Annotated in this window: 54 protein-coding genes and 3 tRNA genes (1 of these 57 running past the window's edge); 28 read left to right on the forward strand and 29 right to left on the reverse strand. The window is 62.8% G+C overall.

Annotation, left to right across the window (positions count from 1 at the left end):
- A protein-coding gene (locus AACZ17_RS03015) for an SDR family oxidoreductase (RefSeq protein WP_290738892.1) crosses the window boundary here: on the reverse strand, window positions 1-94 show its beginning. The gene continues 665 nt to the left of window position 1, outside the view; the window shows 94 of its 759 coding nt (coding positions 1-94); the start codon lies at window positions 92-94; its stop codon lies beyond the left edge, outside the window.
- A gap of 164 nt (window positions 95-258) precedes the next feature.
- Here AACZ17_RS03015 and AACZ17_RS03020 point away from each other — a divergent pair, with 164 nt between their 5' ends.
- Window positions 259-759: a hypothetical protein gene (locus AACZ17_RS03020; RefSeq protein WP_290738895.1), complete on the forward strand. Its 501-nt coding sequence runs from the start codon at window positions 259-261 to the stop codon at window positions 757-759.
- A 3-nt stretch (window positions 760-762) separates the two neighbouring features.
- Here AACZ17_RS03020 and AACZ17_RS03025 read toward each other — a convergent pair whose 3' ends face one another.
- Window positions 763-1,266, reverse strand: a complete 504-nt coding sequence (locus AACZ17_RS03025) for a MaoC/PaaZ C-terminal domain-containing protein (protein WP_290738898.1) — start codon at window positions 1,264-1,266, stop codon at window positions 763-765.
- Between the two features lie 55 nt (window positions 1,267-1,321).
- Here AACZ17_RS03025 and hrpA point away from each other — a divergent pair, with 55 nt between their 5' ends.
- From hrpA to AACZ17_RS03060, 7 genes are all read left to right on the forward strand, one after another.
- A complete protein-coding gene (hrpA, locus tag AACZ17_RS03030) occupies window positions 1,322-5,083 on the forward strand; it encodes an ATP-dependent RNA helicase HrpA (RefSeq protein ID WP_290738901.1) in 3,762 nt (1,253 codons plus the stop codon).
- 128 nt (window positions 5,084-5,211) lie between these two features.
- On the forward strand, window positions 5,212-5,553 hold the full coding sequence (locus tag AACZ17_RS03035; RefSeq protein ID WP_290738904.1) for a hypothetical protein: 342 nt from the start codon (window positions 5,212-5,214) through the stop codon (window positions 5,551-5,553).
- The gene (locus tag AACZ17_RS03040) at window positions 5,553-6,407 is read left to right on the forward strand and encodes a DUF692 domain-containing protein (RefSeq protein ID WP_290738907.1); all 855 of its coding nucleotides are present in this window, start codon (window positions 5,553-5,555) and stop codon (window positions 6,405-6,407) included. The genes AACZ17_RS03035 and AACZ17_RS03040 overlap by 1 nt, the downstream gene beginning before the upstream one ends.
- Complete coding sequence (locus AACZ17_RS03045) at window positions 6,400-7,134, forward strand: putative DNA-binding domain-containing protein (RefSeq protein WP_290738909.1); 735 nt, start codon at window positions 6,400-6,402, stop codon at window positions 7,132-7,134. The genes AACZ17_RS03040 and AACZ17_RS03045 overlap by 8 nt, the downstream gene beginning before the upstream one ends.
- 76 nt (window positions 7,135-7,210) lie before the next feature.
- Window positions 7,211-7,930, forward strand: coding sequence for a VacJ family lipoprotein (locus AACZ17_RS03050; RefSeq protein WP_290738911.1), 720 nt, complete (start codon window positions 7,211-7,213; stop codon window positions 7,928-7,930).
- A 123-nt stretch (window positions 7,931-8,053) separates the two neighbouring features.
- The gene (locus AACZ17_RS03055) at window positions 8,054-9,238 is read left to right on the forward strand and encodes a response regulator (protein WP_290738914.1); all 1,185 of its coding nucleotides are present in this window, start codon (window positions 8,054-8,056) and stop codon (window positions 9,236-9,238) included.
- 1 nt (window position 9,239) lies between these two features.
- Window positions 9,240-9,722, forward strand: a complete 483-nt coding sequence (locus tag AACZ17_RS03060) for an STAS domain-containing protein (RefSeq protein WP_290738918.1) — start codon at window positions 9,240-9,242, stop codon at window positions 9,720-9,722.
- Window positions 9,723-9,728: 6 nt separating this feature from the next.
- Here AACZ17_RS03060 and AACZ17_RS03065 read toward each other — a convergent pair whose 3' ends face one another.
- The 3 genes from AACZ17_RS03065 to dusA all read right to left on the reverse strand — a co-directional run bounded on the left by AACZ17_RS03065 (window position 9,729) and on the right by dusA (window position 12,227).
- Complete coding sequence (locus AACZ17_RS03065; protein ID WP_290738921.1) at window positions 9,729-10,172, reverse strand: TerB family tellurite resistance protein; 444 nt, start codon at window positions 10,170-10,172, stop codon at window positions 9,729-9,731.
- On the reverse strand, window positions 10,169-11,122 hold the full coding sequence (gene tal, locus AACZ17_RS03070) for a transaldolase (protein WP_290738924.1): 954 nt from the start codon (window positions 11,120-11,122) through the stop codon (window positions 10,169-10,171). Before tal ends, AACZ17_RS03065 begins: the two co-directional genes overlap by 4 nt.
- A gap of 91 nt (window positions 11,123-11,213) precedes the next feature.
- Entirely contained in the window at window positions 11,214-12,227 is a 1,014-nt protein-coding gene (dusA, locus tag AACZ17_RS03075) for a tRNA dihydrouridine(20/20a) synthase DusA (protein ID WP_290738927.1), read from the reverse strand.
- A gap of 97 nt (window positions 12,228-12,324) precedes the next feature.
- Here dusA and AACZ17_RS03080 point away from each other — a divergent pair, with 97 nt between their 5' ends.
- Window positions 12,325-12,636, forward strand: coding sequence for an antibiotic biosynthesis monooxygenase (locus AACZ17_RS03080; protein WP_290738930.1), 312 nt, complete (start codon window positions 12,325-12,327; stop codon window positions 12,634-12,636).
- 4 nt (window positions 12,637-12,640) lie between these two features.
- Here AACZ17_RS03080 and AACZ17_RS03085 read toward each other — a convergent pair whose 3' ends face one another.
- Window positions 12,641-13,792, reverse strand: a complete 1,152-nt coding sequence (locus tag AACZ17_RS03085; RefSeq protein WP_290738933.1) for an HDOD domain-containing protein — start codon at window positions 13,790-13,792, stop codon at window positions 12,641-12,643.
- Between the two features lie 182 nt (window positions 13,793-13,974).
- On the opposite strand from AACZ17_RS03085, the gene AACZ17_RS03090 reads away from it, so the two are divergent.
- On the forward strand, window positions 13,975-14,856 hold the full coding sequence (locus AACZ17_RS03090; protein WP_290738935.1) for a phytanoyl-CoA dioxygenase family protein: 882 nt from the start codon (window positions 13,975-13,977) through the stop codon (window positions 14,854-14,856).
- Here AACZ17_RS03090 and AACZ17_RS03095 read toward each other — a convergent pair.
- From AACZ17_RS03095 to AACZ17_RS03105, 3 genes are read right to left on the reverse strand one after another with little or no spacing between them, the layout of a single operon-like run.
- A complete protein-coding gene (locus tag AACZ17_RS03095) occupies window positions 14,853-15,905 on the reverse strand; it encodes an ABC transporter ATP-binding protein (RefSeq protein WP_290738937.1) in 1,053 nt (350 codons plus the stop codon). The genes AACZ17_RS03090 and AACZ17_RS03095 overlap by 4 nt on opposite strands.
- On the reverse strand, window positions 15,902-17,533 hold the full coding sequence (locus AACZ17_RS03100; protein ID WP_290738940.1) for an iron ABC transporter permease: 1,632 nt from the start codon (window positions 17,531-17,533) through the stop codon (window positions 15,902-15,904). Before AACZ17_RS03100 ends, AACZ17_RS03095 begins: the two co-directional genes overlap by 4 nt.
- A gap of 29 nt (window positions 17,534-17,562) precedes the next feature.
- Window positions 17,563-18,600: a Fe(3+) ABC transporter substrate-binding protein gene (locus AACZ17_RS03105; protein ID WP_290738942.1), complete on the reverse strand. Its 1,038-nt coding sequence runs from the start codon at window positions 18,598-18,600 to the stop codon at window positions 17,563-17,565.
- 180 nt (window positions 18,601-18,780) lie between these two features.
- Between AACZ17_RS03105 and gltX the strand changes: the two genes are divergently transcribed.
- From gltX to AACZ17_RS03125, 4 genes are all read left to right on the forward strand, one after another.
- Window positions 18,781-20,277 carry a glutamate--tRNA ligase gene (gene gltX / locus AACZ17_RS03110; protein WP_290738945.1) on the forward strand — a complete coding sequence of 499 codons (1,497 nt, stop codon included), beginning with the start codon at window positions 18,781-18,783 and terminating at the stop codon, window positions 20,275-20,277.
- A 5-nt stretch (window positions 20,278-20,282) separates the two neighbouring features.
- Entirely contained in the window at window positions 20,283-21,020 is a 738-nt protein-coding gene (locus AACZ17_RS03115) for a sulfotransferase (RefSeq protein ID WP_290738948.1), read from the forward strand.
- 69 nt (window positions 21,021-21,089) lie between these two features.
- Entirely contained in the window at window positions 21,090-22,493 is a 1,404-nt protein-coding gene (locus AACZ17_RS03120) for an L-serine ammonia-lyase (RefSeq protein ID WP_290739725.1), read from the forward strand.
- A 72-nt stretch (window positions 22,494-22,565) separates the two neighbouring features.
- Window positions 22,566-22,641: transfer RNA gene (locus tag AACZ17_RS03125), tRNA-Ala, on the forward strand.
- Between the two features lie 62 nt (window positions 22,642-22,703).
- Here the strand turns inward: AACZ17_RS03125 and AACZ17_RS03130 are convergent.
- The 10 genes from AACZ17_RS03130 to AACZ17_RS03175 all read right to left on the reverse strand — a co-directional run bounded on the left by AACZ17_RS03130 (window position 22,704) and on the right by AACZ17_RS03175 (window position 31,172).
- Window positions 22,704-23,720, reverse strand: coding sequence for a hypothetical protein (locus tag AACZ17_RS03130; protein WP_290738951.1), 1,017 nt, complete (start codon window positions 23,718-23,720; stop codon window positions 22,704-22,706).
- 116 nt (window positions 23,721-23,836) lie between these two features.
- Window positions 23,837-25,525 (reverse strand): Na(+)/H(+) antiporter subunit D, encoded by a 1,689-nt coding sequence (locus tag AACZ17_RS03135; protein WP_290738954.1) that lies wholly within the window; start codon window positions 25,523-25,525, stop codon window positions 23,837-23,839.
- On the reverse strand, window positions 25,518-25,766 hold the full coding sequence (locus tag AACZ17_RS03140) for a hypothetical protein (RefSeq protein ID WP_290738957.1): 249 nt from the start codon (window positions 25,764-25,766) through the stop codon (window positions 25,518-25,520). The genes AACZ17_RS03135 and AACZ17_RS03140 overlap by 8 nt, the downstream gene beginning before the upstream one ends.
- On the reverse strand, window positions 25,763-27,232 hold the full coding sequence (locus tag AACZ17_RS03145; RefSeq protein ID WP_290738960.1) for a monovalent cation/H+ antiporter subunit D family protein: 1,470 nt from the start codon (window positions 27,230-27,232) through the stop codon (window positions 25,763-25,765). The genes AACZ17_RS03140 and AACZ17_RS03145 overlap by 4 nt, the downstream gene beginning before the upstream one ends.
- On the reverse strand, window positions 27,232-28,722 hold the full coding sequence (locus AACZ17_RS03150) for a monovalent cation/H+ antiporter subunit D family protein (protein WP_290738963.1): 1,491 nt from the start codon (window positions 28,720-28,722) through the stop codon (window positions 27,232-27,234). The genes AACZ17_RS03145 and AACZ17_RS03150 overlap by 1 nt, the downstream gene beginning before the upstream one ends.
- A complete protein-coding gene (locus tag AACZ17_RS03155; RefSeq protein ID WP_290738966.1) occupies window positions 28,719-29,078 on the reverse strand; it encodes a cation:proton antiporter subunit C in 360 nt (119 codons plus the stop codon). The genes AACZ17_RS03150 and AACZ17_RS03155 overlap by 4 nt, the downstream gene beginning before the upstream one ends.
- Window positions 29,079-29,084: 6 nt before the next feature.
- The gene (locus tag AACZ17_RS03160; RefSeq protein ID WP_290738969.1) at window positions 29,085-30,062 is read right to left on the reverse strand and encodes a DUF4040 domain-containing protein; all 978 of its coding nucleotides are present in this window, start codon (window positions 30,060-30,062) and stop codon (window positions 29,085-29,087) included.
- The gene (gene mnhG, locus AACZ17_RS03165) at window positions 30,059-30,394 is read right to left on the reverse strand and encodes a monovalent cation/H(+) antiporter subunit G (RefSeq protein ID WP_290738972.1); all 336 of its coding nucleotides are present in this window, start codon (window positions 30,392-30,394) and stop codon (window positions 30,059-30,061) included. The genes AACZ17_RS03160 and mnhG overlap by 4 nt, the downstream gene beginning before the upstream one ends.
- Window positions 30,391-30,693 carry a monovalent cation/H+ antiporter complex subunit F gene (locus AACZ17_RS03170; RefSeq protein WP_290738975.1) on the reverse strand — a complete coding sequence of 101 codons (303 nt, stop codon included), beginning with the start codon at window positions 30,691-30,693 and terminating at the stop codon, window positions 30,391-30,393. Before AACZ17_RS03170 ends, mnhG begins: the two co-directional genes overlap by 4 nt.
- On the reverse strand, window positions 30,693-31,172 hold the full coding sequence (locus AACZ17_RS03175) for a Na+/H+ antiporter subunit E (RefSeq protein ID WP_290738978.1): 480 nt from the start codon (window positions 31,170-31,172) through the stop codon (window positions 30,693-30,695). The genes AACZ17_RS03170 and AACZ17_RS03175 overlap by 1 nt, the downstream gene beginning before the upstream one ends.
- Window positions 31,173-31,318: 146 nt before the next feature.
- On the opposite strand from AACZ17_RS03175, the gene AACZ17_RS03180 reads away from it, so the two are divergent.
- The 3 genes from AACZ17_RS03180 to AACZ17_RS03190 are packed head-to-tail and all read left to right on the forward strand — an operon-like array spanning window position 31,319 to window position 34,302.
- Window positions 31,319-32,173 carry a PA4780 family RIO1-like protein kinase gene (locus AACZ17_RS03180; RefSeq protein WP_290738981.1) on the forward strand — a complete coding sequence of 285 codons (855 nt, stop codon included), beginning with the start codon at window positions 31,319-31,321 and terminating at the stop codon, window positions 32,171-32,173.
- Between the two features lie 3 nt (window positions 32,174-32,176).
- On the forward strand, window positions 32,177-33,514 hold the full coding sequence (locus tag AACZ17_RS03185; RefSeq protein ID WP_290738984.1) for an MFS transporter: 1,338 nt from the start codon (window positions 32,177-32,179) through the stop codon (window positions 33,512-33,514).
- 38 nt (window positions 33,515-33,552) lie between these two features.
- On the forward strand, window positions 33,553-34,302 hold the full coding sequence (locus tag AACZ17_RS03190) for a transporter substrate-binding domain-containing protein (protein WP_290738987.1): 750 nt from the start codon (window positions 33,553-33,555) through the stop codon (window positions 34,300-34,302).
- Window positions 34,303-34,305: 3 nt separating this feature from the next.
- Here the strand turns inward: AACZ17_RS03190 and AACZ17_RS03195 are convergent, their stop codons facing one another.
- Window positions 34,306-35,211, reverse strand: coding sequence for a VOC family protein (locus AACZ17_RS03195; protein WP_290738990.1), 906 nt, complete (start codon window positions 35,209-35,211; stop codon window positions 34,306-34,308).
- Window positions 35,212-35,461: 250 nt separating this feature from the next.
- Between AACZ17_RS03195 and AACZ17_RS03200 the strand changes: the two genes are divergently transcribed.
- From AACZ17_RS03200 to AACZ17_RS03215, 4 genes are all read left to right on the forward strand, one after another.
- Window positions 35,462-37,090 (forward strand): acyl-CoA synthetase, encoded by a 1,629-nt coding sequence (locus AACZ17_RS03200; RefSeq protein ID WP_290738993.1) that lies wholly within the window; start codon window positions 35,462-35,464, stop codon window positions 37,088-37,090.
- Window positions 37,091-37,121: 31 nt separating this feature from the next.
- A complete protein-coding gene (locus tag AACZ17_RS03205) occupies window positions 37,122-37,940 on the forward strand; it encodes a crotonase/enoyl-CoA hydratase family protein (RefSeq protein WP_290738996.1) in 819 nt (272 codons plus the stop codon).
- 84 nt (window positions 37,941-38,024) lie between these two features.
- Window positions 38,025-38,705 carry a nitroreductase gene (locus AACZ17_RS03210; protein ID WP_290738998.1) on the forward strand — a complete coding sequence of 227 codons (681 nt, stop codon included), beginning with the start codon at window positions 38,025-38,027 and terminating at the stop codon, window positions 38,703-38,705.
- 4 nt (window positions 38,706-38,709) lie between these two features.
- Window positions 38,710-39,471, forward strand: coding sequence for an enoyl-CoA hydratase-related protein (locus tag AACZ17_RS03215; protein WP_290739001.1), 762 nt, complete (start codon window positions 38,710-38,712; stop codon window positions 39,469-39,471).
- A 13-nt stretch (window positions 39,472-39,484) separates the two neighbouring features.
- On the opposite strand, the gene ribB is transcribed toward AACZ17_RS03215, so the two are convergent.
- From ribB to AACZ17_RS03230, 3 genes are all read right to left on the reverse strand, one after another.
- The gene (gene ribB / locus AACZ17_RS03220; protein ID WP_290739004.1) at window positions 39,485-40,597 is read right to left on the reverse strand and encodes a 3,4-dihydroxy-2-butanone-4-phosphate synthase; all 1,113 of its coding nucleotides are present in this window, start codon (window positions 40,595-40,597) and stop codon (window positions 39,485-39,487) included.
- A gap of 42 nt (window positions 40,598-40,639) precedes the next feature.
- Window positions 40,640-41,821: an acetyl-CoA C-acyltransferase gene (locus AACZ17_RS03225; protein ID WP_290739007.1), complete on the reverse strand. Its 1,182-nt coding sequence runs from the start codon at window positions 41,819-41,821 to the stop codon at window positions 40,640-40,642.
- Window positions 41,822-41,921: 100 nt separating this feature from the next.
- Window positions 41,922-42,950: a helix-turn-helix domain-containing protein gene (locus tag AACZ17_RS03230; RefSeq protein ID WP_290739025.1), complete on the reverse strand. Its 1,029-nt coding sequence runs from the start codon at window positions 42,948-42,950 to the stop codon at window positions 41,922-41,924.
- Window positions 42,951-43,075: 125 nt separating this feature from the next.
- Here AACZ17_RS03230 and AACZ17_RS03235 point away from each other — a divergent pair, with 125 nt between their 5' ends.
- Window positions 43,076-44,971: a beta-ketoacyl synthase gene (locus AACZ17_RS03235; RefSeq protein WP_290739027.1), complete on the forward strand. Its 1,896-nt coding sequence runs from the start codon at window positions 43,076-43,078 to the stop codon at window positions 44,969-44,971.
- Between the two features lie 76 nt (window positions 44,972-45,047).
- Here AACZ17_RS03235 and AACZ17_RS03240 read toward each other — a convergent pair whose 3' ends face one another.
- Window positions 45,048-47,669 carry a TonB-dependent receptor gene (locus AACZ17_RS03240; protein ID WP_290739029.1) on the reverse strand — a complete coding sequence of 874 codons (2,622 nt, stop codon included), beginning with the start codon at window positions 47,667-47,669 and terminating at the stop codon, window positions 45,048-45,050.
- A 315-nt stretch (window positions 47,670-47,984) separates the two neighbouring features.
- Between AACZ17_RS03240 and AACZ17_RS03245 the strand changes: the two genes are divergently transcribed.
- Together AACZ17_RS03245 and AACZ17_RS03250 are read left to right on the forward strand one after the other, a co-directional pair.
- Complete coding sequence (locus AACZ17_RS03245) at window positions 47,985-48,542, forward strand: nitroreductase family protein (RefSeq protein WP_290739031.1); 558 nt, start codon at window positions 47,985-47,987, stop codon at window positions 48,540-48,542.
- A 32-nt stretch (window positions 48,543-48,574) separates the two neighbouring features.
- Complete coding sequence (locus AACZ17_RS03250; RefSeq protein WP_290739034.1) at window positions 48,575-49,393, forward strand: crotonase/enoyl-CoA hydratase family protein; 819 nt, start codon at window positions 48,575-48,577, stop codon at window positions 49,391-49,393.
- 29 nt (window positions 49,394-49,422) lie between these two features.
- On the opposite strand, the gene AACZ17_RS03255 is transcribed toward AACZ17_RS03250, so the two are convergent.
- Window positions 49,423-50,208 (reverse strand): hypothetical protein, encoded by a 786-nt coding sequence (locus AACZ17_RS03255; protein WP_290739037.1) that lies wholly within the window; start codon window positions 50,206-50,208, stop codon window positions 49,423-49,425.
- Window positions 50,209-50,271: 63 nt separating this feature from the next.
- Between AACZ17_RS03255 and AACZ17_RS03260 the strand changes: the two genes are divergently transcribed.
- Together AACZ17_RS03260 and AACZ17_RS03265 are read left to right on the forward strand one after the other, a co-directional pair.
- The gene (locus tag AACZ17_RS03260) at window positions 50,272-51,042 is read left to right on the forward strand and encodes an alpha/beta fold hydrolase (RefSeq protein ID WP_290739040.1); all 771 of its coding nucleotides are present in this window, start codon (window positions 50,272-50,274) and stop codon (window positions 51,040-51,042) included.
- A gap of 33 nt (window positions 51,043-51,075) precedes the next feature.
- Window positions 51,076-51,402 (forward strand): DUF3301 domain-containing protein, encoded by a 327-nt coding sequence (locus tag AACZ17_RS03265; RefSeq protein WP_290739043.1) that lies wholly within the window; start codon window positions 51,076-51,078, stop codon window positions 51,400-51,402.
- On the opposite strand, the gene AACZ17_RS03270 is transcribed toward AACZ17_RS03265, so the two are convergent.
- A complete protein-coding gene (locus tag AACZ17_RS03270) occupies window positions 51,399-52,043 on the reverse strand; it encodes a LysE family translocator (RefSeq protein ID WP_290739045.1) in 645 nt (214 codons plus the stop codon). The genes AACZ17_RS03265 and AACZ17_RS03270 overlap by 4 nt on opposite strands.
- 431 nt (window positions 52,044-52,474) lie before the next feature.
- Window positions 52,475-52,831 carry a 6-carboxytetrahydropterin synthase QueD gene (gene queD, locus AACZ17_RS03275; RefSeq protein WP_290739048.1) on the reverse strand — a complete coding sequence of 119 codons (357 nt, stop codon included), beginning with the start codon at window positions 52,829-52,831 and terminating at the stop codon, window positions 52,475-52,477.
- Between the two features lie 191 nt (window positions 52,832-53,022).
- Here queD and AACZ17_RS03280 point away from each other — a divergent pair.
- Together AACZ17_RS03280 and AACZ17_RS03285 are read left to right on the forward strand one after the other, a co-directional pair.
- Window positions 53,023-53,098 (forward strand) — tRNA-Val (locus AACZ17_RS03280).
- A gap of 17 nt (window positions 53,099-53,115) precedes the next feature.
- A tRNA-Asp gene (locus AACZ17_RS03285) sits at window positions 53,116-53,192 on the forward strand.
- 50 nt (window positions 53,193-53,242) lie between these two features.
- On the opposite strand, the gene AACZ17_RS03290 is transcribed toward AACZ17_RS03285, so the two are convergent.
- Together AACZ17_RS03290 and AACZ17_RS03295 are read right to left on the reverse strand one after the other, a co-directional pair.
- Window positions 53,243-54,475 carry an acetyl-CoA C-acetyltransferase gene (locus AACZ17_RS03290; protein WP_290739051.1) on the reverse strand — a complete coding sequence of 411 codons (1,233 nt, stop codon included), beginning with the start codon at window positions 54,473-54,475 and terminating at the stop codon, window positions 53,243-53,245.
- Window positions 54,476-54,516: 41 nt separating this feature from the next.
- Window positions 54,517-55,284 carry a crotonase/enoyl-CoA hydratase family protein gene (locus tag AACZ17_RS03295; protein ID WP_290739054.1) on the reverse strand — a complete coding sequence of 256 codons (768 nt, stop codon included), beginning with the start codon at window positions 55,282-55,284 and terminating at the stop codon, window positions 54,517-54,519.
- Window positions 55,285-55,302: the final 18 nt, after the last annotated feature.

Genomic DNA, 55,302 nt, shown 5'->3' on the forward strand with positions numbered 1-55,302 from the left:
AGGCCGCTGCGATGCCCGCACCAATGCCGCTGGTTCCTCCGGTGACCAGCACCCGGGCGCCCTGGTAATCGTACTGCACACGGTTATTGCCCATTCCCGGCCTCTCGTTCGTTGCGTGATCCTGGCGCTGCAAGCGTACCAGACTGGCGACCGTCGGGAACCCATGACGCGGTGGAAATCACCGCCCGGAGAGGGCAGGTGGCTGGCGTTTGCGGCAGCCAGGCAGTAGACTTGCGCGCTGGCGCGAGAGGGTAGGTCATGGCTCAGAATCCAACAAAATCGATCCCGCGGGATCAGTTCCTGACGATTGCAGTCAACCTGCTGTACAAGGCATTTCTGGAGAACCGCCGCACCGAGGCGAAAAACGTATTTCGCGATCTGGCGACGGGGCGGGCCGTGCACCTGACGAACGTGGTGATGGAGGACAAGACACAGGTACGCTTTGATGTTGCGCTGGACCACAGCGAGTATCGCGGCAAGCTGAATTTCGGTGCTTTTCGCTCCAGCCTGGCCATGCTGGTGGCCCAGTTGAGCGATGCGCTGCGCGCGGGCAAGGACATCAAGGTGTTCTCCGAGCAGAACAATCCTGACAATGTCGTGTTCGGGCTCAGTGCGGCCACCGAAGAAGAAGGCGAGGTCAACGTGATGGTGCTCGGGGCTGACTCCAACGCAGCACGCGGCTCCATCGAGCTGCGCCTGCAATACCTTGATCCAGCGCAGTTTGCCCAGGCATCGCCGGCCAACGCCAGCGGCGCCTGAGGCTCACTCAGCCGGAATGGCATCGTGTTCGACGGTCACGCTTTGCCGTTCGACCGGTGCGATGACCTCGGCAGTCCCCGTCACCACCTTGCGGCCCTCTTGGTTCACCACCGTGCAGTCCAGCGTCACGCGGCGCCGACGCGGCTCCAGTGCACTCACTGTCAGCTCGACGGTCAGCGTGTCACCGACATGCACCGGCTGGCGAAAGCTCAGCGACTGCCCCAGATAGATTGTACCGGGCCCCGGCAACTGCATGGCGAGGGCCGCTGAAATGAGCCCGCCGCTGAACATGCCGTGTGCGATGCAGCCGCCAAAGGGGGTGGTGGCGGCATAATCCGGATCCAGGTGCAGGGGATTGTAGTCACCGGATGCGGCGGCAAAGCGGCGCAGATCCTGCAGGGTGACGGTGTGGCTGCGCTGTGCCTGTTGCCCGAGGCTCAGCTCATCGAAAGTGTGGTTGTGTATCTGCGGCATGCCGGCATCCTGCGGGATTGTTGAGCGTGCCATGATACCGTAGTGTAGCCGCCCCGACACAATCGCAGGCAGCGAGCAGGAGAGTGTTATGCCGGATGCGGCCGACCGCATCATTCCGCCGATTTCCTACCCACCGGACCTGCCGGTCGTGGCGGCTCGGGAGCAGATCGCGAGAGCCATCAGCAACCATCCGGTGGTGATCATCGCCGGCGAAACCGGCTCCGGCAAGACGACCCAGATCCCCAAAATCTGTCTGGAGCTGGGCCGGGGGCGCGTCGCCCGGATTGGCCATACGCAGCCGCGCCGGCTCGCGGCGCGCACTGTTGCCCAACGTATCTCTGATGAACTGGCTGTACCGCTGGGCGCCACTGTCGGTTATCAGGTGCGCTTCACCGACCAGGTCTCCGAGGCATCGGCGATCAAGCTGATGACCGATGGCATTCTGCTCGCGGAAATTCGTCACGACCGACTGCTGCGGCAGTACGACACCCTGATTATCGACGAGGCGCATGAGCGCAGCCTGAATATCGACTTCCTGCTCGGCTATCTCAAGCAGCTCTTGCCGCGCCGGCCGGACCTGAAGTTGGTCATTACCTCCGCCACGATCGATGTCGAGACCTTTTCACGACACTTCGACGATGCTCCGGTGATCGAGGTTTCCGGTCGCGGTTATCCGGTGGAAACCGTCTACCTGGACCCGGCAGAGGACCGGGACCTGGGTCTGCAGGAGCAAGTGGCGGCACTGGTGGCCGACATTGAGCGCGGGCAATTCGGAGAGCGCGGCGATGTGCTGGTATTTCTTCCCGGGGAGCGCGAGATCCGCGAACTGGCGCGCGCCCTCAGGGAGTTGGAGCGTATTGAGGTGCTGCCGTTGTACGCGCGCCTCTCGAACGCGGAACAGAGCCGCGTATTCGATCTCTCGCGACGCCGCATGATGCGCGTTGTACTGGCCACTAACGTCGCTGAAACCTCTCTGACGGTGCCCGGTATACGCTACGTTATCGACCCCGGTGACGCGCGCATCAGTCGCTACAGCTTTCGTACCAAGGTGCAGCGATTGCCCATAGAACCGGTATCCCAGGCCAGCGCCAACCAGCGGCAGGGGCGCTGCGGACGCGTTGCCGCTGGCGTATGCATACGCCTCTACAGCGAGGCGGATTTTCTTTCCAGGCCGGAGTTCACCGATCCCGAGATTCTGCGCACTAATCTTGCGGCGGTCATTCTGCAAATGCTGCAGCTGGGTCTCGGCGAGGTTCAGCGCTTCCCCTTTATCAACCCTCCCGACCCACGCATGGTGCGTGACGGCTATAGGTTGCTGCAGGAGTTGGGTGCCGTTAACGGCCGGGGCAAGCTGACGGCGCTGGGACGGCAGCTGGCGAAACTGCCGATTGACCCGCGGCTGGGTCGCATGGTGCTGGCCGCCCAGGCACTGTCCTGCCTGGAGGAGGTGCTGGTGATTGCCGCAGCATTGGCTATCCAGGATCCGCGTGAACGCCCTGCGGACAAGCAGTCCCAGGCCGATCAGATGCACGCGCGTTTTCGCCATGAACGCTCCGACTTCATGGCCTGGCTGGCCCTCTGGCGATACTACGAAGAACAGCGGCAAGCCCTGACCCAGAGTCAGCTGCGCAAGCTCTGCCAGCGGGAGTACCTCTCTTTCCTGCGGATGCGTGAGTGGCGTGATATGCACGCCCAGTTGCGAATCGCCTGCCGGCAGCTGGGGCTGCGGCTGGGTGGCGAAGTGTCAGACGCTGCGGGGGAGACCTTCGAGCCGATCCACCGCGCGCTGCTGGCGGGTTTACTGTCCAACATTGCCCAGCATCAGGAGAACCGCGATTACCTGGGTAGCCGCAATCGGAAATTGCAGATATTTCCGGGTTCAAGCCTGGGGCGGCAACGCCCGAAATGGGTTGTTGCCGCAGAGGTTGTGGAGACCTCGCGGGTGTTTGCCCGCACGGTGGCGGCGATCGATCCCGCCTGGGTGTTGTCGACAAATCCGGAGCTGCTGAAACACCACTACTACGAACCTCGCTGGGAGGCGCGGCAGGGGCGCGCCATGGCCTGGGAGCGGATTACGCTCTACGGCCTTACCGTGGCGGACAGGCGCCCCGTGCACTATGGACCGATCAACCCCGCAGAAGCACGTGAACTGCTGATACGGGAAGGCCTGATCGCAGGTCGTTTTCCCCGACATCCCGGGTTCCTCAAGCACAACCTGCGCGTCGCGCGCGACCTCGAAGACCTCGAGGCCAAGGTGCGGCGGCGCGACCTGCTCGCGGATGAGCAGGTGCTGTTTGCTTTCTATGACGAGCGTCTGCCGTCGGATATCACAACTGCCGAGCGTTTGCGAGCCTGGTTGGCGGCGGAACCCGACGCTGATCGCCTGCTGCGCATCTCCCGGGAACAGTTGCTGGCGCGCGATCCCGGTGCCGCTCTGGGTCAGCAGTTTCCGGACCGGCTGGTCTGGGGCGACCTCGAGCTGCGCCTCAGCTACCGCTTTGAGCCCGGACAGGAAGCGGATGGTGTCTCGGTGACCTTGCCCGTCGGCTTGCTGAATCGTGTGCCGCGGTTTCGGTTCGACTGGCTGGTACCCGGCCTGTTGCGGGACAAATGTATTGCCCTGGTGAAGGCCTTGCCCAAGGACAAGCGCAAGCAGCTGGTGCCTGTGCCGGACAGAGTGGATCAGGCGCTGGCAGAGCTGGAGCCGAATGATGAGTCCCTGGGCGCCGCGCTGGCGAGAGCGCTGGGCCGGATCGCGGGTGTCAAACTGCGCGCCGAGGATTTCAATCCGGACGCGCTGGATCCGTTCTACCGCATGAATGTTCGGGTGGTAGACGCCGATGGACGACTGCTGCAGCAGGGTCGCGATCTCGGCGCACTGGTGGCGATGTTTCGCGACGATGTACGAGAGACGATCGTGGCGGCGCCGGAAAACAGCCCGGCCCAGGAGGGACTCACTGCCTGGCCAGACAGTGCCCTGCCAGAGCAATGGCGTTTCCGGCAGGCGGGCACCGAGATCGTTTCCTGGCCCGCGCTGGTCGACAGGGGGGACAGCGTCGCGGTAGCGCTGTGCGACTACCCGGGCGAGGCGCACGGGCAACACCGTCTCGGCGTGGTGCGACTACTGCGCCTGCAGCATCGTCAGCAGGTCAAGTTTTTGCGCAAGCAACTGCTGCAGGGCAACGAAACGAGCCTGCTGCTGGCTGCGGCGGGCCAGCGTCGCGAAGACCTGGTGGAGGACATGATCGATGCCGCCTGGGTGGACGCAGCAGGGCTCGATGACAGCTTGCCCCGGGACAGTGCGTCGTTCGCCCTGTGCGCCGGGCGCAGTGGCCAGGTTGTGGAGCGCGCCAACCACCTCGAGGCCACACTCATCAACGCGCTGCGTCCGCTGGCAGAGGCGCGGACCACGCTGGCGCGCTACAGCGGGCCTGACTGGGTCGCCGCACTGGCCGATATCGAGGCCCAGCTTGCAGCCCTGTGGCAGGTGGGATTTCAGCGCGACACGCCAGCCGAGTGGCTGGCACAGTACCCGCGCTATATGAAGGCCTTGCAGCAACGCGCCGAGAACCTGAAGGGCCAGCTGGCGCGGGATGACAGTCACCGGGAGCGCTTGCAAAAATTTGCACAGCCGCTGCAGGAGGCCCTGCAGGCCTCTCCACGGCTGCTTGCGCTGTGTCCGGCAGCGGCCACCTACCGCTGGATGCTGGAGGAGTTTCGCGTTTCCCTGTTCGCCCAGCGCCTGGGCACTCGCACCCCCGTCTCCGACAAGCGGCTTCAGCAGCAATGGCAGGCGGTGGTTGAATGGCTGGCGAGGCACCCTGACGATGCGGCGCCGACAGCCCGATAAGCCCGTGTGGCGCAGGGAAAAAAATCGGTGAAACTTACCGGACAATATCGGGTCACACACTGAGACATGCTAATCACGCTGTCTGCGGTAGACTGTTCGGACCTTATGACAACAAAAGGACAACCATCATGAAAGACTCCAGAAAACCCCTCGCGCTGGCACTGGGTGCTGCATTCCTGGCCAGTTCGGTCGTACCGGTGGCTTCGGCGGGGGCAAATCCCTTTGCGGCGCAGGAACTTGGCTCCGGCTACAACCTTGCCAACTTCAACTCCCACGGTGACGGCGATCACGAGGGCAAGTGCGGCGAGGGCAAGTGTGGTGAAAAGGATGCCTCTGAAGGCAAGTGCGGCGAGGGCAAGTGCGGTGAAAAGGATGCCGCCGAAGGCAAGTGCGGTGAAGGCAAGTGCGGCGAGAAAGACGCCAAGAAAGATGCCGAGGGTAAATGCGGCGAAGGTAAGTGTGGCGGCTGATGCCCGCGCACTCTGACAGGCTCGCCGGTGCGGGCCTGGGTTTGCGGCGGGCCCTTCTGGGCCCGTTGCTTTCTGGGGAGATCCCCGAGGTCGATTTTTTTGAAGTGGCCCCGGAGAACTGGATCGGGGTAGGTGGTCGTCTGGGCCGGCAGTTTCGCGAACTGGTAGCGCAGCGGCCGCTGGTCCTGCATGGCCTGTCCCTGGATATCGGCGGTACTGATGAGCTGGATACCGCGCTGGTTCGCGCGGTGCGCGGCCTGATGGATGACACCGGCGCCAGTCTCTACACCGAGCACCTCAGCTACTGCGCCGCGGACGGCCACCTCTACGACCTGCTGCCGCTGCCCTTCACGGCGGAGGCGGTTACGCATGTGGTTGAACGTGTGCAGCGCGTGCAGGACATTATCGGTGCACCGATTGCACTGGAAAATGCTTCGTATTACGCGCAGCCCCATGCCGAGATGACGGAGCTGGAGTTTATTACCGAGGTCGTGCGGCGCTCGGGTTGTGATCTTCTTCTGGACGTGAACAACGTTTATGTCAACAGCATCAACCACGGTTATACGGCGTCGGCTTTCCTGCAGGCCCTGCCGCTGGACAGGGTGCGCTATATACACGTGGCCGGTCACTACGATGAGGCACCTGACCTGAAGGTGGATACCCACGGCACTTCGGTGATTGAGCCGGTCTGGTCACTGCTGGCAGAGGCCTACCGGTTGCTGGGCCCCGTGCCCACGCTTCTGGAACGCGACTTCAACCTGCCACCGCTGGTCGAGTTACTGCGCGAGGTGGGGCAGATTCGCCGCCTGCAGGCGGCCGACAGCGTCGGATTGCAGGGCTGTGCCCATGGCTGACTTGCGTACTCAACAGCTGGAGATGGCGCGTTACCTGCGCGACCCGGCCCTGCATGCCCCGCCCCGTGGGGTTGAGGCGCGCCGCCTGAAAATTTACGAGACCCTGGTCTACAACAATATTGAAGGATTTATCAGTGGCGGTTTTCCGGTGCTGCGCCAACTGTATGAGGACGCCGCATGGCACCGTCTCGTGCGCCAATTCATCGATGGCCACCGCTGCCACACGCCGTATTTTCTCGAAATCAGCCAGGAGTTCCTGCGCTTTCTGTTCGAACGCCACAGCCCGGGCCCGGATGATCCGCCGTTTCTTGCAGAACTTGCCCATTACGAGTGGGTGGAACTGGCGCTCAGCGTCGCGGAGGAGGAGGTACCCGCTGACGCTGGGGGAGACCCGATGACGGCAGCACTGGCGATCTCCCCCCTGGCGTGGCCGCTGGCCTACCGCTATCCGGTGCACCGCATTGGCGTCGATTTTCGGCCTACTGAGCCCGAAGCGCCCGTCTATCTGGTGGTCTACCGGGATCGCCTGGATGCCGTGCGTTTCCTGTCGTTGAATGCTGCGACCGCACGGCTGCTGGAACGGGTTCGCGATGGCGCGGCTGTTTCGGGTGCAAAGGTGCTGCAGGACCTTGCCGCAGAGCTCTCGCTGCCGGGCGACACGGTCAACTCATTTGGCGCGGCGCAGCTGCGAGAGTTTGTCGAGCGCGGCATTCTGGTGACCTGCTGACAGGTATTTTTCCCAGGTTGCTCCGCTACCGCCACAGGCGTAATATGCGGCGCCTGAACCTGACCGCGGCTCGCCCATGAGAATTCTGCGTCCGACATTGCTGTTGCTTTGCCTGCTGAGCGCCGCTCCCGTGATGGCCTCGGAGCCCGTGAATCCGGATCCACTGGAGGCCATCAACCGGCCGATCTTCATCTTCAACGAGCGCATGGACCAGTATCTGCTGAAGCCCGCGGCCCGTGGCTATCACGCGATTACACCGGACCCCCTGGAAGTGGGTGTCGATAACTTCTTCCGCAACCTGCGTGACGTCAACACTACCCTGAACTCTCTCCTCCAGGGGAAGTTCGGGGGCGCCGCCCAAGCCGGTGGCCGTTTCCTGCTCAACTCCACCATCGGCATACTCGGCCTGTTCGATGTGGCGACACGCATGGGTGTCGAGCCCCTGAGGACCGATTTCGGACAGACCCTGGCGGTGTGGGGGGTTCCTGAAGGCCCCTATCTGATGGTGCCGCTTTTTGGCCCACGTACCATGCGCAGCGGCGTGGGCACCGTCTTTGACGCCTACACGTCTGTCGAAGTGGCGATAGACGATGTGCGGTTGCGAAACTCCTTGATTGGCCTGGAACTGGTCAGCTCCCGGGTCGAGCTGTTGAAAGCGGAAGACCTGATTTCCGGTGACCGCTACATTTTTATCCGCGATGCATACCTGCAGCAGCGGCGCGCCCTGATCAACGACGGTGAGGTGGAGGACACCTTCTCCGACTTCGGTGATGAGGAGTGGCCGGACGAACTGTAGCCGGATGAGGCGTGCGAAAGTTTGCACCAAAACTGTGAAATCCTGCCCAAACCCGGTGCAAATTGGTTGCCCCACCCATGCCAAGGGCGTACTGTCCCTCAGCACACGCCCCGCAAGTGCCGCATGATGAAATCCAAAGGTTATGTGTTGCTCATCGACGACGATGCCGCTCGTGCAGGCGAACTGGCGCAGACGGTCATCGGCCAGGGGTACCGTGTTGAGGTGTTCACCGATGTGCTTGAGGCCTATCATTTTCTCACGGCTAACCAGGACCTCGACGTTATTCTCTGCGAGCTGGATCTCGAGGCAGTCTCCTGGCAGGAGGCGCGTCGCTCCCTGCGCGAGTTGGACCTGCAGGTGCCCGCGATCATGTTCAGTGATCGTGCCGAAGTGGACAAAATGATGACCGCCCTGCGTCTGGGGGCCAGCGATTTTTTCGTGCGCCCCATCGAGGATGAGGAGGCGCTGTTCAAGTCCATAGAACGCTGCGTGCGCCAACGCCAGATGCGTCGCGAATTGCGTGAGTCCCGCCAGCGTCTGGAACAGGCCAACACGGAGCTGCGCGGCACTGTGAAAATGCTCGAGCAGGACCAGCAGGCCGGGCGCCAGGTGCAGTTACGCATGCTGCCCGTCAGCCCAATGGTGCTGGAACCGTATGTGTTCAGCCATACGGTGATTCCCTCGCTGTACCTCAGCGGTGACTTCACGGATTACTTCACGGTGGGTCAGCATCACGTTGCGTTTTTCATGGCGGACGTATCCGGCCATGGCAGTTCCTCTGCCTTTACCACGGTGTTGCTGAAGAATCTCTTCGCGCGCAAGCGGTCGGATTTCCTGCATCGTGACGACGACACCCTGCTGAGCCCGGTGGCCATGCTGAAGCGTGCCAACCAAGAGCTGCTCGACCTGGGTGTGGGCAAGTTTGCCACCATGGTCGTCGGCTTGCTCGACACCCAGGCGAACACCCTGCGCTACAGCGTGGCCGGGCATCTGCCACAGCCGGTGCTGGTCTCTCGGGAGGGCGCCCGCTACCTGCGCGGCGAGGGGTCCGCTGTGGGAATCATGGACGATGCAAGCTTCGAGGAGCACATGGTGGATTTGCCAGAGCGCTTCATGCTGGCACTGTTCTCTGACGGCATACTTGAAATCCTCCCCCCCAAGAACCTGATCGAAAAAGAGAAGTATTTCCTCAAGGTGTTCGAGGAGTTGGCGGAGTCGCCGGATGAGATCGTCAACAGGCTGGGCCTGGACCGGGTCGAGACAGCCCCCGACGATATTGCTGCCCTGTTTATCAGCAAGCGGAGTTGAGATGGAAGAGGGCCGAATACTCGCAGCAAGCCAGGACGGTGCCTACGTCGTGCGCCTGACCGGGGACGTGCGGCTTACGCTGTGCACAACCATTGACGACTATCTGCAGCGCATGCTGAACAGCCCGGATTTTGCCAGCGTGTGGGTTGACCTCTGTGATGCCGAGGGCATTGACAGCACCACCCTGGGGCTGTTGGCCAAACTGGCACTGGAGGTTCGCGCACGCTACGGGTTCATGCCGGCGATCTATTCCTCCAATCCGGGGATTACCCGGTTGATCAAGAGCATGGGCTTCCAGCGCCTGTTCGATGTGCATGAGGATGCCTGTGCCAATCCAGAGTGCATCGACTGCATACCGCTGGTCGAGGGCAGCGAGGCTGCGGTGCGCGACAAGGTCATCGAAGCACACCGGGTACTGATGGGTTTGTCGGAAGAAAACCGCGCCCGGTTCAAGGACCTGATGGTCGTGCTTGAGCGCAGCTGACACCGCTCAGCGCGGCATCGCCTCCAGCTTGCAGCGTATGTACTCCTGGTGCGGCACATAGGTGAGTTCGGCGACCTGCCGAATCAGGTGTTCCTCGTACTTGTCGAGATTGCCATCAGCGTAGGCCACCTGCCACATGCTCGCGATCAGCGTCAGCTTCTCTTCAGGCCCATAGTGGTCATTGATCACGCGGGTGAACTCGTAGAGTGATGTTGCCTCCTCGACGCGCGCGCTGGCCGCGTCGATCAAGGCCCTGACCTCCTGTTTCGGTAGCCCCAGTGATTCGCTGAGCATCTGCTCAAGGGCAGCTTCTTCACTGGCATCCTGGGTGAAATCCGCGCGTGCGGTCTCAATCAGCAATGCCGCGGCCGCCAGCTGTACCCGGTGTTGCCGGCCTTCTTTCGAGTCGTCTTCCGGCAGGATGAAGAGGGCTTTCAGTGCGCTGATCATGCGGCGCTGATAACCGCTTCGAGGCGGCTCTGGTCGGCGATGAAGTTGCGGATACCCTCGGCCAGCTTTTCCGTCGCCATCGCGTCGGCATTCAGCGCGAGGCGGAAGCTGCCTTCGGTAGGCTGCGCTTGTGGATCATCTGAGCCGTTGTGCTGCGGGCTGAGTTGGCGAGGGAGATCACCGTGGTCCGCTGCCAGCGATTCCAGCAGCGCGGGGCTGATGGTCAGCCGGTCGCAGCCGGCCAGTGCCTCGATCTCACCGACGTTGCGGAAGCTCGCGCCCATGACCACGGTCGGGTAGCTGTGTGTCTTGTAGTAGCGGTAGATACGGCGTACCGACTGTACGCCCGGGTCGTCATCGGGGTGGGCGACCTGGACTTCGGTGTTTGCCAGGTACCAATCGAGAATGCGCCCGACAAAGGGCGAAATCAGGTAGACGCCGGCGTCGGCGCAGGCCGCGGCCTGGGCGAAGCCGAACAGCAGGGTCAGGTTGCAGTTGATCCCCTCGCGTTCGAGGCTGCGTGCTGCGCTGATGCCTTCCCAGGTGGCGGCAATCTTGATCAGCACCCGATCTCGGCCGAGCCCGGCCTCCTCGTACAGGCGAACAAGCTTGCGCGCGCGCTCCATGGTTGCCCGGGTGTCGAAGGACAGTCGCGCATCGACCTCGGTGGAAATGCGTCCCGGAATGATGCCGAGAATCTCGCGCCCGATGTCGACCGCGAACCGGTCGCAGCAGTTGGCCATCTGCTCCTCGCTGCTGCCACCGGCCTTGCTCGCCCAGTCGCGCGCGCCGGAGAGCAGGCTCTGATAGTGGGGCAGGGCGGCGGCTTTCAATAGCAGCGATGGATTGGTCGTGGCGTCCTGGGGCTGAAAACGGCGAATCGCTTCGATATCACCGGTATCGGCGACCACGTCAGTCATCGACTTCAGCTGGTCGAGTTTGCTGCTCATGCTGTGAAGATCCTTGTGAAGCGTGCGGCTGACAGACGGCCGCGGGGTTACGGATTGCCGCTACAAGTGTGCAGCATAATCAGCCCCTGTGCTACCCGCAGGCCCGTTCCCGCGCGGATGCGGCGCCCTCATCGTCACCGACAATCTTTTGCAGGGCATCCTCCAGCACCGCAATGCCGGCGCCCTTGCGGTGTGCGTGCTCGCTCAGGTGGCGCCGGAACTGACGGGCCCCGGGCACACCCTGATAAAGGCCGAGCAGGTGGCGCGTGATGTGGTTCAACGCAGTGCCCTGCTGCAGTTCCTGCGCCACATAGGGCAGCAGCTTGCGAATGGCGTCGTGTTTGCTGGTCACGGGGTTGTCCGCGCCGAACAGTGCTGCGTCGACATTCGCCAGCAGCCAGGGATCATGATAGGCCGCTCGCCCGAGCATCACCCCGTCGACCTGCTGCAGGTGCTCATGGCAGCTCTCCAGGTTGGTGATGCCGCCGTTGAGGACAATCGTCAGCGCCGGCAGGTCGCTTTTCAGCCGGTACACCCAGGGGTAGTTGAGGGGCGGAATTTCCCGGTTCTCCTTTGGCGACAGACCCTGCAACCAGGCTTTGCGGGCGTGCACGATAAACACCTTGCAGCCGGCATCGGCACTGGGGCCGATGAAGTCCAGCAGTTGCTGGTAGCTCTCCATGCTGTCAATGCCAATACGGTGCTTGACCGTCACCGGAAGGTCGCAGGCATCACGCATCGCGGCAACACAGGCGGCAACCTGCTCGGGATGTGCCATCAGTGAGGCGCCAAAGGCCCCGGACTGTACGCGATCCGAGGGGCAGCCGCAGTTCAGATTGACCTCGTCGTAGCCCCACTGCGCGGCCCACGCGGCACAGCGTGCCAGATCCGCCGGGTCGCTACCCCCCAGTTGCAGCGCAACGGGCGCTTCGATGGGGTTGAAGCGCAGAAAGCGTTGCCGATCGCCGTGAATCAGGGCGCCGGTGGTGACCATTTCGGTGTACAGGCGGGCGTGTCGGCTGAGCAGCCGCCAGAAGTACCGGCAGTGGCGGTCACTCCAGTCCATCATGGGGGCAATACAGAAACGGTGGCTGTTCACGGTCATGCGCAGGGAATGTGGCGGGCGATAGCCGCATTGTACCGGAGATAAACGCCGAGTTCGCTATACTGGCAGGCAGAGCAAGCGGCTTCAGGAGGCGCCAGTGCATTATATCTTCGAAGTGACCCTGAGCCCGGGTTACACCGCCGAGGCCTACGCCGAGGCCTGGATTCGCGCCAGCAGGATCATCCAGCAGGCCCCTGGCGCACAGGGCACCCGACTGCACCGAAAAATCGGTGATCCCACCCGGCTGCTGGCGATTGCGACCTGGGAAAGCAAGGCGGCGCGTGATGCCATGGAGTCGCGCTTGCCGGAGCGTGTGCTGGAGATCATTGCCGAGCAGACGCCCTACGTGGAGATTACCCTGTTGGGTGAGTTCGAGGCGCCCGAGTGGGAGGTCGTACCGGAGCCCTGAGGTCTCAGCTGCGCGCCGCAGCCAGTATGCGATTCAGGCCGCGACGCGTGGCGTTGTCCTGCAGGCTGGCGTGCAACCGCTGCAGCGCCGCCGCCTCCAGGTACTCAGGCAGATAGTGCAGTTCCACCGGACGGTCGCCGTCCAGCGGCAGATCGGCGATATCCTGCAGTCCGCCGAATATCGCGGCATCACCGATGCGGCCCGCGAGGTAGACCACGGTGGCCGCGGCCAGGTCGCCACCGTACAGCGGATGCTCGCGCGGATGCACGGCCAGCGGCAGCAGCGACTGCTCCAGTGTCGCCCTGATCGTGCCCGGCAGGCCCCAGCGCTCGGCCAACAGGGCGGCCAGCATGGCGCCATTGGCGCCGAGCTCTGCCTGTTGACCCTGCACTCGCTCCAGCAGGGAAATCTCCGGTGCGTAGAGGTAGGCCAGTTCGGGGCGCAGTGAGACCAGGTTGATATCCCCGAGGTTGGCCAGCAGGGCCTGTGTCGAGGTGACCGAGGGGTTCTCCATGCCGAGGTTCCGGGCCAGCAGAAACGCGCTGGCGCTGGCGATCTGGCTGGACTTCCACAGCCGGTGCATTGCCGTCTCCTGTGCCGAGCCGGGTGCAGTGGCAGGGAGGGTGCGGGCCAGGGCGGTTTGTGCGATCAGGCCCTTGACGTAACTGACACCCAGATAGGCGATGGCGTGGTGCACACTGGAAATCGGGGTGGTGAGGCCGAAGGCGGCGGAATTCACCGTGCGCAGTACGTCTGCCGCCAGTGCCGGTTCTTGTTTGACGGCAGCAGTGATTTCGTCGATGTCATCCAGTTCCCGGGTGACCTGCAGGAACATGGCATGGGGCTCGGGCAGGGCGTCCGCGAGCTCCAGCAGCGACTGTGGCGTGGGCGCGTCCGCCGTGTCGGTGCGCAGCAGGACAAACGACTGCAGCGCCGTTGGCAGCACTGGGCTGGCGTCAGCGGCTGTCTCGGCCTCGGCTTCCGTCGGGTCCGCGTTGGCGGAGAACGACTGGATCGCGGTGCGGACGCGAGGCGCGCCCTCGGCTTGCGGCCGCGGTGCGGCCTCCGCCTTGCCCGGCGAGCGCCGCAACCAAAGCAGAGCGCCGACGGCACTGGCACCGAGAATGCAGAGGAGAACGGTCATCAACGTTGGCATGCAGGTGCTCCGACGGCTCGCATGGTGTTAAATCGTCCTCGTCAGAGGCGCCGATACAGGTGCCCGCATAGTACCAAACAGCAACAAAACTGTTACAAAAAAATGCGTGTTTTTGCGGATTGATCTACGCTGCGACATGGAAAGTTCCCGGTAGGTCTGAGTTGCATACGGAGTAGAGCGTAATGACTGAAGGTCTCGTTTTACGTCTCCCCACGTCGGAGGAGGTGGACACATTCTGGCGAGATGGGGTTGTCTGCCTGCGCGGGGCACTGGATCCGGCAGCGGTGCTGGGGATGGCGCCAGCGGTGGAGCGCCTGCTGCGGGGGTCGGTCGGGGAAACCATGCACGATATGTCTGCCCTGGGCGCGGGACTTGCGGCAGCGGGCAGCACCGTGCTGACCGATGGCGTGCAGGGGCAGGGACGCTTCGTGTCCGGGACCGACCACTGGCGGGTTGACGAGGACTGTCGGGCATTTGCCCTGGACAGGGGGCTGGCGGCGCTGGCGGGCGCGCTGTTGCGCAGTCGCCGCGTCTACCTGTGGGAGGACAGTATTCTGGTCAAGGAGCCGGATACGGCCGAGCGCACGGCCTGGCATCAGGACATGGGCTATTTTCACGCCAGCGGCGAGCAGGTTTGCACCACATGGATCCCGCTGGATGTTGCTGACGCAGAGACCGGCGCCATGAGTTTTGTGCGTGGATCCCACCGCGATGGCGCGCTGTATCGCCCCAACTGGTTCGTGTCGCAGCAGAGTATGGAGGGAACCGAAGGGCTGGAGGTGCCGAATGTCGAGTCGCTGGCGCGCGCCGGGCGCGTGGAACTGGTGCAGTATGCCCTCGGCCCCGGCGACCTGACGGTGCACCACGCCCGCACCCTGCACGCTGCGGGGGGGAATCTCAGCAGGCAGCGCCGGCGACGCGCGATCAGCATTCGCTATTGCGGAGATGATGCACGCTACCACTTCCGGCCGGGCGCGCCTCGCAAACCCCACCATGACGGCGTGCAGGAGGGTGATCCGCTGGGTGACCCGGATTGCCCGCTGGTCTGGCAGGCTGCGCTCTAGTGGGAGCGTGCGAGCCCGTCGCTGTCAAAGGCCAGATGGGCCTGCAGCTTCACGGTCACGGGTAGTGTGCCGCCCGTGGGCACATCGATGTGCGCAGGAACGAGGCAGGGTACGTGTTGTCCATCGGGCAGCATGAGTTCGTAGAGAAAGTGTGCACCGCGAAAGGTTTTGCGCGTCACCCGCAGCAGCAGCGTGCTGCTCGCATCGTAGCTGATATCACCGGGGCGCACGAGTACCTGGCGGTTGCAGGCGCCATCCCGCCTCGCGGTCGGGTCTGCGGTCAGCGGCTCCAGCTCACCGCTGCCGGTCATGGTCGCCGATATAACACTGCCCTCACCGATGAAGGCCGCGACAAACGTGTTGGCCGGACGGTGGTAGAGTTCACGGGGGGAGCCTGTTTGCGCCACGCGGCCCTGGTGGAGCAGGGTGATCTGGTCGGCCATGGCAAAGGCTTCGTGCTGGTCATGGGTCACCAGCAGGGCGGTGATCGCACTGCGTTTGAGCAGCTCACGAATGTCGGCGGCGAGCAGCGTGCGCAGCTCTGTATCCAGGCTCGAGAAGGGCTCGTCCAGCAGCAGGATGTCGGGTTTCGGCGCCAGCGCGCGTGCCAGGGCGACCCGCTGCTGCTGCCCGCCGGAGAGTTCGTGCGGCCAGGCATCGGCGTACTCGCTGAGCGCCACGAGTTGTAGCAGGCTCTCCACCCGTTCCTGTCGCGCTTTGCGCGGCAGTGTCGTGAGGCCGAAACCGATGTTGTCGCGCACGCTCAGGTGCGGGAACAGGGCGAAGTCCTGGAACACCATACCGACCCTGCGCTGCTCGGGAGGGAGCCGACGCCGGGGCGTGCTGAGCGTGATGCCGCGCAACGTAATGCGCCCGGCGCTGACCGGTTCAAACCCGGCGATGGCGCGTAACAGGCTCGTTTTGCCACAGCCCGAGGGGCCCAGCAGGCAGCCGATATCGCCGGGCTGCAGCGTCAGAGAGGCATCTTCCACCGCGGTGACATCACCATAGCGCACGCAAACCTGGTCCAGCTCAAGTTGGTTGCTCATGGGTCGGCCGCTGCCTTCGACATATTGCGGGTGAGCAGAATAACAGGGATAAGCCCGATCAGCACGATGGCCAGTGCGGGCAGTGCCGCCTCGGCCAGTCGCTCGTCGGAGGCCAGTTCGTGGGCCCGCACCGCGAGGGTGTTGAAGTTGAACGGGCGCAGGATCAGGGTCGTGGGCAGCTCCTTGAGCACATCGACAAATACCAGCAAGAGCGCGGTCAGCAGACTGCCGCGGAGCATCGGCAGGTGTATGCGCCGCAGCACGCCCAGTGGCGTGTGTCCGAGCGAACGCGCAGCCTCGTCGATGTCTGGCCGGATTCGCGTCAGGCCCGCTTCCACGGATTGCAGGGAGACCGCAAGAAAGCGCACCACATAGGCGAAAACCAGTGCACCGAGTGTGCCGCTGACAAGCAACCCCGGTGACAAGCCGACGTTCTGCTGCAGCCAGTGGTCCAAGGTATTGTCGGCCCAGGCAAAGGGGATCATGACACCCACCGCGATCACGGTGCCCGGTACGGCGTAGCCCATGCTCGCCACGCGGGTTGTCACAGCCTCCAGGCGTCCCGGATGGGCGCGTTTCCCATAACCCAGCAGCAGGGCGAGGAGCAGGCAACACAGGGATGCCAGTGCGGCGAGCAGGAAACTGTTGCCCAGCAGTGCGACGAAGGCCGCTGTGAATATGTCCTGGTAGTGCTGCGCGGCCCAGCCGGTCAACTGCGCGGCGGGCAGGAGAAAGCCTGCGCTGAGCACCAGCAGGGATCCCGCGACTGCCGTGATCGCGCGCCAGCCCCGCAGCCGGATACGCCGCGCTGTGCGGCGGGTACCCAGTCGGTGAAAGCGCAGGCGCGCGCGGGACCGGCGCTCCAGGGCGAACAGGGCGATGACGAACAACAGCAGGCATGCCGCCAACTGTGCTGCGGTCTGCAATTCACCGAGGCCATACCAGGTGCGGAAAATCCCGGTGGTAAACGCGCTGACGCCGAAGTAGGCCACCGTGCCGTAGTCCGCCAGTGTCTCCATCAACGCCAGGCTGACGCCGGCCGCGATGGCGGGTCGCGCCATCGGCAGCGTTACCCTGAAGAAGGTTTGTGAGGCAGAGCTGCCAAGGCTGCGGCTTGCCTCGCCAAGTGCCGCGGATTGGTCCATGAATGCTACCCGGGCCAGCAGATAGACGTAGGGATAGAGCACCAGCGACAACATGCAGATCGCGCCGCCCAGGGAGCGTATTTCGGGAAACCAGTAATCGCCGTGCTGCCAGTCAAATCCAGCGCGCAGGCTGCTCTGCACGGGGCCGGCGAAATCGAGCAGCCCGGTGTAGGTGTAGGCAATGATGTAGGCGGGCATGGCCATGGGAAGCAATAGCGCCCAGGAAAACAGCCGCCTTCCCGGAAACTCACAGTGTGCTGTGAGCCAGGCTGTACTGACCCCCAGCAGCGCGGTGCCGACACCCACACCGAGCATCAGCAGCAGCGAGTTCACCACGTAGTCCAACAGCACCGTGTCGAACAGGTGCCGCCAGGCTGCGCTGTAAGGCCCCAGCAGACTGGCGACGATGACTACAACCGGCACCGCGACCACCGCCGCGCTGCTCACCATCGCCAGCCGCCACAGCCAGGCGGCTGTGTTCACTGCCTCACCGCGGTGTGATGCCGCGTGGTTTACCGCCAACCGGCACGGTCCATGGCTTTCACGGCTTCGGCGTTGAGTCGCCCGAGCTCGCTGACGTTCAGCTCGTCTGCCCTGAACGGGCCCCACGACTGCAGCAGGGCGGAGGGCTCGACATCCTCGCGCACCGGGTATTCATTGTTGACCTCGGCGTACCAGCGCTGGCTCTCCTCACGCAGCATGAACTCAATCAGCTGACGTGCCTCTTCGGGCTTGCTTGCGGCGCGTGTGACGCCCGCCCCGCTGATGTTGATGTGTGCGCCGCGACCGGCCTGGTTGGGCCAGAACAGGGTAACCTGCTGTGCGGCTTCGCGCTCCCCGGCGTCATCGGATTGCAGCATGCCGCCCAGGTAATAGCTGTTCACCAGCGCAACATCGCACTGTCCGGCTGCGACAGCCTTGATCTGATCGCGGTCACCGCCCTGGGGTGGGCGGGCGAAATTGGCCACGAAGCCTTGCAGCCAGGTGGCAGTGGCATCGTCACCGTCATTGGCCAGCATGCCCGCGACGAGAGACTGGTTGTAGATATTGCCTGAGGAACGCACACAGATGCGACCGCGCCACATCGGGTCGGCCAGTGAGGCGTAGTCACTGAGGGCGGCCGGGTCGACACGATCCGGCGCATAGACCAGCACGCGGGCGCGCACTGAAAGGCCGTACCAGTAGTTTTCATCACTGCGCAGGTGGGCCGGTGCCACTGATTGCAGGGTGGGCGAGGTGACAGGCTGTAACAGGGCATCGGCCTGCGCCCGGTACAGCTTGCCGGCGTCGCTGGTCAGGAAGAGGTCAGCAGGTGAGTTGTCGCCCTCATTGCGCAGACGCGCGAGTAGCGCGTCGCCATCACCGGTCACCAGGTTGATTGCGATGCCGGTTTCCTCTGTAAATTGATCCAGCAGCGGCTTGATCAAGGCTTCCTGCCGCGCCGAGTAGACGTTCACCGCATCCGGCGCGCCGCAGGCGACCAGACCGCCTGCGGCGGTCAGCATGGAGAGCGCAACAGCCCTGATGAGTCGATGGTGGAGCAGTGGCATACAATCCTCGCGATGAGTACAATCTGAAAACGCTAATTATTCGCATTAAGTGCCTCAATGGCAAGGGTCCGCGTCATTCGGTGACCACTCGCCAGCCCCTGACGGTGCGGCCCCGGTGGGCATCACGCCGACGAGACCGTATAATCACGCCCCTGTTGTCGCTCTTGCCCCGGAAACCCCATGACTGTTCGCACACGAATCGCGCCCTCACCGACCGGTGATCCGCATGTCGGTACCGCGTATATCGCCCTGTTCAATTACTGTTTTGCACGTGCGCACGGCGGGCAATTCATACTGCGTATCGAAGACACCGATCAGGCGAGAAGTACGGCTGCCTCCGAGCAGGCGATTCTGGATTCCCTGCGCTGGCTGGGCCTGGACTGGGATGAGGGGCCGGATGTCGGCGGTCACTGCGGGCCGTATCGGCAGAGCGAGCGCATGGAGATCTACGGAGAATACGCCCTGCAGCTGGTTGACGAGGGCAAGGCATTTCTTTGTTATCGCACACCAGAGGAACTGGATGCGCTGCGCGAAGCGCGCCGTGCCGCCGGCAACAGCACCGCACTCAAGCCGGCTGATCTCGCCTTGCCGGAGGATGAAGTGGCACGTCGGGCGGAAGCGGGTATGCCCTACGTCGTGCGCATGGTGGTGCCCGATGAGCCGGGTGCCTGCGTGGTCTATGATCTACTGCGCGGTGACATCGAGCTGGACTGGAGCATGGTGGATGCGCAGATCCTGCTGAAATCGGACGGCATGCCAACCTACCACCTGGCGAATGTCGTCGATGATCACCTGATGGGCATAACCCACGTATTGCGCGGCGAAGAGTGGATCAACTCGGCGCCCAAGCACAAACTGCTGTACGCCTACTTCGGCTGGGAAATGCCGGTGCTGTGTCACCTGCCGCTGTTGCGTAACCCCGACAAGTCCAAGCTCAGCAAACGCAAGAACCCCACCAGCATTCTGTACTATCAGCGCATGGGCTTTCTTCCCGAAGCGCTGCTCAATTACCTCGGCCGCATGGGTTGGTCCATGCCCGACGAGCGCGAAAAGTTCTCCCTTGCCGATATGCAGGCGCATTTCGATATCAGTCGTGTGTCGCTGGGTGGTCCGATTTTCGATCAGGAAAAACTGCGCTGGCTGAATGGCTTGTGGATTCGCGAGGATCTCAGCGAGGAGGAACTCGCGGCGCGCCTGATCGACTGGGCCTATAACGCCGAGAACCTGCGCAAGGTCCTGCCCCACGCGCAGAAGCGCATGGAAACGCTCAGTGATTTTGCACCCCTCGCCGGCTTTCTCGTATCCGGCACCCTGCCCATCAGCGAGGCGTCCTTCGAGGGGATCAAGGTGGAGCGCGAGGCGCTGCTGGCCAGCCTGCAGTTTTCCCTCTGGTGCCTTGAGGGCATCAGCGACTGGAATCGTGATGCGGTGTGGCAGGCCTTGAAAGCGCTGGCGGACGCGCAGCAGATGAAGATCAAGGACATGCTGGCCCCGCTGTTTGTTGCGATCGCGGGCTCCAGCGCGTCGTTCTCCGTGGTGGATTCCATGGCGTTGCTGGGGCCTGATATGAGCAGGGCGCGCCTGCGGCACGCTATCGAGGTACTGGGTGGCGTCTCCAAAAAGGCGGCCAAGCGCCTGGAGAAAGCCTACGCCGATCTGCACACGACGGGCAACTGACGCCTGTGACACTGACAGATGGCACGCGTTTTCGCTTCCTGATTGTGGGCGCCGGGCGCTCCGGTACCAGCCTGCTCACCGCATTGCTGGACCAGCATTCCCAGCTTGAAGTCGGCTTTGAGGTCGGCAGCATCGCCTACCTCCGCGGACGTGCGCTGGACGACGAGCCGGACCGGCTGTTCGAGCAGCGCAGCGGTGCTTTTCTCGACTGCTGCCTGCAGTCTGCGGCGGCCAGTGAGGCTGCGCTGTGGGGCAACAAGGTCACCACCGAGCAGTTGGCAGGTCTCAACAAACACAACCTCTACCACGTGCCGCCGCTGAATGTGCTGGATGCGTTTTTTAACGGCACCCTGGCCGGACTCAAGGTGATCTACCTGCTGCGGGACGGGCGAGCCTGCGTGCAGTCCAAGCTCTCGCGCACCCCACAGGGACTGGAGCAGGCCTGCGAAAGCTGGCGCTATGCGGTGGAGGTTTTCGAGTTTCTGCAGACGCGGCCGCAGACCCTGTTCCTGCGCTTTGAAGAGTTGGTGGCGGATCCACAGCGGGAACTGGCACGGGTGCTGGACTTTCTGGACCTGAGCTTCGAGCCCGGCATCGTGTCGCCCGACAGCACCATGCACCCGGGCATGCCGCCTGCGTATCGTCGCGCGGGTATAGATCCCGCCCGCGGCCGCGATATCGACGTCGATCACCCCTGTGTTCCCTTGATTCGGGATGCCCTGCAGCGCGCCGGGTACGCCTAGCATCGCGTGTACTGCCGGCCCTGAATAGGGCTACACTCAATGCAGCGCAGCAACACCGGGAGCCGCAGCGTGGCCATCAGCACATTCGACCTTTTCAAGGTGGGCATCGGGCCCTCCAGTTCGCACACGGTTGGCCCGATGCACGCGGCCAAGCGCTTCGCCGACGCCCTTGAGAACAGCGGGTCCCTGGACCGTTGTGCACGGCTCAGCGTCGAACTCTACGGCTCGCTCGGTGCGACGGGCGCCGGTCACGGCTCACCCAAGGCGATTATTCTCGGCCTGGAAGGAGAAGCGCCCGATACGGTCGTGGTGGAGGGCATTGCGCCGCGTGTTGCAGCCGTGCGCGAGGGCGGGGAGCTGCGTCTGCTGGGTCGACACGCTGTCCCTTTCAGCTACCGCGATGACCTTATCATGCACCGCACCGAGACCCTGCCGCAGCACGCCAATGGCATGCGCTTCCGGGCCTTTGACGCGCAGGGTGAGACGCTGCAGCACGCGGTGTATTACTCGGTGGGCGGTGGGTTTGTGGTGGATGAGGCGGCAGCAGAGGGCGGGGAGCTGATCGTCGATGACCCGACTCCCGTGCCGTACCCGTTTACGACCGGGGCAGAACTGCTGCGTCGCTGTCGCGAGAGCGGGCTGTCTATCAGTCGCCTGATGCTGGAAAACGAGAAAGCCTGGCGCTCCCGGGAGGAGATCCACGAGGGGCTGCTTCACCTGTGGCGGGTGATGGATGCGTCCATAGCCCGCGGCTGCGAGGCGGAAGGCATTCTTCCCGGCGGCCTGAAGGTCAGGCGTCGTGCGGCGCAGCTGTACCGGCAATTGAAGGGGCGCCAGGGCGGCCTCGGAGACGACTCGCTGAACACCATGGACTGGGTCACGCTCTACGCGCTGGCCGTCAATGAGGAAAATGCGGTGGGCGGCCGCATTGTTACCGCACCGACCAACGGCGCCGCGGGTATTATCCCCGCTGTATTGAAATACTACCTGACGCGCTGTGAGGGCGCGGTAGAGGAGGATGCGGTGCGCTTTCTGCTCACCGCCGCCGCGATCGGGACACTCTACAAAATCAATGCCTCGATTTCGGGCGCCGAGGTGGGTTGCCAGGGTGAAGTGGGTTCCGCCTGCTCGATGGCGGCTGGCGCGCTTGCGGACGCACTGGGCGGAACGCCGGAGCAGGTGGAAAATGCGGCCGAGATTGCCATGGAGCACAATCTCGGCCTGACCTGCGATCCGATCGGTGGGCTGGTGCAGGTACCCTGTATCGAGCGCAACGCCATGGGCGCGATCAAGGCGATCAGCGCGGCGCGCATGGCGCTGCGCGGCAGCGGTGAACACTATGTGTCCCTGGATCAGGTGATCAAGACCATGCGCGACACGGGCCGGGATATGCAGGAGAAATACAAGGAAACAGCGCGGGGCGGCCTGGCCGTGAACGTACTGGAAGTGCCCGTCAACTTTGTCGACTGCTGAGCGCACTTTCCCTGCCGCCAGCGCTTGACAGGGTTAGGCTGCCTCTCTAGAATTCGCGTCCTCAGAGTTTACGGGGCTATAGCTCAGCTGGGAGAGCGCTTGCATGGCATGCAAGAGGTCGACGGTTCGATCCCGTCTAGCTCCACCAAACAAACCCTCTGCACCGCGCGGTCCAGAGGGTTTTTTTATGCCTGCGGGCAGGCCCCGGCGTCAGATGCTGGCACCGTTGATGCTCGCCCGCAGCAGTACCGTGGTGTCTCCGTCAGCGGTCGATTTCAGCAGCATGCCGTTGCCCACGCCGAACCACTCCTCGCTCAGCGTCGTGCTGTCGCTACCTGTCTCCCGTGTCTGGAAGCGGCAGGCCTGGAACTGGCCCGCAGGGACGGTGACTGATTCGATGCCGACGAACGTGGTACGCCGGTCCACGGTGTTGCTGTCATTGATCGTGAAACCCCGCACGCGGGTGCGGAGATTGACGGTGTAGCGCTGCTCATAGGACTGCCCCGCGCTCAGGTCGTAGCGTTCCAGCTGCTGCGGCGCAAACACCACACGGCTCTCGGTGGCTTCGGGCGTGAAAGACTCCACTTCAACACCGTACTCAAGCACGCGGAACTGGTTGGCCTGGGGCTGGAAATAGGCCTCGCTTCTGGAGGTGGAGGGCGCCGCGCCACTCGCGCGGGTATCGGTGGTCGCTTTCAGCGCGCTTTTCCCTTCGAAGCTCGCCCCACCGGTGATCACCTGGTCGTACTCGAAGGGCACCACGGCGCCGCTGGCGTCTGTGGTGCGATAGCTCGCCACGACAGTGGTGTTTACCGTCATCAGCGTGGTGTTGTAGCAGCGACGCGCATCACCGCTGCCGCTGGCGATGCGGGTGAATACCGGTTCCAGGTAGAACACTTCATTGGGCCGGGCCAGGAATCCCAACAGATCATCATTGCCGGCGAAGCCAGAGGTAAACAGACGGCAGTTTTTGGTGCTGCCTCCACACAGGCCGCGCTGGCGCTTTTTCCAGCCGGTGAATTCGTAGCCGGCGGCCGGCTTCGCGATGAAGGTTTCGTCAAAGAATATGTCGTTGACATCGATAGGTGGGCAGTTGGCATTGGCGGCGCAGCTGTAGTTGCCTGACACCGTGGCGATGGAGCCGCCGGTGGGGCTGGACAGCTGCACTTTGCAGCCGGCAAGGGCGGAGCAGGAGGCAAGAATGGCAATACCGATGAATTTGTACATGGCAGGGTCGAACGCTCTCGTGGTTAGGTAACAGAGCGTAACAGTGTAGTCCCGACCGTTTCTGCCACGAATCACGGCGCACATGAACTGTGCGCCAGTTCACAGTGCGTAGCGGCTCAGAACAGGTAATAGGCGAATACGTAGACCATCAGCAACAACACGATCCAGAGCGCGGTGGTGCCGATTTCCCAAGAGCGTCCCAGGGGGCCCGTGTGCCCCATGGTGTGTCGAGCCGTAGCAGTCAGCAACCCGGCGCCCTGCTGTAGGCGGCTGCGCAGGGCGCTTACAGGTGGCTTGCCGACGCGGGCCACGTACTTCACCAGGAGCGGCAGGCCGCGGCGCCACAGCCAGTCTACGTCGAGCGAAATGGTCAGGGTGCGCTTCATCCACGGTAGCAGCAGGAAGAAAGCCAGCCCGGAAAACAGCAGCAGTTGCAGGTAGAACAGCACTTTGCCGGGTTTGTACGGGTGGTAGTCCACCGCATAGGGCAGCAGCGGGTACAACAGCTGCGGGTAGACGCCGATCAGGATGCAGAGGAAGGCGAAGAAGATCATCGCAATGCGCATGTTCCAGGGCGCATCCTTCGGGCGCAGGCCAGAGTCTTTCTGGAAAAAGACAAACCACGGGAACTTGATGCCCGCGTGCAGAAACACACCGGCAGAGGCGGCGGCCAACAGGAAGTAGACGGTGGTCAGACCTTCCCCCACGGCCGCCTGGGAAATCAGCGTCTTGGTGGTGAAGCCCGAGGTCAGCGGAAAGCTGGAAATCGCCAGGGCGCCGATGACACCACACCACATGGTCACTGGCATGGTGCGGAAGAGGCCGCCGACGTCTGTGCAGAGGTGCTTGCCGGTGCGCATCACAACGACCCCGGCACTCATGAACAGCAGTGCCTTGTAGATGATATGGGCAAACGCGTGGGCCGAAGCGCCGTTGATGGCCATCTCCGTGCCGATACCCACCGCCACCACCATGAAGCCCACCTGGTTGACGATAGAAAACGCGAGAATACGCCGAATATCGTTTTCCAGCAGCGCGTAGATAATCCCGTAGAACACCATGAACAGCCCGACCCCGACCAGGATCGACTCGCCCGGGAACAGCAGTATCAGGGCCAGGATGGCGGTTTTTGTGGTGAACGCCGAGAGGAATACCGAGCCGGTCGGACTGGCGGTGGGGTAGGCGTCCGAGAGCCACGAAGAGAGCGGCGGGGCGGCGGCGTTGATCAGAATACCGATGAGAATCATCCAGGTGCTGAAGTCATGCGCCGAGAGCGGGCGGATATCCAGCGAGCCGGTGGTCACGAGCAGGCCCTCGATGCCAACCTTGAGTATCACGCCACCCAGCAGGTGCATGATGGCGTAGCGCACACCGGCGGCCCGGGCGCTCTCAGTGCCGCCACACCAGACCACCACGGTGGAGAACAGTGCCATGATCTCCCAGAACACGAACAGGGTGAGCAGGTCACCGGCAAACGAAACGCCCACAGCGCCCGCTGCGTACAGCTGGGCAGCCACCAACTCGGTACGCCGCGCATGGTTGAAGGCGAAAACGGCACCCGTCGCAGACATGATGGCGAAGATCGTGGCAAACAGACGGCGCACGGGTCCGCCCTCCACCAGTTCCAGTGGGTAACCGAGAAATGCGCCGCGGACCACGACACCATCCGGCACTTGCCAGATCAGGTACAGGCAGATCAGTGGGGCCACGATAACCACGACGGCACGCAGCTGCCGCGAACTGATCAAGGCTGTCAGCAGGGCGCCACCGATCAGCGCAAGTGCGGGGGGGAACATCTCAAACATCGTAGTAGTCGTCCGGCCGCTTCAGCAGCTTCCCGATGAACTTGGCGCCAAACACCATCAAGACGCAGCTCAGGAAACCAAACAGGGCACCGAAGCCGAACCAGCCGTCAATGCCGAAATAGCCCTTGACGGGAATGACCAGCTGCAGCAGCACGGTGATCGCGAGCACGCTGTAGCCGATGATCCACAGCCAGCGGATCGTGGTTGGCCGGATCAGCCAGTGGTCGTCAGGTTGCGTCATAGCGGCAGGCTCTCCACCAGCTGGCTCTCAAGGTCCAGAAGCGGCTGGTTAAAGAAGAAAAATACAATGGTGAGCGTTGCGGTCACCGACAGCGCGAGCAGGATGGCTTTCGGGGCCTCACCGTGGTTCATGTCCACACCGTCCGCCGGCGGAGCAAGCCAGGCAAAGTAGATGATGGGCAGGAAGTACATGGCATTGAGTACCGTACTGCCAATGATCGTGAAGATGGCGACATAGTTCTCCGCCTGGAAGGCACCGGCGAGAATGAACCACTTGGAGACGAAGCCGGCCGTCGGTGGCACGCCGATCATGCTCAGTGCGCCAATGGTAAATGCGGCCATGGTGATGGGCATCCGTCGACCAATGCCGGCAAGTTGCCAGAGTTCCGTTTTGTGCGCCGCGGTATAGATCGCGCCGGCCGCAAAGAACAAGGTGATTTTGCCAAACGCGTGCGCGGCGATATGCACCGCGGCACCCACCTCGGCCAGCGGCTTGAGAATCACCGTTGCCATGATGACGTAGGAGAGCTGGCCAATCGTGGAGTAGGCCAGCATGCGTTTCAGGTTGGTCTGGTAGAGCGCAATGATGCTGGCGGTCAGAATGGTGAACGCGGCGGCAAACTGCAGCCACTGGGCGCTCGGTTCGTTGAACAGGAAGTCGACGCCGAAAATGTAGATGATGATTTTGGTGATGCTGAACACGCCGGCTTTGACCACGGCGACTGCGTGCAGCAGTGCGCTGACCGGTGTGGGCGCCACCATGGCTGCGGGCAACCAGCGGTGTACCGGCATCACCGCGGCCTTGCCGATACCGAAGACAAACAGGCCCAGCAACAGCCCTACGGCGGGCCCGGCAAGCTTGCCTTCGATAATGCCGCCCAGTGTGAAGGTTGTACTGCCGGTGGCTACCCAGGTCCAGATAATGGCCGGCAGCAGGAGACCGATGGAGGTGGCCAGCAGCACCCCCAGGTAAACACGCGCCGAGGCGATGGTCTTGGCGTCGCCCTTGTGCGCCACCAGCGGGTAGGTCGACAGGGTCAGCAGTTCATAGAACAGGAACAGGGTAAACAGGTTGTCGGCCAGGGCAATGCCCATCGCGGCTGCGATTGCAAGGGCAAAGCAGATGTAGAAACGGGTCTGGTGTTTCTCGTCATTGCCGCGCATGTAGCCGATCGAGTAGATGGTATTGATGATCCACAGGAAGGAAGCGATGCAGGCGAACATCATGCCCAGCGGTTCCAGCGACAGTGCCAGTGTCAGACCGGGGAGCGGCTCGGAGAGCACGAAGCGCGGGCGCGCACCGTCAGACACCTCCGGAAACCACGAAAACACCAGTATCGCAAGGGTGATGGCGGTCAGCAGGCTGATCGTTTCACGCAGGTTGGGCCAGCGTCCGACACAGGCAATGGCGATGGCGCCAAGCAGGGGCAGCGTCAGTATCAAGGGTAGTGTCGAGGTGCTCAGCATTACAGCAGTCCCCCGAGCAGGGTACTGGTACCGCTCTCAGCAAGCGCAATGGGCAATCCGGGAGCCAGGCCGAAGTAGATGTTGGCGAGGGCAGCGAACCAGATCAGTGCCCGCAGCGGCAGCGGTACTTCCATGGCTGAGACGTCGCCGTCCGGCGGCGTTCCGTAGTAGGCGGTTTCGACAAATTTCCACAGATAGACGACGGCCATCAGTGAACTGATGATGATAGCCATTACCAGCGGCAGTCCCCAGCCGGGTACGCCCATGACGGCGACCACCAGATACCACTTGCTGATAAACCCGGCTGTGCCGGGGACGCCGATCAGGCTCAGGCCGGCAATGACAAAGGCGGCCATGGTCCAGGGCATGCGCCTGCCGATGCCCGCCAGTTTGGTGATACTGGCGCTGCGGGTTGTCAGCACGAACGCGACAACGCACAGGAACAGGGTGCCCTTGGCCAGGGCATGGTTGAACATATGCAGCTGTGCGGCCATCAACCCTGCCTGCGTGGCCAGACCCGCGGCCAGGGCGATATAGCCGATCTGCGCGACGGACGAAAAGGCCAGCAGCTTCTTGATGTTGCCCTGGTAAATGGCGATCGCCGACGCCAGCAGAATTCCGGACAGGGCCAGCGGCACGATGAAAACGCTGAACAGGTCGGAGTGCCCGAGCAGGTTGCCGTGGAATACACCGTAGTTGAACCGCAGCAGCACATAGATGGAGACCTTGGTGGAGCAGGCGGCGATGAACACGGTCACGGCATTGGGCGCGTAGGTATAGGCCCGTGGCAGCCAGATGTGCAGCGGGAACACTGCCGCCTTTAATGCGAGGCCAATGGTAATGAATCCGGCGGCAATAATGATCGGCCGTGTCTCGATTACATCCCCCAGACGCAGTGCCATATCGGCAAAATTCAGTGTGCCGGTCATCATGTAGATGAAGCCGACGCCGATCAGGTAGAAGGTGGCGCCGATGGTGCCGATGATCAGATACTTGAACACCGCGGACAGGGCCCGTCGGTCGCGGCCGGCGGCGATCAGGATGTAGGTGGCGAGGGAGGAAATCTCCATGAAGACGAAGACGTTGAAGGCATCACCCGCTACGGCGATGCCGCACAGGCCGGCCAGTGCGATCAACCACGCGCCGTAGAACATGGGTGCGCGGCGGTTGTCGATGTCGCGCCGCAGGGACAGGCGTCCACCGGCCAGGCCCAGCGTCGACGCACCGGTTACCAGCAGTAGCACGAGGGCGCTGAGGCCGTCGACGTTCAGAGAGATCCCGAAGGGCGGTTGCCAGCCTCCGACGGCATATTCCGGCACGCCGGTGCCAAGCACGGCTTGCGTCAGCAGGATGGCCAGGCCAAAGGAGACGCCGCTCGCGACCAGTGCGGCCAGCCAGGCCAGAAAGCCGTTGCGCAGGAGTATAACCAGCGGCGCGGTGAGCAGCGGCACTACGACCTGCAGTGCCGGCAGATGTTCGGCCAGGTTCATGAGTCGCGGTCCATCGCCAGAATTTCGTCATCCTCGACGGTGCCGTATTCCTCGTGCAGGCGGACAACAATGGCAAGGCCCAGCGCCGTGGTGGAAATTCCGACAACGATGGCGGTCAGGATCAACACCTGCGGCAATGGGTTGGAGAAAATCTGGTTTGCAACGCCGGCCTGCACGATCGGTGCAGTACCGCCGTCAACACGGCTCATGGTAATGAAGAACAGGAATACCGCGGACTGGAAGATAGCCAGCGCCATGATTTTCTTCACGAGGTTCTGTTTGCTGATGAGTGCATACAGGCCGATCATCAACAAGACGGCGAACACCCAGTAGTTGAAAAGGCCTAGAAGCTTCATGCGGAATCAGTCCCGGGCGGCGAAGGCGTGAAAGATCGACAGGAGAACACCGGTTACGGTAAGGCCAACGCCCAGTTCGATCACAATGATACCGAGGTGCTGGCCGATGATGGGGTCGGTGGTGAGCACAGAGTACTCAAGGAAGTTGCCTCCCATAAGCATACCGGCCACACCCACTGAGCCGAACAGTAGGGCGCCGCCCGCGCTCATCAGCAAGAGCACCCTGGGAGGGATAACGCTCAGTGCAAGACCTTCTCCGCGCACCAGGGAGTACAGGATGATGCCGGCAACGAAAATAGCGCCCGCCTGGAAACCGCCACCCGGGCTGTATTCCCCATGAAACTGGATGAACAGTGCAAACAGCAGGATGAAGGGTATCAGCAGGCGCGCCATGACCTTGGGGATCAGGTGGCCGCTGAGACCCACTTCAGCCTGGCTATCAAGACGGGAAAAGGGTTTTCCCCGACCACCGCCCAGCAGAAACATGACGCCGATGCCGGCGGTGAGCACCACGAAAACCTCTCCCAGTGTGTCGTAGCCCCGGAAACTGCTCAGCACCGCGGTCACGATGTTCGGTATGGCGATCAACTCGGGGGTTTTCTCGATATACCATGGCGCGACGTGTTGCTGCGTTGGCGCCGTTGGGTCGCCCAATGTGGGCTGTCCGAACGATGCGTAGATCATCAGCAGCGCGGTCGCGCCAATGACGGCGACCGACAGGGCACGCAGCGAGCGCCCCGGCGCTTCTCTGGGCGGTGTCAGGCGCAAGCCTGCCAGCAGCAGCACCGTTGCCACACCGGCGCCGACGGCCGCCTCGGTGAGCGCAACGTCCGCTGCGTCCAGCAGAAAGAAATTCAGCGCCATCAGCAGGCTGAAAATGCCGCTCAGCATGACCGCCGAGAACAGGTCTTCGGAGCGAACGATAGCCACCGCGGTAATCACCAGCAGGGACAGCAGGAAGATGCCAATCAAGAGTGTGGTCACGCGCCTTCCTCCGGGCCTGTGGGCATGCGTTCAACGCCCTCAGGTTTCAATCCTGCCAGCAGGGCCGCGTTGGCCAGTGCGTAGGTGGCGGTTGGCGAGGTGACCAGAAGAAAGAGCATGACAGCCGCCAGCTTCACCGTAATCAGGGAGAGCCCCGCGTAGATCATCAGGCCACCCAGCACGAGTACCGGGCCCAGCGAATCGGTCAGGCTGGCACCGTGAATACGCGTGTAAAAGTCGGGCATCCGGAGCGCACCGATGCCGCCGGCAAGCACGAACAGACTTCCGGAGATCACCAGCAGGCCGGCGACGAGTTCAAGGATGCCATTCATTCCGTGTTGCTCTCTGTGGAAGCCTGTGCGCCGGTACCCGACGGATGCCGCTTGCGGCTTTCCTGCACGAACCAGAGTACGGCCAGTACTCCGATAAAGTTGATCAGGGCGTAGGCCAGGGCCAGGTCCAGGAAATCGGTACGGCCCATGATGAATGCCATGACGGCAATCAGTAGCACTGTTTTGGTGCCGAACATGTTCACCGCCAGCACGCGGTCATAGACGCTGGGGCCCAGCAGCGCTCGGGCAAGTGCGAGCGCCATGGTGACCAGAATGGCGATGGCAGCAACCAGCAGCATCAATCGGGATCCACGGCGGCGACGCGACGGGCCATGCCTCCGCCGCGCAGGTCTTCTGCAGCGGCACGGGTGAGGCAGTGGGCGGTGAGCCTGGTGTCGTCGATATTGATGGTCAGGGTGCCCGGTGTCAGCGTGATGGAATTGCCGAGCAGGGTCAGGGCGAATTTGCTGGAGGCACTGGCATCCACCTCCACAATGGTGGGGGACAGTGCTGAACGCGGACCCAGGACAAGCCGCAGTACCTGCACGTTGGTGACGACCATTTCCCAGAGCAGCCACAACCAGTACAGGGGAACGCGATACAACAGCGCAAGGCGATGTTCCTGCTGGTCGGGCAGCGCCATACGGTAAGTGAGCCAGACAACCAGCACGCAAGACACGATGCCCAACTGCAGGACCGGCGTTTTGTATAAACCGCCCCACAGTAACCACACCGCGAACAGGGCGATAACTGCGAGTAATGGCCGCATCAGGCGCATATCAGCTTAGCTCTCCAGGACTTGGCCCGAATCATACCTTAACGCCACGCGCAATTGCCACAGCCGGGGAGGGGACGACGCGGTTCGAGTGGCGGCGCGGTGTTTCATGCTAGACTGCCGCGAACCAATGTACCGGACACGACCCTATGAAAGTACCGCCTCGCCTGCAGCCCCTGGTGGAGGACGGCCTGATTGACGAGGTGCTGTTTCCGTTGATGAGCGGCAAGGAAGCCGACATTTTCGTGGTTCGCTCCGGCACCCGAACGCGCTGCGCGAAGGTCTACAAGGAAGCCTACAAGCGCAGCTTCAAAAAAGCCGCTGCGTACACCGAGGGGCGCAAGGTGCGTAACACCCGCCGTGCCCGCGCCATGGAGAAGGGCTCGCGCTACGGCCGCAAGCAGCAGGAAGAAACCTGGCAGAATGCTGAGGTCGACGCGCTGTATCGTCTCGACAGGGCAGACGTGCGGGTCCCGGAACCCTACGGTTGCTACGACGGCGTTCTGCTCATGGAACTGGTGACGGATGAGGATGGTGATGTCGCGCCGCGGCTCGCTGACGTGATGATGTCGGAGGAGCAGGCACTTGAGGACTTTGCCCAGGTGCTGCGCTATATCGTGCGTATGCTGTGTGCCGGGCTGGTGCACGGCGATCTGTCCGAATTCAATATCCTGGTGGACCCGGACGGGCCGGTGATCATTGACTTGCCCCAGGCGGTGGATGCCTCCGCCAACAACAACGCGCGCGCGATGCTCCTGCGCGATGTGCAACGCGTTACCAATTATTACGGGCTGTTCGCCCCGTCCGTGCTGGATACGCGCTACGGCGAGGAAATCTGGCAGCTGTTTGAAGATGGGGAGCTGACGCCCGAACACAGCCTGACCGGTCTCTTTGCCGATGCCGAAAACGCCGCCGATGTCGACAGTGTCATGCTGGAGATTCGGGCAGCGCTGCGTGAAGAGGAGGAGCGCTTGCAGCGCCTGCGGGACGAAGAGGACGATTGACGCGTGAATCGCAGCACTGCCAACAGCTTGCCCGACAGGGTGTACAGCTTGCTGGTCGAGGATGAGGACGCCCGCGTTTGTCGCGACATTCCCGATGCCGCCTGCAATGAGCAGCCCCGGGCGTTTCTGCTGCAGTGGTTGGCACAGACCCTGACCAAGGTGGGCGATGCCCTGACCAGCAGCCGGCTGGTGCTGGCCTGGATGTTGTCGGCACTGGGTGCACCGGCGGCCTTTGTGGCACTTCTGGTGCCGGTACGCGAGTCGCTCTCCCTGCTGCCGCAGCTCTTCGTGGCGCAGTGGGTTCGTGAGCACGCCCTGCGCAAATATTTCTGGGTATTCGGTAGTGTCGTGCAGGGGATGGCGCTGTGCGGCATGGTGGCGGCGGTGCTTTTGTTGCAGAGCCTGGCGCTGGGATGGGCGATTATCGCCTGCCTGGCCTGCTTCAGCCTGGCGCGGGGCGTATGTTCGGTAGCGGCCAAAGATGTCCTGGGCAAAACGGTGTCCAAGGCCCGGCGCGGGCGGTTGACCGGCCTGGCCGCCTCCGCGGCCGGGGCAGTCACCCTGCTGGTCGCAATTGTCCTGATGCTGTTTCCCGATCTGAGCGGACGCAGCGGCGATGCCGGTGCCGGTGTGTTCGCGCTTGTTCTTGCGCTCGCAGCAGGGCTCTGGTTTGTTGCCGCTGCTGTCTTTGCCGCAGTGCCCGAGGTGCCGGGTGCTACGGAGGGAGGTGGCAATGCCTTTACGGAGGCGCTGCGCAGCCTTGGCCTGCTGCGCACGGACAAACAGTTCCGTCGTTTTGTGGTCGCCAGGGCGCTGCTGATTGGTACGGCCTTTGCCATTCCCTATCTTGTTGTGTTGTTGCAGCAGGCGGCGGACGCCCAGCTGCTCAGTTTTGCGGCCTTGTTGCTGGCGGAGGGGGCGGCGGGCCTGTTGTCTGCCGCGTTCTGGGGGCGCTGGGCAGATAGCGCGGCGCATTACGTCATGGCGGCGGCAGCCGCGTTGTCCACTGCCGTGGTGGCCGTGGCAGTGGCACTGCAAGCAGTCTACCCTGCAGCCCTGGGCCACGGTGTGACCGGTGCTGTCCTGGTCTTCACGGCAGCGGTCGCGCACCAGGGCGCGAGGGTAGGGCGCAAGACCTACCTTGTGGATATGGCTTCCGGTGAAAACCGGGCCCAGTACACTGCGGTCAGCAATACCGCCATCGGGGTGCTGTTGTTTGCGGGTGCCGGGCTCGGTCTTGTTGATGCCGCCTTTGGCACTGCAGCCGTGCTTGCACTGTTGATCGCCCTGGGTGCCCTGGCGAGCTACCGTTCTCTGACCCTACCCTCGGTGTCCGGATGAATCCGGCCCTGTTGATGATGACCCTTGTGAGGCCCGCAATGAAAAGACTGCTGATGCTCCTCTGCTCCCTGGCGCTCTGCGGCGCAGCCGCATACGCCGATCCACTGCGCGTGGGTGTGGCGCCGGACCGGCCGCCCCTCGCCTACTACGATGGCGAACGCATCGTCGGCGTGGAAGCGGACAGCGCGAGGGCTCTGGGTGAGATCATCGGCCGCCCGGCGCAACTGCTGGCGATGCCTTTTGACGCTTTGCTGGAGGCGCTGCAAGCGGGGCGCATAGACATCATCATGTCCGGGATGAGCTATACCCCCGAGCGCGCACAGCAGGTGACGTTCCTCGACCCGTATCTGCAAGCCGGTCAGATGGCCATCATGCGCATCGACAGCGTTGCCCGTTTCGGCCAGCCATGGTCGGTTTTCCGTGAGGACACCCGGGTGGGTGTGGAGGCCGCGACCACCGGTGAGGACTGGGCGCGCGCCGAGCTGACTGCGGCACAGATTACGCCCTTCAAGGATGTGGCAGCGGGCCTCGCCGCCCTGCGCGCGGGGTCGATTGACCTCTTTGTACATGACGCACCGACCAGCTGGCTGCTGGCCACCTCTGACGATTACCCTGATCTGATCAGCCAGTACCACTTTCTGACGGAAGAACAGCTGGCCTGGGCCGTGCGCAGCGATGCACCGGCCCTGGCCGCGGAGTTGAATCGCGCGCTGGCGACCATGCGCGCGAACGGCACCCTGGAATACATCATCGACCGGTGGATACCGGTGACGGTGGAAGTGCCCTGAGGATCAGCCCGGGAAGTTGTACTCGTGGCCCCAGTAATCGCCTTCTGTGCTGACCGTCGGCGTGTAGGTCTCCCAGTCGACCAGCAGGCCGTCGTAGCCATATTCCACTGCGATACCGCCGGGGGCGACCACGTAGAACGAGCACATGTTGTCGTTCACGTGGCGGCCCAGGCTGGCGAGGATGGGGTGTCCGCCGGTCTTTGCCCGATCCATCGCGCGCCCGACCTCGTCCAGGCTGCTCACCTCGACCATGATGTGTACAACGCCGCCTGTATAAGGATGGTTGTACAGCGCGAGCGAATGCTGCCGCGGGTTGTCAGCGTGCAGGAACAGGATGGTGGTCTCGGGAGCGCCCTCCGGCAGCGGTGGATACAGGGTGTCGCTGACGCCCAGGCCGAGTAGCTCCGTGTAGAAGTTGGCCGCCGCCTCCAGGTCGGGGGTCGGCAGCACGGCATGTCCAAAACCCATATCGCCGGTGTACTCGTCGCCGGTGATGAACTGCTTGACCCCCGTGGGGGAAATCAGCGGCGCATAGTCCAGGCGACGACCATAGTAGAGCTCGAGGGTATTGCCGCAGGGGTCTTCCACGGTAACGTACTCGGTCACGCAGCGCCGTGCTGCCTCATCGGCGGGGCCTGCCTGCAGTGTGTGTCCGGCGCTGCCAAGGCGTTCGCACACTGCCAGCCACTCGCTGCGGCCGCGGCATTCGAGGCCCGCGGCGATCAGGCCATCCTTGCTGGCGGGTTCGATCATGAAGCGGAACGGGTGGTTGTCCATGCGCAGGAAACGAGCGCCGGCCGCGTCCTCGCGCGCCGCGTCCATGAGGCCCAGCACGCCCGTACCGAAAGCCATCCAGGCGTCCGTATCGGTGGCGGCGATTCTCAGGTAGCCAATGGCAGCAATAGTCATGCGGTGTTCTCCTCGCAGTGAAAGACATCTTCTCCGCCCATAGTAAGGGCGAATCTGTCGCAGGCACAGTGCAGCATCGCGAGACAGCGTGGCTGGTATAAGCAGGGAAACCCCAGACCCCGATGGCACCCCGGAGCAAGAATGTCACTCACAGTTGCCGCTGGGTCATTGAGCTGGCGCCACCACTGTAGAATACTCAGCGGGTGTTCACGGACGGTGGACAACAACCGAATAATAGCGGAGACACAGCATGCCCCGTCATTTCAATATCGCCGACCTGTTTGAACTGGTGGCGGACCGGGTTCCGGACCGCACCGCGCTGACCTGCGGTCAGCAGCGCTCCACCTACCTGCAGCTTGAACAGCGCGCCAACCGCCTCGCGCATTTCCTCGCCGGCCAGGGTGTACAGGCCGGCCAGCATGTCGGCTTGTACCTGTATAACTGTAACGAATACCTGGAGGGCATGCTCGCCTGCTTCAAACTGCGCGCCGTGCCGATCAATATCAACTACCGCTACGTCGAAGAGGAACTGGCCTATATCCTCAGCAACGCCGATCTGGTGGCCTGTATCCATCATCGCGAGTTTGCGCCGCACATCGCGGCCGTGCGTGAGACGGCGCCGGCTTTGAAGACGTTTGTCTACGTGGACGACAGCAGCGGCGCCGACACCGATGCCATTGGCAGCACGGCCTATGAACAGGCGCTGACCGGCCAGAGCGCTGAGCGGGATTTCCCCGAACGCGCGGACGACGATCTGTTCATTCTCTACACCGGTGGCACCACAGGGATGCCCAAGGGCGTCATGTGGCCACACAAGCACGTGTTCTATGCAGCGATGGGTGGCGGCGGTTACTTTCACCCCGATGGCGTCATTACCCAGCCCGAACAGATCGCTGATCGCATCGGCGACTTTGCCATTGTCGGTATAGCCCTGGCACCGCTGATGCATGGCGCCTGCTGGTGGTACGCCTGCATCCAGCTGCTGTCGGGCAACGCGCTGGTGCTGAATCCGGCGCATCACCTGGTAGCCGAGGAGGTCTGGGATATTGTCGAGCGCGAGCGGGTGAATTCGTTGACCATCGTCGGGGATGCCATGGCTGTACCCTTGCTGGATGCCTTGCAGGCGAACCCGGGGCGCTGGGACCTCAGTTCCGTGTTTGCCGTGGGGTCGGGTGGTGCTGTGTTCTCCGCCAGCAAGCAGACGGCATTTCGCGAGCTGTTGCCGAACATCATGGTTATGAACAGTTTCGGTTCGTCGGAGTCGGGGGCAATGGGGGCCGATGGCGGTGGCAAACCCGGAGAGGGGTTGGTGAATGTGGCGCGCAGCGAGTTCATGTCGGTGCTCGCCCGGGCCGAGGACGGAACCTATCGTGAAGTCACGCCGGGCGAGAAGGGTATCTTTTCTCGCAGCGGTCACATTCCGGTCGGGTATTACAACGACCCGGTAAAGACCGCCGCAACGTTCGTCCCGGTCAATGGCACGCTGTGGTTGCTGACCGGGGATGAGGCGCGCCTGGAACCGGACAATACCATCACCGTGTACGGTCGCGGCTCCAATTGCATCAACACCGGGGGCGAGAAGGTGTTCCCGGAAGAGGTTGAGCAGGCATTGAAAAACCATCCTGCCGTGTTTGACTGTCTGGTGGTCGGCACACCCGACGAGCGGTTGGGGAGCAAGGTCACGGCGGTGGTGGCGTTGCGCGACGGGCACGCACTGAGCCTGTCTTCGCTGCAGGAGGAGGCCCGCAAGCATGTGGCCGGCTACAAGGTGCCGCGGGAAGTCCATGTGGTCGCGGAAGTGCCGCGCGCGCCCAGCGGCAAGCCGGCCTATCCAAAGGCGCTGGAGATTGCGCTCTCCGGTGAGCATCGCGTCAATTAGCCAAACTGGCCACAGACCAAGGAGAATAACCGTGCAAGAACTGGCTATCAGCACTTCAAGCTGCCGGGTGCAGCAGGATGGCGGTGTGCTTATCGTGACCCTGAATCGTCCCGAGGCCAAGAATGCCTTCAATCCGGCCATGCTGCTGGGCCTTTACCGGGCCTGGCGCCTGCTGGACGAGGACCCCGCATTGCGCTGCGCGATTCTCACCGCGGCTGGCGATACGTTCTGCGCGGGTATGGACCTGAAAGCCGGGGCCGAGGGTGACCAGGGCGCCAGTGATGAGTTTATGGCGTTGATGGCCGACGTACCCAACCTGCACTGGCAGGCCCTGTTGCGCGACAACCGCCCGGCAAAGCCGCTGATACTCGCTGTAGAGGGCTATGCGCTGGCGGGAGGTACCGAAATCCTGCAGGGTACCGATATTCGGGTGGCGGCAGAAGACGCCGTATTCGGTGTCACCGAGGTGGCACGGGGCTTGTATCCAATGGCCGGTTCAACCGTGCGCCTGCGCCGTCAGATTCCCTACTGCCTGGCGGCTGAAATGCTGCTCTGCGGTGAGCACATCAGTGCCCGGCAGGCGTTGGAGTGGGGCCTCGTGAACAAGCTGGTTGCGCCGGGCACCACGCTGGCGGCAGCCCGTGATTATGCGGCCAGAATCTGCGCCAATGCACCGCTGGCCGTTGCCGCCGTCACGCGTTCCCTGCGCGAGCATCAGGAGTGCATGTCCGAAGACGATGCCATGCGCGCCTCGGATGCCCTGGCCGGCCCCGTGTTTGCTTCCGCCGATGCGAAAGAGGGAATGCGGGCTTTCAAGGAAAAACGCCCGGCGCATTTTCGCGGTGAGTGATGGCGCGATGGGCCGCCCGACTGGTTCGGTGGCCTTTTGCTGCGCATAATGACGCGCTTTAACCGATTAGCCCGAGGCCTTTGTATGTCAGATCACGCATCCACCTTCAGCACCCTGGTGCGCCAGCGCCGCTCCCTGCGCGCTTTTCTGCCCAAGCCCGTGCCTGAGCCGGCGTTGCGCCAGATTTTTGCCGATGCCGCCTGTGCGCCGAGCAACTGCAACACGCAACCCTGGATCGTGCACGTGGCGTCGGGTCCAAAACTGGAGACGCTGCGGGCACTGCTGCCTGCCGAGTTCATGGCGGGGCGTATCAGCATGGACTTCCCCTATGATGGCGTCTACGAGGGCGAGTACAAAACACGCCAGTACGCTGCAGCGCAGGCGCTGTATGATGCCATGGGCATTGCACGGGAGGACAAGGCGCGTCGGCAGGAGGCTTTCATGCGCAACTTTACTTTCTTTGATGCGCCGCACGTTGCCTTCCTGTTCCTGCCAGAACCGTTTGGCCTGCGCGAGGCCTGCGATCTCGGGATGTTTGCGCAGACCCTGATGTTGAGCATGACCGCACAGGGTTTGGGTTCCTGCCCGCAAACGGCGCTCGGCTTTCAGGCTGAGCAGCTGCGCACGGCGTTGCAGGTCGATCCGGCGCACAAGCTCATGTTCGGTATCTCCTTCGGCTATCCGGACCCGGAGGCCGCCGCCAATCGCTGTATCACCGAGCGCGCAGCGGTTGACGATTTTGTTGTATTCCACAGTGAGGCCTGAGGCCATGGGTAGTGATGTCCTGTTGCAGGAACAGCGGGGCCGGGTGCGCCTGTTGACGCTCAATCGCCCTGCCAAGAAAAATGCCATCAACGACCCACTGTGGATTGCGCTGCGTGAGGCGTTCACGGCGGCCTCAGAGGATGATGGCGTGGCCTGTGTGGTGCTTGCCGGTGCCGGCGACAGTTTCAGTGCGGGTGTTGACCTGGCCAGCTTTGGCGGTAGCGAGGCGGATACGCCACACCCCTTCGAGAGCGCCGCTCGGGCCGTGGCCAGCTTCGACAAGCCACTGGTGGCGGCTCCCCGGGGCGTCGCGGTCGGAGGCGGGGCTACGGTACTGTTCCATGCCGACGTCGTTTATGCCGGAGCGAGTTTTCGCATGCGACTGCCGTTTGCTGCGCTGGGCCTGGTCCCGGAGTGGGCGAGCAGTTATATGCTGCAGGCCAATATCGGTGCGCAGCGCGCCGCAGAGCTGTTTTACACCGCAGAATGGATTGACGCGGCCCGCGCCCTGCAGCTGGGCGTTGTCGCTGCGGTGCTGCCAGACGAGGATGTGCTTGACCACGCTTTGCAACGGGCCGCGGCGATTGCGCAGTGGCCGGTCAGCTCCCTCCGCGAAATCAAACGCACCCTGCGCCTGCACCACGAGCCGGCCATTGAGGCAGCCTTCGTGGCCGAGCAGGCGGCGATGGCCCGTCAAGCCGGGTCAGCCGATAACCTGGAGGCGCTGACTGCATTCTTCGAGAAACGTCCACCGAGATTCAATTAGGCCTGGCCGCGACTCAGGGCTGCACGAACTCTGTGACCTCCAGGCTGAACCCCGACAGCGCATTGAAGCGGATGGGGGCTGACATCAGGCGCATTTTCCCCACGCCGATACGTTTCAGAATCTGGGCGCCAGTGCCGATGACCCGGTAATTGCCGATGCCACCGTTTTTGCTGTTGGTGACCGTGGGTGCGTTTGGATACTGGATCACGTCGGCAAGTGCCTGGGCGGAGGCAACCGGCTGACCGATCAATACCAGTGCGCCGAGATTCTCGCTGGCGATACGCTCAAGTGCCCGACGCGATGACCAGCCCGGTACCGCATCACCGATCAGCGTGCCGACGACGTCGCGCAGCAGGTTAACGGTTTGCACGCGCACCAGTGCCGCCGTGTCCTCCCGCAGTTCGCCGCGAGTCAGGGCGAAGTGTAGCGTGTCGTCAATGAGGTCGCTGAAGGTGTAGAGCGTGAACTCACCGAACTCGGTGTTGACTGTTTTGGTGTCCCGCAGCTCAACCGATTGCTCGTGCAGGGAGCGATACTCGATAAGGTCGGCGATGGTGCCCATGCGCAGCCCGTGGCGCTCGGCGAAGACCTCCAGCTGCGGGCGCCGCGCCATGGTGCCGTCCTCGTTCATGATTTCCACGATGAGCGATGCGGGCTCGAAGCCGGCCATGCGCGCCAGGTCCACACCCGCCTCGGTATGACCGGCGCGGCGCAGCACACCGCCGGGCTTGGCGACCAGCGGGAATATATGCCCGGGCTGAATGATGTCAGACGGCCTGGCGTCAGCGGCAACCGCCTTGCGGACCGTGTGCGCACGCTGTACGGAGCTGATGCCGGGCCCCAGCTTTTCTGCGGCATCAATGGACACCGTGAAATTGGTCTCGTGCTGGGAGCGGTTGTCGCGCACCATCAGGGGTAGTTGCAGCCGGCGTGCGCGCTCTTCGGTGATAGGCATGCAAATCAGACCGCAGGCCTCACTGGAAAAGAACGTGATGATCTCCGGTGTCACCGCCTCAGCGGCAACAATGAGATCGCCTTCGTTTTCGCGGTCCTCGTCATCCATCAGGATAACCATCTTGCCGGCGCGGATGTCGTCGAGGATGTCCGGAATGCTACTGAGTGCCATGCTGTGCCTCTGGAAGCGGCGGGCGATCCCGCCGGATCGGTGTCAGATCATTTCGATGGCAACGGCGGTGGCCTCGCCACCCCCGATGCACAGTGCAGCAACACCGCGCTGTTTGCCCAGTTTACGCAAGGCGTACATCAGGCTGACGATGATACGCGAGCCGGTCGACCCGATGGGGTGGCCCTGCGCGCAGGCGCCGCCGTGGATGTTGACCCTGGCGTGATCCAGGCCGAGGTCCTGGATGGCCAGCATAGTGACCATGGCGAAGGCCTCGTTGATTTCGAACAGGTCGATATCGTCAATCTGCCAGCCGGTTTTCGCCAGCAGCTTTTCCACGGCGCCAATCGGCGCGATGGTGAACTCTGAGGGGTGCTGGCTGTGGCGTGAATGCGCCACGATGCGCGCCATCGGCTGCAGGCCCCGGGCCTCTGCGGTGCGCTCGTTCATCAAGATCAGGGCGCTGGCCCCATCCGAAATCGAGCTGCTGTTGGCTGCGGTAATCGTGCCATCGGCGGCGAAGGCCGGACGCAAATTAGGGATTTTCTCGACGGCTGCCTTGTGTGGCTGTTCGTCATCACTGACCACGGTGTCGCCCTGGCGGCTGGATACAGTAACCGGCGCGGTTTCCGCCTGCAGCGAGCCGTCCTCAATTGCGCGCTTGGCCCGGGTCAGAGATTCCACGGCAAAAGCGTCCATTTGCTCCCGAGTCAGCCCGCGCTGATTGGCGGTCTCCTGGGCAAAACTGCCCATGGCGCGTCCCGTGTCGGCATCTTCAAGGCCATCGACAAACATGTGGTCCAGCAGTTTCGCGTGGCCTGTGCGCACACCGCCGCGCGCGCCCGGAATCAGGTGGGGTGCGTTGCTCATGCTCTCCATGCCGCCGCAAACGACCGTCTGGTTGGTGCCCGCCGCGATGCTGTCAAACCCAAAAATCGTAGCCTGCATGCCGCTGCCGCAGAGCTTGTTCAGGGTAACGGCGCCTGCACCGTCCGGAATGCCGGCACCCCGTGCAGCCTGGCGCGCGGGGCCCTGCTTGAGGCCGCCAGGCAGCACACAGCCCATGAAGATCTCGTCGATATCAGCTGCTGCGACACCGCTACGTTCCAGGGCTGCCGCGATCGCGGTGCTGCCGAGCTGTGCTGCGGTGAGTGACGCAAGGCTCCCCTGCAAACCACCCATGGGGGTGCGGGCACCGTTGACGATGACGACTGATTCTTTGCTCATGATGATATTCCCGACTGCTGGTTACGGCGGTGGTGTTGCCCGCAGGCCTGCGGACCCTCGGTAAAGCGGGCGCACATTAGGCCACAGACGGAGACTGGACTCAAGGATGCGGCCGGCCCCGAAGCGGCGCGGCCTGTGACTGCTCGGGCGGATCGAACAGCTTGCCGCGCACGGCTTCGCGGTATTGACCCGGAGTAACACCGTTACTGCGCCGGAAGCGCTGGGAAAAATAGCTGGCATCCTGCAGCCCCAGTTGCCAGGCAATTTCCGCAATGCTGAGGTTGCTGCGGCGCAGCAGGTCGCGAGCAGCGTTCATGCGCAGTGCATTCAGGTAGGCCTGCGGGCTCATGCCGGTCGCCTGTCGGAAGCGACGGTGCAGGGTGCGTGGACTGACGCCCAGTGCGGGTGCCATGTCCTGCAGCGACAGGGGCCCCGGCATGCGGTCGCGCAACCACTGTTGCGCCAGCAATACGGTTTCATCATGGTGGCGTCCCCGCGGCGCATCCTGCCATGCGGCAGCCTGGAAAGGCTGGCGTATTTCGGGAGAAAACTGGTGTTCGACGGCGCGCGCGATGCGGCTGCCGAACCAGCCTTCTACCAGGTGCACACACAGGTCGGCGATAGAATTGACACTGCCTACGCAATAAATGTTGTCGCTCTGCGTGATCAGGTGCCGGGTTTTCAGTGCGACCCGCGGGTAGCGCCGGGCAAAGCGCTCGAAATAGTTCCAGTGTGTGGTGGCGGGCCGTCCGTCGAGCAGGCCGGCCTCTGCCAGCAGGCTGCTCGCCGTCCCGACGCTGCAGATGCGTGTGCCCGATGCCGCAATCGATCGCAAGGTATCCATCCAGGGGGCACAGGCCCGGATCGTGGGCTGCGGTGTGCGCCAGATAGCCGGGAGAATCAACAGGTCCAGCGCGGGCAGGTGCCACTGTGACAGTTGCCCGTGCAGGGTCAGGCCGTTAGTCAGGGTCACCGGCCCGGCCCGCTCTGCCGCGAGCTGGTAGATCACGCCCGGGGCGCGGCGATCCTGGCTGCGCGCTGTTTGCGCGGCGGCAGCAAAGATCTCCATGGGGAGCGTGACACTGGTGGCAAGGGCATCGGGGTAGAGCAGGGCGGCTACGGTGTACATGGTGTGGGCTTCCTTATCGTGTGGCCAAAATACCACGATACTTGGCGGAATAAACATATTTATCCCGGGGGAGCGGCACCTACACTGCGCCGCTGAGGTACAGGCTATCTACAGAGGAGAGTGGTATGGGGCAGGCGCGTTTGCCGGTGATTGTCGGGTTTGGCGGTATCAACGGCGCAGGGCGTGCGTCGTCGCACCATGCCTATCGTCGGCTGGTGCACGATGTCCTGCCGGCGGTGACACGAACTCGCACGTTCTCCGCGCTCGCCCGGTTGATGGGAGTGGATGCAGCAGCGGCATCGGAGGAGTACCTGCTGGCCCACACGCTGATCCGTCGCGTGGAGCCGCAGCATTTCGACCCGGATGCGGTGGGTTGGAACCAGCGACTCACGGCGCGAGCCGGCAGCGGCCCCCTGGTGCTCAGGCTGCGTCGGCAACAGCTTCCGGCCGTGTTGCCACCAGGCTGGCAGATTGTGCCAGTGAGCAGCGACGAGGTCGATGTCACCATGCCTGAACCGTTGGACGTCCTGTTGCCCACGGTGCGTGATTTTGAAGTCAAGGCCGCGGGACAACTGCCCACCGGGTTCGATCCCGGGACCCTGTACGCCTCGCGGAATCACCCTCGCGGCCTGCAAATGATGATCTACGCGGCGTCCGACGCGCTGCAGAGCATCGGGATTCCCTGGGAACAGATCCAGCAGCGCGTGCCTGCCGACCAGATCAGCGTCTATGCGGGCAGCGCCATGGGGCAACTCGATGGCGCGGGGGCAGGGGGAATGCTGCGTGCGCGGCACAACGGGCAGCGTGTCACGTCCAAGTTCTGTCCACTGTCCCTCGCCGAAATGCCGGCGGATTTTGTCAATGCTTACGTCCTGGGCAGCATGGGCGCGACCGGCGCAACCCTGGGGGCCTGTGCCTCGTTTCTCTACAATCTTCGCCAGGGCATCGAGGACATCCGCAGCGGCCGAGCACGGGTGGCATTTATCGGGTCTGCTGAAGCGCCGGTGAACCCCGAGGTGATGGATGGCTATGCCGCCATGGGCGCACTGGCCACGGACAAGGGGCTGCGGGAGTTGGACGGGTCAACCACCGCCGACCACCGTCGCGCCTGTCGCCCGTTCGCCGAGAACTGCGGCTTTACCATTGCCGAGTCGGCGCAGATGGTGGTGTTGTTTGATGATGCTCTGGCGCTGGAACTGGGGGCTACCGTGTACGGCGCTGCCACTGATGTGTTCGTCAACGCCGATGGCTACAAGAAGTCCATTTCCGGCCCGGGTGTGGGCAACTACATCACCATGGCCAAGGCGGTGGCGGCGGTGCGCGCCATGCTTGGCGAGCAGGCGCTACGCGAGGGCGGCCTGGTGCAGGCTCACGGCACCGGCACCCCACAGAACCGGGTGACCGAGTCCCGGATACTGTCGGCGACGGCACGGGCCTTCGGCATCGAGGGCTGGCCGGTAGCCGCGCTGAAATCCTATCTGGGGCACTCCCTGGGGTCTGCGTCCGGCGACCAGGTCAACGCTACGCTGGGCATCTGGGCGGACGGTATTATCCCCGCCATCAACACCATTGAGACACTGGCGGAGGATGTCTGTCAGGACGGCCTGGCGTTCACTCTGCGCCATCGGGAGGTCGACCCTGCCCGGCAGTCCTACGCCATCATCAATTCCAAGGGCTTCGGCGGCAACAACGCCTCCGCTACCCTGCTGAGTCCCGCAGTCACCGCACGTATGCTGCAGTCGCGCCACGGCAGCGGCCCCTGGCGGGCCTGGGAACGCGCCAATGAGTTCGTTCGCGAGCGCCAGCAGGACTATGACGACGCCATGATCGCCGGCACGGTCGCGCCGACCTACCGCTTCGATTTCGGCGTGCTGGGAGATGCCGATGTCAGCATCGGCGAACGTGATATGCAGGTGGGTGGTTACCGGATTGACCTGGACCTGCCTAACCCCTACGCGGATATGCAGCCGGGATCACGGTCGAGTGCCAACAGTCAGGGAGAGTCAACGCCACGCGGCTGACAGCCTCACAGGAAGCCGCTGTCGGCGCTGATGGGGCAAAGCGGGCTCCCCGAGGTGGCCCTCGGGGAGTGTCGGTTCAGAAGTTGTAGGTGGCAGTTGCACCATACATGCGCGGGGGTTCAACAAAGCCGCTAAAAGAACCTGTCTGCAAAGGGGTGTCGAAACCAATGTTGAGCACTGTTTCATCGGTCAGGTTTTTGCCCCACACCTCAAAACGCCAGCTGCCATCTACAGCGGTGAGTCCCACGGTTGCATTGACAGTCCAGATGCTTTTCTGCCTCGCCAACGGATCGGCATCCTGCGCCGTATTGAAGCTGGAGCGGTAGCGCCAGCTGGTCGCAATGTCGAAGGCGATGGCATTGTTGATTGGCCGGGTGTAGGCCACCGTGTTGGACCAGGTGGTGTCAGAAACGAAGTTGGGGGTCTCTCCGGTCAGGTCCTGGTCCGGAACGATGCCCAGGGCTCTTGCGCGCAATCCCGCTGCTTCCTGCTGGGCAATGGTGCTGGAGGCGTTGGTGAATTCGTCGTACTCAATGTCCTGTACGACGAGGCCGCCACTGATGATCCAGTGGTCATCCGGCATCCAGCTGTAGTCGACCTCCAGGCCCAGGCCATCAATCTGCCCGGCATTGCGCAAGGTGAAGCCTACGCCGTCAAAGGAGTTGGTCTGGAAGTCTTCCGTCTCCTGGTAAAACACCGTTGCGTTCAATTGCAGACTGCGGCCCAACAGGAATGATTTGACGCCGACTTCGTAGGAGTCACTGGTTTCGGACCCGAACTGGTTGTTGGCAAAGGTTGGTGTCGGGTCGCCAGGCTCCTGGCCAATGGTGCCGTTCAGATTGAGGCCGCCGGACTTGTACCCCTGGGCAAAGCGGGCAAATACGGAGAGGTCGCTGCTGAGTTCATAATTAACGCTGGTGGCGAACGACAGGTCATCGTCACTGAAGGAGTCAGAGGCGGGATCAGAGGCCAAGTGCACCTGCAGCGGGCGCAGTGCCCAGAACAGGCCATCGTTTCCAGTCAGAGATGTCACGCGCAGATCCCGGGCAGAGAAGGGATCATCGGCAGTCGTCAGGTAGGACGCTCTCTTGTCCTCGTCGGTGTAACGCGCCCCGATGGTCCAGGCCAATTGATCGCTAAGATTGAAGGTGACCTGGCCGAATATGGCAATGCTTTCGGAGTTGTAATCCACCGTTTCCGTAGCGCCAGTCCCTGCTAGGGCCGCGGTTGGGAACCAGTTGAGCGGGTTGGCGGCGCCACCGGGGGCATCGTTGCCGATATCCAGCAGGCCCGACCCCAGCAAGTCGCTGATTGCGCCACCTGCAGCAATGATTTCAGGGTCTGTCAAGATCCTGGCCAAACCGACCTGGGACAGATAAGCCGATCCGTCAGTGCCCCATTCAAACCGCCCATTGCCCTTGATGTCCTGGTCGAAGTAGAAGCCACCGACCGTCCAGTCGACGGTGTCCGTGCTGCCGGACAAGCGGATCTCCAGCGAGATTTCATCAATGTCCTGCCCGCGACCCCCGCGCCAGATATCCGCCGTGCGCATGTCGATATCGCCGAATGGCTGGGTGTCGAAGAAGCGATAGGCACCGATGACGGTCAAATCAAGCCGGTCATTCAGTGCACTGTTCACCTCGATGGAAAAGCCGCCATCCTCGAAGCTGTCATCCGCACCCGCGGCGGTCGTCCTGGTGCCCTCGAAATCGTCCGGGTCCGGGAACTGGCCGCTGAATATCACTTCCTGTGGGGATGTTGAGCCGGGCACACCTTCCTGCAAGGGGACGCCAATGCGGAAGTTGGAGAACAGCGGGCTCAAGGCGCCCAGGCCGCCCTCGCTACCGACTATCAGCAGCGCAGAATCCGCGTCAAACAGGCCCACAGGCACGCAGCAGCGTTCGTCGGTTTCGGTGTAATCTGCAATAAAGCGCACGGTGGTATTGGGGGTTACGTCCCACAGCAGTTGCCCGCGTACGGAATATCGGTCCCTGTCGTTCCATTCTTCACCACTGAAGGCATCGTCGATATAGCCATCGCGCTCCTGCCAGGTGCCGGCCAGGCGCCATGCCAGACTGTCGTTGATGGGGCCGGTGACGGAGCCGCGCAGTTGCTTGGCGCCGAAATCACCAACACCGACGGAGACGCTGCCGCCAAATTCGTGTTCGGGTGCCTTAGAGCGCACGCTGATCACGCCCGCCGATGTGTTGCGTCCAAACAGTGTGCCCTGTGGGCCGCGCAGCACCTCGATGGACTCAAGGTCGACAAAGTCGCCGAGGGCCGCACCGGGACGGCCTCGGTAGACGTTATCGATAAACACCCCCACCGATTGCTCCAGCCCGGAGTTCTGACCCGCGGTGCCAATGCCGCGAATGGTGAGGATGGATTGGGTGGCGCCGGTTGAGCTGTTGAAGACGACACTGGGCGCCACTTGCTGCAGTTCCGAGAGATCGCGAATCTGCGCACGATCCAGCGCTTCGTTGCTGTAGGAAGCTACCGATACCGGTACTTCCAGGATCGATTGCTCCTTTTTCTGGGCAAAAACCATCACTTCTTCGAGCAGTCTGTTGGGGGCGGATTCCTGGGCGAAGGCGCCGACGGCAAAGGTGGTGGTCACGACGGTGCCCAGCAGAGCAGCAATGCCGGCTGCCAACGGGCTCTTTCTTGGAGAATACGGGTGGTTGCTGTGTTGTCGCATGGTCGGTGCTCCTGTTATTGATATAAAGTGCTAGCTGTATACAGATTGTGCGCCGGTGCTCTGTGCGCTGCGCTGTTTTTGGCTTGCGGTTGAACTATGGTGTTTTTGGCACGTGCGAACAAGCCTGATTTTTACCGCAGTTTGTCTTGCGGTAACGCCAAGTTGACACTCTAAACATGTCGCCAGCCCGATGCCAGCCTCCGAGAGTGGAAAAATTACCGGCCTGACCGTGTAACAGGCGGCTCGGCTTCGCTGTTTTCCCGCGGCGCTGGTATGATGTCGGCCCTTGCCAACCACAGCCGGTGTGCGCATCCCATGCCCGACATCCTGCAACACCTGCAAACCCGCAATTCGGCGCCGCGGCTGACAGCGCCCGGCCCCTCCGGGGAGCAGCTTGACGAGCTTCTGCAGGCGGCGCTGCGTGCGCCGGACCATGCCTGGCTGCGGCCCTGGCGGTTCATCGCCATCGAGGGGGAGCGGCGGGAGGACTTCGGAGAAGTGCTGGAGCGCTGCCTGCTGCGCCGGGATCCCGCTGCCGATGCCTCGGTGAGAGAGAGGGCCCGTGCAGCGCCCCTGCGCGCTCCGCTGCTGCTGGCGGTCGTTGCCTGCCTGCAGGAGCACCCCAAGGTTCCCTTCTATGAGCAGCGGCTGTCCGCGGGCTGCGCTGCCCACGCCATCCTGCTGGCGGCAGAAGCTCTCGGTTACGCTGGTATCTGGCGCACTGGCGACGCCGCCTTTGATCCCTTGGTTGGCGCGGCGCTGGGTCTGGAGAGGGATGAAGAAGTCGTTGCCTTTCTTTATCTCGGCACCCGGGACGGCAATCCCAAGAACGTGCCGGCATTGCAGCCCGCCGATTTTCTCAGCCGCTGGTAAGCCGCGGCGTGTTTTACCTCAGGAGTCCTTGTATGACGTCGATACCCGAGTTTGAAACCCTGGCCGTTAGCATCGAACAACAGGTGGCGACGGTCGTCCTCAATCGCCCGGACAAGGCCAACAGCATGAATGCGGCCATGTGGCCCGAGCTGCAGCTCTGCTTTGAGTGGCTGGATGCCGAGCCCGGAGTGCGCGCGGTGGTGCTCGCCGGCAACGGCAGGCACTTCTGCGCCGGTTTGGACCTCGCCATGTTCAACGGTCTCAAGGGCCAGTCCAGCGATCCGGCCCGGCAGGGTGAGGAATTCCGGCGCAACGTGCTGCGGATGCAGGATAACCTGAGCGCGATAGAGAACTGCCGCAAGCCAGTATTGGCGGCGATTCACAATACCTGTATCGGCGGTGGCGTGGATCTGGTCTGTTGCTGCGACATGCGCTACGCCAGCGCAGACGCCTGGTTTGCCATTCGCGAGATCGACATCGGCATGACCGCGGATGTCGGCACCCTGCAGCGCATGCCGAAACTGGTGGCGGATGGCATTGTGCGGGAGCTGGCCTATACAGGCCGCAATCTGGGCGCAGAAGAGGCTCGCGAGATAGGCTTCGTGAACCGGGTCTACCCGGATCGCGAAACCCTGCTGCGCGAGGTGACCGAGATCGCCCGCAATATTGCCGCGAAGTCACCGCTGGCGGTGCGCGGCACCAAGGAAATGCTGCTTTACAGCCGCGACCACAGCGTGCGTGATGGCCTGAATTACATCGCCACCTGGAACGCCGGCATGCTGAGTCAGGCGGATCTGATGGCGGGGATCCAGGCCCAGGCGGCGAAGCAGACGGCCAGCTACGAAGACTAGGTGACCCGGGGACGCGCCTGCGGGCTCTGCTAGGGGTTGCCCGGCCAGATATCCGAGACGATGAACGGGTGCAAGGCGATGGCGATACCCTCGTTGACGAAGTTGTCGTTTTCCAGGATGTTGCGCCGACGTACGAAGCGGCCGCCCGACGAGCGCGCGTCGATCGCATCGGTGACGTCGAGGCCGCCGACGCTGGCGAAAATGCGTTTCAGTTCCATGTCATAAATGCTGATCTGCAGTGAGGCCACCGAGGCGCCCTGGTTCCAGTCAAACTCTGTCGAGACGCCGCTGCCGGGCCCCTGCAATGTCGGTTTGCGGGTGACACCGTGCCAGCGTGCTACACGATTGATTCCGGAGGAAAACGGTACCTCGGACTCCAGCAGATCGGTGAAAACCACCGCGTCGGCGTCGGTGTTTTCCCGCAGCTGATCGCGCACGCTTTGCATGATCTGCACGAAGGTGTTCATGTTCATGCGGCCGGTGGTTGGGTCCACCGGGTCACCGAAGGCGCGCACGGCCGTGTTCCAGTGCTGGGTGAATTCGCGCTGGGGAATCACTTTATAGCCGTTGTCCTTCAGGTAGGTGGCGACCATGCCGTCGATGCGTGGCGCCTCCTTGTCAAGGTAGCTGCGCGAGGGCGGGCCGAGGTTGACGTGGGCGATCACAACGGTTTTCACTTTGGTCTGGGCGAGGCGCTCCTCATCCAGCTCGTAAGGGAATACAGTGGGGTTGTACGTGGCACCGCCGCAGGCCACGAGACCTGCGAGCAGTAGCAGTAGAGTGCCCAGGCGGCGCGCGCTCCGGAAATAACGCATAAGGACTCCAGTTCGTTTATAGTGCGGCCATACTAGCAAAATCTCGAGGGAGAGGCAGCGATAATGACAGCTGAAGTATTCGACTCGGTGGCGGGTGACGGCCCCGACGTGGTGCTTTTGCACGGTTTGTTTGGCATGGGCAGCAATCTGGGGGGCGTGTCCCGGGCGCTGCAGGATCACTATCGGGTGCACAGTCTGGACCTGCCAAACCATGGGCGCTCGCGCTGGACCGACAGTATGTCTTTACCGGATCTGGCGCAGGCCGTGGACCGGTGGATGACCCACAGGGGCCTTGAAACGGCACACTTTGTCGGTCATTCCCTCGGTGGCAAGGTGGCGATGCAACTGGCGCTGGATTCACCCTACCGGGTCGACGCACTGGTCGTGGCGGACATCGCGCCGGTAGCCTATCCGCCCTCCCACCAGGCTGTGTTCGCCGCCGTCGCCGCGGTGGCGGAGGCAGGTTGCAGCAGTCGCGCCGACGCGGCGAAGGTGATGGCGCAACACCTGAAAGAAGACACGGTCATTCAGTTCCTGCTGCTTAGCCTGCAGCGCGATGAGGGCGGTGTTTACCGGTGGCGCTTCAATCACCGGGTGTTACGCGAGCAGTACCCGGCGTTGCTTGCCGCACCGGAGCCCGTCGCGCCCTTTGACGGCCGCACGCTGTTTATTCGCGGCGAGCTGTCCGACTACGTGCAGGACGCCTATCGCCCGCACATCGAGGCCCTGTTCCCGAATGCGGAAATCACGGCGCTCGCGGGGTGTGGGCACTGGTTGCACGCCGAACAGCCGACGCGCTTCAACCAGCGTGTGGTTGCGTTTCTTGACGGTTGACATGCAGCGCAGCTGCGGCAGGGGTCATTAAAGGTGCTGTTCACGCTGGGCGACGTCTTTGCATTGCTGCTGCTGGGGCTCCTGTGCGCCTGGTTTCTGGCCTCGATCAGGGTGCGGGAGCTGGCGGTCGCCGCTGTGGACAGGGCGGGAAAGCGCGATGATTTCCAGCTGCTCGACCAGACTGTGCACCTCAATCGCATCTCCCTGAGCCGCGATGAGCAGCGTCGCTGGCGGGTCTGGCGCCAGTATCGGTTCGACTACAGCTTTGATGGTGTCGAGCGCCATGAGGGTTACGTCATCATGCTCGGGCAGCGCCTGCAGGCGATCATCGTGCGCGAACCGGAAACCACCCTGCATTAGCCTGTCAGGGCTTGCCGGGCGAGGTGCAGTAGCATCGCGGCACCGAGTACGGCCAGCAGGGTGTTGAGCAGCCGGTCAATCAGGGAGGCTCTGCTGCGAAGAATGGCCAGCCAGCGCGGTCGGCTCACCGAGAAGGCCACCAGGCAATACCAACCTGCGTCCGTCGCGATAACCGTGGCTGTCATCAGGGCCTGCGTCGCCATACCGGGGCTAGCGGGCAGGAACTGGCTGAACAGGGCGACCATGAAGAGTCCGACCTTGGGGTTCAGGAGGGCCACCAGAAACCCCTCGGACGCTGACTGTGCCAGCGACTGTGGGGCGGCCGCAGTGGCCTGCAGGGTCGCCGTGGCGCCGGCTGACCACTGGCGCAGGCCGCTAAGACCCAGATAGAGCAGCCATGCTGCGCCGGCGGTCTGTACGGCGGTGAACAGGCCTGGCGAGCGCTGCAGCGCCAGGGCGAGGCCGCTCACGGTCAATGCCGCATAGCAGCCGATGGCCGCTGCATGTGCCAGCGCCGCAGCGAGGCCGGCACGGCGGCCAGCGCGCGCGGTACAGCGCAGGATGACCGCCAGGCTGGGTCCCGGTGCCATGGCGCCCAGCAGGCAGATGCCCAGCAGCGATATCCACGTCACGGCATCCACTGAGGTCTTGCTCCAGGGTTGGGTAACAGGGTCATTTTTTCATCTTTTTTCCACAGATTCTGTGGATAACTCGGTGAGTAATTTGTTTAATCCCGGCCTCAGCCCAGTGGTCGGGCGGCATGTTACAGATTGGTTAAAAAACAATCAAACCTAAATTTAACTTTATTTACAATGACTTACAGAATATTCCTGATACTCGGCATTGGGTTCCCATGCTAAGCTTGCAGGGCACGACGGCAGTGCGGCCAATGTGCATAACCTTTTCCTTGTGTGCTACCAATGGTAACCCCCGGCCCGGCGCGGGAACAGCGCGGAGCGGTGTTCGCGGGTAACATCTGCATGACCCGCGACGGAACCCTTCGGCAATAGTGTCTTTGCAAACGTCAACCAAAAACTTTCATGTTACCGGGATGTAACGCGTTGGTGACACGCTATTGCCCGCGGTAGACGCAACCTGATGTGCAGGTTTCCCGGATTTCAACCTGCGCCAGTTCCGGTAACTCGGGTTTCAGGGCGTTCCATATCCAGCGCGCAATATTCTCGCTGGTGGGGTTTTCCAGCCCGGGTATGTCGTTCAGGTAGTAGTGGTCCAACTGCTCGAGAATGGGCTTGAAGGCGCTCTTGATGTCGCCGAAGTCCATGACCCAGCCACTGGGCTCGCTGGCCTCACCAGACACCACCAGGCGTAACTGAAATGAATGGCCATGCAGACGTGCACACTTGTGGCCTGCCGGTACGTTGGGCAAGCGGTGCGCCGCCTCGAAGTGAAACTCCTTGTAGATGTCCATGCAGCCAGAGCCTGTGGGTTGTGTTGCCATGCGTGACCAGAGCAGCCATAACGCGCAGCAAACGGATTGAGGAAACGCGAAATATTACTATCAAACACGGGTTTTTTCAGCGTTGGAAAAAATCCGCGATTTTTATTCCGGAACGTTTGACAGCCTTTTTTTTATCTCTATAATGCGCGTTCTCGGTCAGGGGGTGGTTAGCTCAGCTGGGAGAGCATCTGCCTTACAAGCAGAGGGTCGGCGGTTCGATCCCGTCACCACCCACCATCAACCGAGGACTTTCTGGAGCGGTAGTTCAGTTGGTCAGAATACCGGCCTGTCACGCCGGGGGTCGCGGGTTCGAGCCCCGTCCGCTCCGCCAATTACAAAAAAAGCCACCCTCGGGTGGCTTTTTTTGTGCCTTTCGCGCGTTCAGATGCGCTCGATGATAATTGCCGGGGCCATGCCGCCCGCGGCGCACATGGTGACCAGGCCAAACTGCTTGTCCTGGCGCTCCAGTTCGTCGAGCAACGTGCCGATCAGTATGGAACCGGTAGCGCCAATCGGGTGCCCCAGTGCCATTGCCCCGCCGTTGACGTTCACCTTCTCCCGATCGAGCTTGAGGTCACGGATAAACTTTTCCGCAACCACGGCAAACGCTTCGTTGATTTCGAACAGGTCGATGTCCGACAGCTGCAGGCCGGCTTTCGCCAGTACCTTGCGCGCGGCCGGTACCGGGGCATTGAGCATGAGCGTGGGAGAGTCACCCATGTTCGCCATGGCCACAATGCGGGCCCGGGGCTTCATCCCATGCGCCTGCGCATAGGCGGGAGATGCCAGCAGGATAGCCGCGGCACCGTCTACAACACCGGAGGAGTTGCCGGCGTGGTGCACGTGGTTGATCTTCAGGTCGGGGTAGGCCTGGTTGACCAGCTTGCGGAATGTGGTGCCGGCCTCGTCCAGAGGGTAGTCTGCCAGCGCTTCAAAGGAGGGTTTGAGTTCCGACAGGGTTGCCAGTGTGGTATTCGGGCGCGGGAACTCTTCATGGTCCAGCGCCAGGCTGCCGTCGAGACGATAGACGGGAATCAGGCTGCGTTCGAAGTGGCCGTTGCTGATGGCATGTGCCGCGCGCTGCTGAGACAGCGCGGCGAGGCTGTCGACCGCGTGGCGGTCGATGCCTTCCAGCGTGGCAATGGCGTCAGCACACACGCCCTGATGCGGCTGCGGGTGTTTCTCCCGCAGGCGCAGATTGTCGCTGTCGATAAAGGGTGACTGATTGGGGTCGCTGCCAAAGGTCGACATCATTTCACAGCCGCCGCCGATCACCAGGTCTTCCATTCCCGACATGATCGAGGCGGCCGCCATGCTCACCGAGGTGATGCCTGACCCACAGAACCGGTCCAGGGTCACACCGGAGGAGCGAACGTCGTAACCCGCGTCCAGAGCTGCCATGCGGGCGAGGTCCGCACCCTGCTGGCCGCGCTGGGTGCTGGTGCCGAATATAATGTCATCGACTTCGGCGGTGTTCAGTTGATTGCGCTCGGCGAGCGCGCGCAGGACGGTTGCCGCAAGGTGTTGCGGGTGCTGGTCGGCGAGTGCGCCCTTGCCCTTTTTGCCGATGCCGCGTGGTGTTCGGCAGGCATCGATAATCCATGCTTCTGACATTGGTATAGTCCTCAAGTATCGTGGTTTCCGGGGTGCCGCGTTCAGCGGCCTTTCCACTGTGGCGCGCGCTTCTCCGCGAACGCGGTGGCGCCCTCGATGGCGTCCTCACTGGTGAAAATGGGTTGAATGATGGCCTGCTGTTTGGCGAACATTTCGTCGCTACTCCAGTCCTGGGCGCCGTCCACCACCTGTTTGCTCAGGGCGACTGCCAGCGGGCCGTTGGCGGCGATTTTGCGGGCGAGGGCTTTTGCAGCATCCAGCGCACTGCCAGCGGGCACCACTTCGTTGATCAGACCCAGGTCAAATGCGCGATGTGCGGAGATGAAATCGCCGGTCAGCGCCAGTTCCTTGGCAATGCGGGAGGGAATCTGCTTGGGCAGCTTGACCAGCCCACCGGCGCCGGCCGCGAGTCCGCGTTTCACTTCGGGAATGCCGAACTTGGAATCATCAGCGGCGACGACCAGGTCGCAACTGATCGCCAGCTCGAAGCCGCCGGCCAGCGCATAGCCCTCGATCGCGGCGATCAGGGGCTTGGCGGGTGTATATTCGCAGAGACCGGCAAATCCGCGTCCTTCAACGATGGGGAGTTCGCCGGTGACGAAGGCTTTCAGGTCCATGCCGGAGCAGAAGGTGCCACCTGCACCGGTGAGTATCGCCACGCGCAACGCCGAATTACTCTCAAGCTCGTCGATAGCGGCGGCTATGCCCTCGGCTACCGCTTTGTTTACCGCGTTTTTTGCGGCCGGACGGTTTAGCGTGATGGTCAGGACGCCATCGTCAATGTCGGTCATTACAACGTGTTCGGACATGTGTTCACTCCATGCGTG

It is taken from the genome of uncultured Haliea sp. (assembly GCF_963973825.1).
Taxonomy (GTDB): Bacteria; Pseudomonadota; Gammaproteobacteria; order Pseudomonadales; family Halieaceae; genus Haliea.

Bases quoted from the DNA above. Each gene is read 5' to 3' on its own strand.
- AACZ17_RS03020 (WP_290738895.1), top strand. From the start codon at position 259: ATGGCTCAGAATCCAACAAAATCGATCCCGCGGGATCAGTTCCTGACG.
- AACZ17_RS03025 (WP_290738898.1), bottom strand. From the start codon at position 1,266: ATGGCACGCTCAACAATCCCGCAGGATGCCGGCATGCCGCAGATACAC.
- hrpA (WP_290738901.1), top strand. From the start codon at position 1,322: ATGCCGGATGCGGCCGACCGCATCATTCCGCCGATTTCCTACCCACCG.
- AACZ17_RS03035 (WP_290738904.1), top strand. From the start codon at position 5,212: ATGAAAGACTCCAGAAAACCCCTCGCGCTGGCACTGGGTGCTGCATTC.
- AACZ17_RS03040 (WP_290738907.1), top strand. From the start codon at position 5,553: ATGCCCGCGCACTCTGACAGGCTCGCCGGTGCGGGCCTGGGTTTGCGG.
- AACZ17_RS03045 (WP_290738909.1), top strand. From the start codon at position 6,400: ATGGCTGACTTGCGTACTCAACAGCTGGAGATGGCGCGTTACCTGCGC.
- AACZ17_RS03050 (WP_290738911.1), top strand. From the start codon at position 7,211: ATGAGAATTCTGCGTCCGACATTGCTGTTGCTTTGCCTGCTGAGCGCC.
- AACZ17_RS03055 (WP_290738914.1), top strand. From the start codon at position 8,054: ATGATGAAATCCAAAGGTTATGTGTTGCTCATCGACGACGATGCCGCT.
- AACZ17_RS03060 (WP_290738918.1), top strand. From the start codon at position 9,240: ATGGAAGAGGGCCGAATACTCGCAGCAAGCCAGGACGGTGCCTACGTC.
- AACZ17_RS03065 (WP_290738921.1), bottom strand. From the start codon at position 10,172: ATGATCAGCGCACTGAAAGCCCTCTTCATCCTGCCGGAAGACGACTCG.
- tal (WP_290738924.1), bottom strand. From the start codon at position 11,122: ATGAGCAGCAAACTCGACCAGCTGAAGTCGATGACTGACGTGGTCGCC.
- dusA (WP_290738927.1), bottom strand. From the start codon at position 12,227: ATGACCGTGAACAGCCACCGTTTCTGTATTGCCCCCATGATGGACTGG.
- AACZ17_RS03085 (WP_290738933.1), bottom strand. From the start codon at position 13,792: ATGCCAACGTTGATGACCGTTCTCCTCTGCATTCTCGGTGCCAGTGCC.
- AACZ17_RS03090 (WP_290738935.1), top strand. From the start codon at position 13,975: ATGACTGAAGGTCTCGTTTTACGTCTCCCCACGTCGGAGGAGGTGGAC.
- AACZ17_RS03095 (WP_290738937.1), bottom strand. From the start codon at position 15,905: ATGAGCAACCAACTTGAGCTGGACCAGGTTTGCGTGCGCTATGGTGAT.
- AACZ17_RS03105 (WP_290738942.1), bottom strand. From the start codon at position 18,600: ATGCCACTGCTCCACCATCGACTCATCAGGGCTGTTGCGCTCTCCATG.
- gltX (WP_290738945.1), top strand. From the start codon at position 18,781: ATGACTGTTCGCACACGAATCGCGCCCTCACCGACCGGTGATCCGCAT.
- AACZ17_RS03130 (WP_290738951.1), bottom strand. From the start codon at position 23,720: ATGTACAAATTCATCGGTATTGCCATTCTTGCCTCCTGCTCCGCCCTT.
- AACZ17_RS03135 (WP_290738954.1), bottom strand. From the start codon at position 25,525: ATGTTTGAGATGTTCCCCCCCGCACTTGCGCTGATCGGTGGCGCCCTG.
- AACZ17_RS03140 (WP_290738957.1), bottom strand. From the start codon at position 25,766: ATGACGCAACCTGACGACCACTGGCTGATCCGGCCAACCACGATCCGC.
- AACZ17_RS03145 (WP_290738960.1), bottom strand. From the start codon at position 27,232: ATGCTGAGCACCTCGACACTACCCTTGATACTGACGCTGCCCCTGCTT.
- AACZ17_RS03150 (WP_290738963.1), bottom strand. From the start codon at position 28,722: ATGAACCTGGCCGAACATCTGCCGGCACTGCAGGTCGTAGTGCCGCTG.
- AACZ17_RS03155 (WP_290738966.1), bottom strand. From the start codon at position 29,078: ATGAAGCTTCTAGGCCTTTTCAACTACTGGGTGTTCGCCGTCTTGTTG.
- mnhG (WP_290738972.1), bottom strand. From the start codon at position 30,394: ATGAATGGCATCCTTGAACTCGTCGCCGGCCTGCTGGTGATCTCCGGA.
- AACZ17_RS03170 (WP_290738975.1), bottom strand. From the start codon at position 30,693: ATGCTGCTGGTTGCTGCCATCGCCATTCTGGTCACCATGGCGCTCGCA.
- AACZ17_RS03175 (WP_290738978.1), bottom strand. From the start codon at position 31,172: ATGCGCCTGATGCGGCCATTACTCGCAGTTATCGCCCTGTTCGCGGTG.
- AACZ17_RS03180 (WP_290738981.1), top strand. From the start codon at position 31,319: ATGAAAGTACCGCCTCGCCTGCAGCCCCTGGTGGAGGACGGCCTGATT.
- AACZ17_RS03190 (WP_290738987.1), top strand. From the start codon at position 33,553: ATGAAAAGACTGCTGATGCTCCTCTGCTCCCTGGCGCTCTGCGGCGCA.
- AACZ17_RS03195 (WP_290738990.1), bottom strand. From the start codon at position 35,211: ATGACTATTGCTGCCATTGGCTACCTGAGAATCGCCGCCACCGATACG.
- AACZ17_RS03200 (WP_290738993.1), top strand. From the start codon at position 35,462: ATGCCCCGTCATTTCAATATCGCCGACCTGTTTGAACTGGTGGCGGAC.
- AACZ17_RS03210 (WP_290738998.1), top strand. From the start codon at position 38,025: ATGTCAGATCACGCATCCACCTTCAGCACCCTGGTGCGCCAGCGCCGC.
- AACZ17_RS03215 (WP_290739001.1), top strand. From the start codon at position 38,710: ATGGGTAGTGATGTCCTGTTGCAGGAACAGCGGGGCCGGGTGCGCCTG.
- ribB (WP_290739004.1), bottom strand. From the start codon at position 40,597: ATGGCACTCAGTAGCATTCCGGACATCCTCGACGACATCCGCGCCGGC.
- AACZ17_RS03225 (WP_290739007.1), bottom strand. From the start codon at position 41,821: ATGAGCAAAGAATCAGTCGTCATCGTCAACGGTGCCCGCACCCCCATG.
- AACZ17_RS03230 (WP_290739025.1), bottom strand. From the start codon at position 42,950: ATGTACACCGTAGCCGCCCTGCTCTACCCCGATGCCCTTGCCACCAGT.
- AACZ17_RS03235 (WP_290739027.1), top strand. From the start codon at position 43,076: ATGGGGCAGGCGCGTTTGCCGGTGATTGTCGGGTTTGGCGGTATCAAC.
- AACZ17_RS03240 (WP_290739029.1), bottom strand. From the start codon at position 47,669: ATGCGACAACACAGCAACCACCCGTATTCTCCAAGAAAGAGCCCGTTG.
- AACZ17_RS03245 (WP_290739031.1), top strand. From the start codon at position 47,985: ATGCCCGACATCCTGCAACACCTGCAAACCCGCAATTCGGCGCCGCGG.
- AACZ17_RS03250 (WP_290739034.1), top strand. From the start codon at position 48,575: ATGACGTCGATACCCGAGTTTGAAACCCTGGCCGTTAGCATCGAACAA.
- AACZ17_RS03255 (WP_290739037.1), bottom strand. From the start codon at position 50,208: ATGCGTTATTTCCGGAGCGCGCGCCGCCTGGGCACTCTACTGCTACTG.
- AACZ17_RS03260 (WP_290739040.1), top strand. From the start codon at position 50,272: ATGACAGCTGAAGTATTCGACTCGGTGGCGGGTGACGGCCCCGACGTG.
- queD (WP_290739048.1), bottom strand. From the start codon at position 52,831: ATGGACATCTACAAGGAGTTTCACTTCGAGGCGGCGCACCGCTTGCCC.
- AACZ17_RS03290 (WP_290739051.1), bottom strand. From the start codon at position 54,475: ATGTCAGAAGCATGGATTATCGATGCCTGCCGAACACCACGCGGCATC.
- AACZ17_RS03295 (WP_290739054.1), bottom strand. From the start codon at position 55,284: ATGTCCGAACACGTTGTAATGACCGACATTGACGATGGCGTCCTGACC.